This window comes from Cryobacterium sp. M96, assembly GCF_002929845.1.
Classification (GTDB): Bacteria; Actinomycetota; Actinomycetes; order Actinomycetales; family Microbacteriaceae; genus Cryobacterium; species Cryobacterium sandaracinum.
Genome location: NZ_PJJS01000042.1, coordinates 56786 through 103997, shown reverse-complemented (window position 1 = coordinate 103997; position 47212 = coordinate 56786). Strand labels below are relative to the sequence as shown.

At 68.1% G+C, this 47212-nt stretch carries 41 protein-coding genes (1 of these 41 only partly in view); 27 read left to right on the top strand and 14 right to left on the bottom strand.

The window, feature by feature from the left end:
* The coding region (locus CXY79_RS06290) for a transposase (protein ID WP_146068095.1) at nucleotides 1-169 on the top strand (169 nt) is incomplete at its 5' end.
* 228 nt (nucleotides 170-397) lie between these two features.
* Complete coding sequence (locus CXY79_RS06285) at nucleotides 398-3421, top strand: FtsK/SpoIIIE domain-containing protein (RefSeq protein ID WP_104100282.1); 3024 nt, start codon at nucleotides 398-400, stop codon at nucleotides 3419-3421.
* 78 nt (nucleotides 3422-3499) lie between these two features.
* Here the strand turns inward: CXY79_RS06285 and ald are convergent, their stop codons facing one another.
* Complete coding sequence (gene ald, locus CXY79_RS06280; protein ID WP_104100281.1) at nucleotides 3500-4615, bottom strand: alanine dehydrogenase; 1116 nt, start codon at nucleotides 4613-4615, stop codon at nucleotides 3500-3502.
* Nucleotides 4616-4960: 345 nt separating this feature from the next.
* Here ald and CXY79_RS06275 point away from each other — a divergent pair, with 345 nt between their 5' ends.
* From CXY79_RS06275 to CXY79_RS06260, 4 genes are read left to right on the top strand one after another with little or no spacing between them, the layout of a single operon-like run.
* Nucleotides 4961-6172, top strand: coding sequence for a spermidine/putrescine ABC transporter substrate-binding protein (locus CXY79_RS06275; protein ID WP_104100280.1), 1212 nt, complete (start codon nucleotides 4961-4963; stop codon nucleotides 6170-6172).
* A 2-nt stretch (nucleotides 6173-6174) separates the two neighbouring features.
* The gene (locus CXY79_RS06270) at nucleotides 6175-7374 is read left to right on the top strand and encodes an ABC transporter ATP-binding protein (protein ID WP_104100279.1); all 1200 of its coding nucleotides are present in this window, start codon (nucleotides 6175-6177) and stop codon (nucleotides 7372-7374) included.
* 1 nt (nucleotide 7375) lies between these two features.
* On the top strand, nucleotides 7376-8290 hold the full coding sequence (locus CXY79_RS06265; RefSeq protein WP_104100278.1) for an ABC transporter permease: 915 nt from the start codon (nucleotides 7376-7378) through the stop codon (nucleotides 8288-8290).
* A complete protein-coding gene (locus CXY79_RS06260; protein WP_174720187.1) occupies nucleotides 8287-9093 on the top strand; it encodes an ABC transporter permease in 807 nt (268 codons plus the stop codon). The genes CXY79_RS06265 and CXY79_RS06260 overlap by 4 nt, the downstream gene beginning before the upstream one ends.
* A 15-nt stretch (nucleotides 9094-9108) precedes the next feature.
* Here the strand turns inward: CXY79_RS06260 and CXY79_RS06255 are convergent, their stop codons facing one another.
* The gene (locus tag CXY79_RS06255) at nucleotides 9109-10131 is read right to left on the bottom strand and encodes an asparaginase (RefSeq protein WP_233191307.1); all 1023 of its coding nucleotides are present in this window, start codon (nucleotides 10129-10131) and stop codon (nucleotides 9109-9111) included.
* 16 nt (nucleotides 10132-10147) lie between these two features.
* Nucleotides 10148-11530: a 4-aminobutyrate--2-oxoglutarate transaminase gene (gene gabT, locus CXY79_RS06250; protein WP_104100276.1), complete on the bottom strand. Its 1383-nt coding sequence runs from the start codon at nucleotides 11528-11530 to the stop codon at nucleotides 10148-10150.
* Nucleotides 11531-11666: 136 nt separating this feature from the next.
* Between gabT and CXY79_RS06245 the strand changes: the two genes are divergently transcribed.
* Entirely contained in the window at nucleotides 11667-12152 is a 486-nt protein-coding gene (locus CXY79_RS06245; RefSeq protein ID WP_104100294.1) for an OsmC family protein, read from the top strand.
* 108 nt (nucleotides 12153-12260) lie between these two features.
* Here CXY79_RS06245 and CXY79_RS06240 read toward each other — a convergent pair whose 3' ends face one another.
* Together CXY79_RS06240 and CXY79_RS06235 are read right to left on the bottom strand one after the other, a co-directional pair.
* A complete protein-coding gene (locus CXY79_RS06240; RefSeq protein ID WP_104100275.1) occupies nucleotides 12261-13598 on the bottom strand; it encodes an aminotransferase class III-fold pyridoxal phosphate-dependent enzyme in 1338 nt (445 codons plus the stop codon).
* Between the two features lie 76 nt (nucleotides 13599-13674).
* On the bottom strand, nucleotides 13675-14469 hold the full coding sequence (locus tag CXY79_RS06235; RefSeq protein ID WP_104100274.1) for a 1-acyl-sn-glycerol-3-phosphate acyltransferase: 795 nt from the start codon (nucleotides 14467-14469) through the stop codon (nucleotides 13675-13677).
* Between the two features lie 65 nt (nucleotides 14470-14534).
* Here CXY79_RS06235 and dxr point away from each other — a divergent pair, with 65 nt between their 5' ends.
* Nucleotides 14535-15617, top strand: coding sequence for a 1-deoxy-D-xylulose-5-phosphate reductoisomerase (dxr, locus tag CXY79_RS06230; protein ID WP_104100273.1), 1083 nt, complete (start codon nucleotides 14535-14537; stop codon nucleotides 15615-15617).
* Nucleotides 15618-15635: 18 nt separating this feature from the next.
* On the opposite strand, the gene CXY79_RS06225 is transcribed toward dxr, so the two are convergent.
* The 3 genes from CXY79_RS06225 to CXY79_RS06215 are packed head-to-tail and all read right to left on the bottom strand — an operon-like array spanning nucleotide 15636 to nucleotide 18320.
* Nucleotides 15636-16565, bottom strand: coding sequence for a hypothetical protein (locus CXY79_RS06225; protein ID WP_104100272.1), 930 nt, complete (start codon nucleotides 16563-16565; stop codon nucleotides 15636-15638).
* Between the two features lie 25 nt (nucleotides 16566-16590).
* Nucleotides 16591-17022 carry a hypothetical protein gene (locus tag CXY79_RS06220; protein ID WP_104100271.1) on the bottom strand — a complete coding sequence of 144 codons (432 nt, stop codon included), beginning with the start codon at nucleotides 17020-17022 and terminating at the stop codon, nucleotides 16591-16593.
* The gene (locus CXY79_RS06215) at nucleotides 17019-18320 is read right to left on the bottom strand and encodes a serine/threonine-protein kinase (RefSeq protein ID WP_255409023.1); all 1302 of its coding nucleotides are present in this window, start codon (nucleotides 18318-18320) and stop codon (nucleotides 17019-17021) included. The genes CXY79_RS06220 and CXY79_RS06215 overlap by 4 nt, the downstream gene beginning before the upstream one ends.
* Nucleotides 18321-18473: 153 nt before the next feature.
* On the opposite strand from CXY79_RS06215, the gene CXY79_RS06210 reads away from it, so the two are divergent.
* The gene (locus CXY79_RS06210) at nucleotides 18474-19853 is read left to right on the top strand and encodes an RIP metalloprotease (protein WP_199186729.1); all 1380 of its coding nucleotides are present in this window, start codon (nucleotides 18474-18476) and stop codon (nucleotides 19851-19853) included.
* Between the two features lie 149 nt (nucleotides 19854-20002).
* On the opposite strand, the gene CXY79_RS06205 is transcribed toward CXY79_RS06210, so the two are convergent.
* Nucleotides 20003-21202, bottom strand: coding sequence for an acetyl-CoA C-acetyltransferase (locus CXY79_RS06205; RefSeq protein WP_104100269.1), 1200 nt, complete (start codon nucleotides 21200-21202; stop codon nucleotides 20003-20005).
* A 141-nt stretch (nucleotides 21203-21343) separates the two neighbouring features.
* Here CXY79_RS06205 and ispG point away from each other — a divergent pair, with 141 nt between their 5' ends.
* Both ispG and CXY79_RS06195 read left to right on the top strand, forming a co-directional pair.
* The gene (ispG, locus tag CXY79_RS06200) at nucleotides 21344-22504 is read left to right on the top strand and encodes a flavodoxin-dependent (E)-4-hydroxy-3-methylbut-2-enyl-diphosphate synthase (protein WP_174720143.1); all 1161 of its coding nucleotides are present in this window, start codon (nucleotides 21344-21346) and stop codon (nucleotides 22502-22504) included.
* A 647-nt stretch (nucleotides 22505-23151) separates the two neighbouring features.
* Nucleotides 23152-24903: a proline--tRNA ligase gene (locus CXY79_RS06195; protein ID WP_104100268.1), complete on the top strand. Its 1752-nt coding sequence runs from the start codon at nucleotides 23152-23154 to the stop codon at nucleotides 24901-24903.
* Between the two features lie 21 nt (nucleotides 24904-24924).
* Here CXY79_RS06195 and CXY79_RS06190 read toward each other — a convergent pair whose 3' ends face one another.
* On the bottom strand, nucleotides 24925-25746 hold the full coding sequence (locus tag CXY79_RS06190) for a DUF1206 domain-containing protein (RefSeq protein WP_104100267.1): 822 nt from the start codon (nucleotides 25744-25746) through the stop codon (nucleotides 24925-24927).
* Between the two features lie 155 nt (nucleotides 25747-25901).
* On the opposite strand from CXY79_RS06190, the gene nusA reads away from it, so the two are divergent.
* The 4 genes from nusA to rbfA all read left to right on the top strand — a co-directional run bounded on the left by nusA (nucleotide 25902) and on the right by rbfA (nucleotide 30757).
* Nucleotides 25902-26915, top strand: a complete 1014-nt coding sequence (gene nusA / locus CXY79_RS06185; RefSeq protein WP_104100266.1) for a transcription termination factor NusA — start codon at nucleotides 25902-25904, stop codon at nucleotides 26913-26915.
* Between the two features lie 8 nt (nucleotides 26916-26923).
* Nucleotides 26924-27181 carry a YlxR family protein gene (locus CXY79_RS06180; RefSeq protein WP_104100265.1) on the top strand — a complete coding sequence of 86 codons (258 nt, stop codon included), beginning with the start codon at nucleotides 26924-26926 and terminating at the stop codon, nucleotides 27179-27181.
* 76 nt (nucleotides 27182-27257) lie between these two features.
* Nucleotides 27258-30116, top strand: a complete 2859-nt coding sequence (gene infB / locus CXY79_RS06175; RefSeq protein WP_104100264.1) for a translation initiation factor IF-2 — start codon at nucleotides 27258-27260, stop codon at nucleotides 30114-30116.
* A 98-nt stretch (nucleotides 30117-30214) separates the two neighbouring features.
* On the top strand, nucleotides 30215-30757 hold the full coding sequence (rbfA, locus tag CXY79_RS06170) for a 30S ribosome-binding factor RbfA (RefSeq protein ID WP_104100263.1): 543 nt from the start codon (nucleotides 30215-30217) through the stop codon (nucleotides 30755-30757).
* Between the two features lie 101 nt (nucleotides 30758-30858).
* Here the strand turns inward: rbfA and CXY79_RS06165 are convergent, their stop codons facing one another.
* Entirely contained in the window at nucleotides 30859-31713 is an 855-nt protein-coding gene (locus CXY79_RS06165; protein WP_166784823.1) for an A/G-specific adenine glycosylase, read from the bottom strand.
* A 79-nt stretch (nucleotides 31714-31792) separates the two neighbouring features.
* On the opposite strand from CXY79_RS06165, the gene CXY79_RS06160 reads away from it, so the two are divergent.
* Nucleotides 31793-32449 carry a hypothetical protein gene (locus tag CXY79_RS06160; RefSeq protein WP_104100262.1) on the top strand — a complete coding sequence of 219 codons (657 nt, stop codon included), beginning with the start codon at nucleotides 31793-31795 and terminating at the stop codon, nucleotides 32447-32449.
* 29 nt (nucleotides 32450-32478) lie between these two features.
* On the opposite strand, the gene CXY79_RS06155 is transcribed toward CXY79_RS06160, so the two are convergent.
* Nucleotides 32479-33483 (bottom strand): ketopantoate reductase family protein, encoded by a 1005-nt coding sequence (locus CXY79_RS06155; RefSeq protein WP_104100261.1) that lies wholly within the window; start codon nucleotides 33481-33483, stop codon nucleotides 32479-32481.
* A gap of 129 nt (nucleotides 33484-33612) precedes the next feature.
* Here CXY79_RS06155 and truB point away from each other — a divergent pair, with 129 nt between their 5' ends.
* From truB to CXY79_RS06130, 5 genes are all read left to right on the top strand, one after another.
* Nucleotides 33613-34590, top strand: coding sequence for a tRNA pseudouridine(55) synthase TruB (truB, locus tag CXY79_RS06150; protein WP_104100260.1), 978 nt, complete (start codon nucleotides 33613-33615; stop codon nucleotides 34588-34590).
* A complete protein-coding gene (locus CXY79_RS06145) occupies nucleotides 34587-34955 on the top strand; it encodes a hypothetical protein (protein WP_104100259.1) in 369 nt (122 codons plus the stop codon). Before truB ends, CXY79_RS06145 begins: the two co-directional genes overlap by 4 nt.
* A gap of 67 nt (nucleotides 34956-35022) precedes the next feature.
* A complete protein-coding gene (locus CXY79_RS06140; RefSeq protein ID WP_104100258.1) occupies nucleotides 35023-35466 on the top strand; it encodes a hypothetical protein in 444 nt (147 codons plus the stop codon).
* The gene (locus CXY79_RS06135; RefSeq protein WP_104100257.1) at nucleotides 35463-36392 is read left to right on the top strand and encodes a bifunctional riboflavin kinase/FAD synthetase; all 930 of its coding nucleotides are present in this window, start codon (nucleotides 35463-35465) and stop codon (nucleotides 36390-36392) included. The genes CXY79_RS06140 and CXY79_RS06135 overlap by 4 nt, the downstream gene beginning before the upstream one ends.
* The gene (locus tag CXY79_RS06130; RefSeq protein WP_104100256.1) at nucleotides 36358-36603 is read left to right on the top strand and encodes a hypothetical protein; all 246 of its coding nucleotides are present in this window, start codon (nucleotides 36358-36360) and stop codon (nucleotides 36601-36603) included. The genes CXY79_RS06135 and CXY79_RS06130 overlap by 35 nt, the downstream gene beginning before the upstream one ends.
* A 172-nt stretch (nucleotides 36604-36775) precedes the next feature.
* Here the strand turns inward: CXY79_RS06130 and CXY79_RS06125 are convergent, their stop codons facing one another.
* Nucleotides 36776-37708 carry an ROK family protein gene (locus CXY79_RS06125; RefSeq protein ID WP_104100255.1) on the bottom strand — a complete coding sequence of 311 codons (933 nt, stop codon included), beginning with the start codon at nucleotides 37706-37708 and terminating at the stop codon, nucleotides 36776-36778.
* A gap of 126 nt (nucleotides 37709-37834) precedes the next feature.
* Here CXY79_RS06125 and CXY79_RS06120 point away from each other — a divergent pair, with 126 nt between their 5' ends.
* The 4 genes from CXY79_RS06120 to CXY79_RS06105 are packed head-to-tail and all read left to right on the top strand — an operon-like array spanning nucleotide 37835 to nucleotide 42294.
* Nucleotides 37835-38785 carry a sugar-binding transcriptional regulator gene (locus CXY79_RS06120; RefSeq protein ID WP_104100254.1) on the top strand — a complete coding sequence of 317 codons (951 nt, stop codon included), beginning with the start codon at nucleotides 37835-37837 and terminating at the stop codon, nucleotides 38783-38785.
* A gap of 26 nt (nucleotides 38786-38811) precedes the next feature.
* Nucleotides 38812-39831: a deoxyribose-phosphate aldolase gene (gene deoC, locus CXY79_RS06115; protein ID WP_104100253.1), complete on the top strand. Its 1020-nt coding sequence runs from the start codon at nucleotides 38812-38814 to the stop codon at nucleotides 39829-39831.
* Nucleotides 39832-39883: 52 nt separating this feature from the next.
* Entirely contained in the window at nucleotides 39884-41434 is a 1551-nt protein-coding gene (locus CXY79_RS06110) for an aldehyde dehydrogenase family protein (protein ID WP_104100252.1), read from the top strand.
* Nucleotides 41431-42294, top strand: coding sequence for an aldehyde dehydrogenase family protein (locus CXY79_RS06105; protein ID WP_104100251.1), 864 nt, complete (start codon nucleotides 41431-41433; stop codon nucleotides 42292-42294). The genes CXY79_RS06110 and CXY79_RS06105 overlap by 4 nt, the downstream gene beginning before the upstream one ends.
* 110 nt (nucleotides 42295-42404) lie before the next feature.
* On the opposite strand, the gene CXY79_RS06100 is transcribed toward CXY79_RS06105, so the two are convergent.
* Complete coding sequence (locus CXY79_RS06100) at nucleotides 42405-43769, bottom strand: zinc-dependent metalloprotease (protein ID WP_369827945.1); 1365 nt, start codon at nucleotides 43767-43769, stop codon at nucleotides 42405-42407.
* 130 nt (nucleotides 43770-43899) lie between these two features.
* Between CXY79_RS06100 and CXY79_RS06095 the strand changes: the two genes are divergently transcribed.
* Together CXY79_RS06095 and CXY79_RS06090 are read left to right on the top strand one after the other, a co-directional pair.
* Nucleotides 43900-45003, top strand: coding sequence for a PDZ domain-containing protein (locus CXY79_RS06095; RefSeq protein WP_104100250.1), 1104 nt, complete (start codon nucleotides 43900-43902; stop codon nucleotides 45001-45003).
* A 95-nt stretch (nucleotides 45004-45098) separates the two neighbouring features.
* Nucleotides 45099-47212 carry the 5' portion of a UPF0182 family protein gene (locus CXY79_RS06090; RefSeq protein ID WP_174776120.1) on the top strand. Its footprint extends 802 nt past the window's final position, so 2114 of the gene's 2916 nt are visible here — the first part of the coding sequence; it begins with the start codon at nucleotides 45099-45101; its stop codon lies beyond the right edge, outside the window.

Here is a 47212-nt window from a genome sequence, read left to right as displayed (position 1 = left end):
CCTTGCATCGATCGAGCACGGCCTCTCCAACGGCCGCATCGAATCCGTCAATACCAAGATCCGGCTCATTACCCGCATCGCCTTCGGCTTCAAATCACCCGACGCCCTCATCGCCCTGGCCATGCTCAGCCTCGGCGGCCACAAACCAGTGCTCCCCGGCCGGGTTTAACCCACAGAAGCAGCAGGAGAGCCGAGATTTTGCCCAAATCGCACCTGATTCACCCGAAAGAGCGGTTTCACACGAGATTCTCCGTCGAATTCGTTCGACGCTGTGAGCGATTCAACCGTTCGATCCGGACTCACTCAGCCGGCCCCTCCCCAACCCGGCCGGCCGTCATCCCGGGACGGATGCCGGCGCGCGCGGTGGCGCCTGCCTCCGGAGTGATGGACTGATGCGGTGATCCGAGCCGATGTCCCGCTGACCCTCCCCACCCGCCCGGCCGACCTGCCGCCGCCTGGCTTCCCACTCATCGCGAGCGTGGCGCCGCTGGCCGCGGCCGGGGCGATCTGGCTGATCACGGGCTCAGCCTTCGTGCTGATCTTCGCGGTGCTCGGCCCGGTCATCGCCGTGGCCGTCATGCTCGACGCGCGGCGCACGGGCCGCCGCACCCGGCGTACCAACGCTCTCGACCAGGGGCAGGCACTGGCGACACTGCGGGCCGAGGTGGCCCTGCGCCATGAGGAGCTGCTTCGCGCGCACTGGCGGCGCACGCCCTCGGCCAACAGCATCGTCGCCGCCCCGCACGCCGCCATCCGTTGGACCGGTTCGGGAGCAGACGTGAGCCTGGGCTCCGGTGCGGTGCCCAGCGGGCTACGCCTCGACGGTGGCGCCGCTCCCGACGAGCATCGCGACGTGCGCGACTGGGCGGCCACGCTCACCGAGGCACCGATCGACGCTGATGCCGGCGGTGGTATCGGCATCGTCGGACCGCTGTCGCTCGGGCAGGCGCTGGCCCGCGGGCTGCTGGTGCAGCTGGCCTGCTCCTTGGCTCCAGACCAGGTCGGACTCACCGTGCCTGATCGCGGTTGGGAATGGGCGGTCGCCCTCCCGCATGACACCGGGCAGTCCTGCGCCCGCCGCCTCGTGATCTGCCAGGCGCCGTCGGGCGGGGCACCCAAGTCGGGCGGGGCACCCCTGGGCGGGGCACCCAAAGGGTCGGGGTTGGTCGTCGCCCTGGCCGGCACTCTTGCCGAATTGCCGTGGGGCTGCGACACCATCGTGCGGTTGCAGGGTCCCGGCCGGGCTGAGGTGCTGCGCTCCAGCGTGCACGCCTGGGGGAGTGGCTTCCGGCCCGAGCTGATTACCGTCGAACAGGCGATCGTGGTCGCCCGCGTGCTAAGCGCCCGGGCCTCGGCGGCTGGATTGGTCCAGAATGCGCGGCGAGTCCCCGCATCCGTTGCCCTTGGTGAGCTCTCTGGCTTCCAGCCCGGGTATCGGGCACCGCATGGGCAGCCCCAATCGCCGAACCTCCGTTGCGTCATCGGGGTGGGAGAAGCGGGGGAGGTGTCGCTCGACCTGGTCGGGGCAGGGCCGCACGCGGTCGTCGGCGGCACGACCGGCAGCGGCAAAAGCGAACTGCTGGTGACCTGGGTGGCGGCGATGGCGGCGGCGGCCGGCCCCGACGAGGTGACGTTCCTCCTGGTCGATTTCAAGGGTGGGGCCGCGTTCGCCCCGCTCTGCGCCCTTCCCCACTGCGTGGGTTTGATCACCGACCTGGACGTGCACCAGGCCGCCCGGGCGCTGGCCAGCCTGGCCGCCGAGCTGCGGTATCGCGAACGCGTACTCGGGCGTGCCGGCGCGCGTGACATCGTGGACCTGCGGAGGCAGGATGCCGGCGGGGCGCTTCCGCGGCTCGTGATCGTGGTCGACGAATTCGCGACCATGCTCACCGCATTCCCCGACCTGCACGCTCTGTTCGTCGACATAGCCGCGCGGGGCCGGTCGCTGGGCGTGCACCTGATACTCTGCACCCAGCGGCCCACCGGTGTGGTGCGTGACGCCCTGCTCGCCAACTGCACGCTGCGGGTGTCGCTGCGGGTGAACAACCGCGCCGACAGCGTGGCGGTGCTGGGCACGGATGCGGCCGCGGCCCTCGGCGCGGACCAAGCCGGCCGCTGCCTGATCGCCGCGGACTCCTCGGGGCCCGTGCTCTGCCAGGTGGCGACGACCTCGCCGCGCGAGATCCGCTCCCTCGCAGTCGCGGACGCCGATGCGCCGAACCCTCGGCGCCCCTGGCTCGACCTGCTGCCTCAGACGGTAAGCCGCGAGGACCTCCTCGCCCTCGTCGCGGGCGGAACGGCGGCCGACGAGAGTGCGTTCGGCGGCGCCGCGGTGGCGGCCGGGCACGACCGTGCCGTTCCCGACGCTCGTGCCGCGCCCGGCGGTCTGCTGGGCTTGCTCGACGAGCCGGAACTGCAGCGCTACCGGGTGGCCCGCTACGAGCCGATCGCCGAGGGCAGCCTGCTCGTGATCGGCGGTCCCCGCTCGGGCAAGTCAACTGCGCTTGCGTCGGTCGCGGCGGGGTTCGCGCCCGTTGGAGATGCCGTGCTGCTCGGAGCGGACGTCGAGGCGGTGTGGGACTGCCTCGTCAAGGCGCGCCAATGCCTCGACGTCGGCGGGAGTCCGGCTGCCAGGCTGCTGCTTCTCGACGACTTCGATAGCGTGCATGCCCGCTGGGACCAGGAGCACCGTCCGGCGGCCCTCGAACTGCTCGCCGGGCTGCTCCGCGACGGCGCGGAGGGCGGCCTGCGGATCGTCATCGCCGCGCAAAGGCTCACCGGATCGCTGCAGTCCCTGCCTGCCCTGTGCCAGAGACGGCTGGTGCTGCGCCTGCCCGATGTCGCCGAGCACGTCGCGGCCGGAGGAGTGGCTGCCCTGTTCGACGACCGCCTTCCGCCCGGCGGCGGGAGCTGGCAGGACCATCGCATCCAGCTCCTCGCGCCGGAGCAGAGCGGTGCAATCCCGGATGTCGCGGCGCAGCGGGACATCGAGCCACGCACGGATGCCGTTGCGCTCCTGGGGCGGCCCGGGCAGACCCTTCTCGTCGTGTCGGACTCGCCGTCCCGCTCGGCCGCAGCGCTGGGAACGGTCCCCGGCGCGCGGGTCGTCGACCTCGCGGCGGTGTCCCACGGCGAGCTGGCGGAGGCCGCGCAGGCAGGCGCGTCGCTCCGGCTGAGCGAGTCACAATCAGGCACCGCCTTCGTCGGAGACGTGGACGCGTGGCAGGCGCAGTGGTCCCTGCTGGGTGCCCTGCGCCCGCACGCGGACCTGGTCTTCGACGGCTGCAGCCTGGCCGACTACCGGGCCATCAGCCGACGCCGGGACCTGCCTCCGCCGTTGGCACCCAACCGAGGTCGGGTGTGGGTACTGCGCCCGGACGGCGCCGTGCACCGGGCCACGCTGCGGGCCCAGGTCGTGTAGCCGCCGGCCGCGAAGTCCCGGAGCACAGTCCCGCAGCACAGTTCAGCGGTGCCGGCCCCGCCGCCGTCCGGCCGTGGATCAGGCCAGCGCGTCCACCAGACCGCGGAGCGGCAGCGAGTGCGCACTCGCGACCGGGCCGCTGGTGATGAGGCCGCCGACCGTGGACAGGCCGAAAGCGAGCGCGGCATCCGTTCGGAGCGCGTCCTTCCAGCCTCGGTTCGCGATCAGCCGAACATAGGGAAGCGTGGCGTTGGTGAGCGCATAGGTGGACGTGCTCGGCACGGCCCCGGGCATGTTCGCCACGCAGTAGAACAGGGACTGATGCACAGTGAACGTCGGATCGGCGTGCGTCGTCGGGTGGGAGTCGGCGAAGCAGCCGCCCTGATCCACAGCGATGTCCACGAGCACGCTGCCCGGCTTCATCCGGGACACGAGCTCGTTGCTGACCAGCTTGGGGGCCCTGGCCCCGGGGATCAGAACCGATCCGATCACCAGGTCGGACAACACCAGCGCCCGGTCGATCTCGTAGCTGTTCGAGGCGATGGTCTGCACCCGCCCGTAGTACAGCGCGTCGATTTCGCGCAGGCGGAACAGGTTGGTGTCGAGCACGGTCACCTGGGCGCCGAGCCCGAGGGCGACCTGCATGGCTGCCGTGCCGGCCACACCGCCGCCGAGCACAGTGACCCGAGCCGGATGCGTTCCGGGCACCCCGGGCACGAGCAGGCCCGGTCCGCCGTTGGGCTTGAGCATCGCGTTGGCGCCGACGATGGGTGCCAGGCGGCCCGCAACCTCGCTCATCGGCGCGAGCAGCGGCAGCGCCCGCGTCGGCAGCTGCACGGTCTCGTAGGCGATCGAGGTGACACCGCCCTCCAGCAGCGCACGGGTCAGGGCTGGTTCCGCGGCCAGGTGCAGGTAGGTGAACAGCAGCAGATCGGGGCGAAAATAACCGTACTCGCTCGCCACGGGCTCCTTCACCTTGAGCAGCAGGTCGGCGGCGGCCCAGGTTGACGCGGCATCCGGCATGATCGTCGCGCCCGCCGCCGCATAGCTCTCGTCGCTGAGCCCGGAGCCGAGCCCGGCCCCCGTTTCGATCAACACCTCGTGCCCGTGCGCCACGAGGTCGTGTACGCCGGCCGGGGTGATCGCCACCCGGAACTCGTTGTTCTTGATTTCTGCCGGAACTGCGACCTTCATGGCGCTCCCTTGTCTAACGAATTCGACGGAGATTTTGATTCAAAAATCGTTTTTTGGGCCAAAAACAGCCTTTATGGTGAAAATCTCCGTCGAATCGGTTCAAACCCTCAGTGGTGGACCTCCGGGCGGTGGACCACTCTGGCCTGAGCGAAATCCTACCGCCGCCGAACAGCTCATTTCGATTGAGAGTGTCGCCATAGAGTGCTGATTTCGTGCGTGATCTGACCAGAAATTAACGATTCGGTCACTCTTGGGTGCGCAGGGGGCGCTCCTGTGCAAGTATCTAGCAACTCGCAATGAAAGCTGTGAGAGCTCATCCGCTGAGAAGTGCAAGGAGACCCGACCATGAAGCCCAGGCCGTTGCCCGCAGATCCCATGATCGCTCAGCTGGTCCGTCAGGCCCGGGCGACCACGATGGGGCGCCGCGCTCTGCTCGCCGGAGCCGGTGGCGGGGCCGCAGCCCTGGCGCTCGCCGCATGCTCGACCGGAGGGGCCACGAAGCCCACCGCCGCCCCCGACGAGTCCGACAGCAGCAAGCTCGTGCGCTGGGACAACTGGGCGCTCTACATCGACGTCGATGACGCCGGCGACTACCCCACACTGGATGCGTTCACGACCGAAACCGGCATCAAGGTCGAGTACACCGAGGCCGTCGACGACAACAACACCTACTACGGCAAGGTCAAGGACCAGCTCGCCCTCGGCCAGGACATCGGCGCCGACACCGTCTGCCTGACCGACTGGATGGTCGGCCGTTGGATCCGGTTCGGCTACACCCAGGAACTCGACCAGGCCAACATCCCCAACTTGAAAAACCTGCTCCCGTCCCTGAAAGACGTGGGCTTCGACCCCGGCCGCAAGATGAGCGTGCCGTGGCAGGGCGGGTTCGCCGGCATCTGCTGGAACAAGGAGAAACTTCCGAACGGCATCGCCTCGGTCGAGGACCTGTGGAGCTCCGACCTCAAGGGCCGGGTCGGCGTTCTGTCCGAGATGCGCGACACCATGGGACTGATCATGCTCGACATGGGTGTCGACATCGCGGGCGACTGGGGCGACGACGAGTTCTTCGCCGCGATCGACGTGCTGGAGAAACAGGTCGGCGACGGCCAGGTTCGCAACATCAAGGGCAATGCGTACAAGGAAGACCTCATCAACGAGGACACCCTCGCCGCCATCGTCTGGTCCGGCGACATCGTGCAGCTCAACGCCGAGAACGGGGACAAATGGGAGTTTGTGGTCCCCGACAAGGGCGGCACCCTCTGGAACGACAACTTTCTGGTGCCGATCGGCTCCACGCACAAGAAGAATGTCGAGAAACTCATCGACTACTACTACGACCCGGCCGTCGCCGCCGAGGTCGCCGCCTACGTGAACTACATCACCCCCGTCGCCGGCGCCAAGGAAGCCGCGATGGCGATCGACCCCGAGCTCGCGAACAACCAGCTGATCTTCCCGGACGACACGACCCTGGCCAAGGCTCGCGTCTTCCGCACCCTGACCGGCGCGGAGGAGCAAAAGTACGACGCCGCCTTCCAGGGCATCCTGCTGGGCTCGTAGGGATGGCCAACGGAGAATTCGCCAGCGCGGGGGCCGACCTGGAGCTGGTGGGTATCCAGAAGAGGTTCCCGGGCTTCACCGCTATCGAGCATCTCGACCTGAAGATCCCCGCGGGGTCGTTCTTCGCGCTGCTCGGCCCGTCCGGCTGCGGCAAGACCACGACCCTGCGCTTGGTGGCCGGCCTCGAGGAACCGACGGCCGGGCGCATCCTGATCGGGGGCACGGATGTGACGAACCAGAAATCCTTCCAGCGTCCGGTCAACACGGTGTTCCAGAGTTATGCCCTCTTCCCGCACATGACAGTGTTGGAGAACGTCGCCTTCGGGCTGCGCCGCCGGCGGATGGACGACCCGGTCGCCAAGGCTCACGAGGCGCTCCGCCTGGTGGAACTGGACCACCTCGCCGCCCGCCGCCCGCAACAGCTCTCCGGCGGACAGCAGCAGCGCGTGGCCCTCGCCCGCGCGATCGTCAACCGGCCGGCCCTGTTGCTGCTCGACGAGCCCCTCGGGGCGCTCGACCTGAAGCTGCGGCGCCAGATGCAGCTCGAGCTCAAGACCATCCAGGAGGAGGTCGGCCTCACGTTTCTGCACGTCACCCACGACCAGGAGGAGGCCATGACCATGGCCGATACCGTCGCGGTCATGAACAAGGGCCGGATCGAGCAGATGGGCGCCCCCGAGGAACTCTACGAGCTGCCGCGCACGGCGTTCGTCGCTAACTTCCTCGGCCAGTCGAACCTGTTCACCGGCCCCGTGGTCGGTAGCACGAGCGAGGCCATCTCCGTGGCCGTGGCCGGCCAGAAAATCGTGGTTCCGGCGGCGCGCGCGCACCGGCACACCGGCGAGGTCACGATCGGCGTCCGCCCGGAGAAGCTGACCCTGCACGTGACCGAGCCCGTCGCCGACGTCGCCCGCAACCTGATGGGTCCCGGCCGGGTGATCGACGTCTCGTTCAGTGGGGTCAGCACCCAGTACCTGGTCGAGGTCGTCGGCGTCGGCACCCTCATCGTCTTCGCGCAGAACATGGCGTTCGGCCCCGTCGCCCATGAGGGGTCCGAGGTCTGGCTGGACTGGAACATCGAACACGGCTTCGGGCTCGAGGACGACGCCTCGGCGGAGCCCCGTTTCGAGGCGGACGACAGCACCCGAAGCATCGCGACCCAGAAACGCTCCTCCCTGCTCACGGAGCTTGAGGAAGCCTAGGGTGGCGTTCGCGGCATTCTCCACCAGCACCACCGCGCCCGAACCGGCGCCGCGCCGGAAGAGCCCGATCGCGCTGCTCCTGCTGTTGCCGGGCATCCTCTACCTGGTGCTGTTCTTTCTGGCCCCCCTCGTCTCGCTGCTGCTGACGTCGTTCCAGGCCCCCTCGGAATTCGGCGACGTCGGCCAGTACTCCTACGCCTTCCGCTGGGAGAACTACGTCGACGTGATCACGGCCTACTGGCCGCACATCATGCGCTCCTTCGGCTACGCGCTGATCGCCACGCTGCTCGCCCTGGTGTTCAGCTACCCGCTGGCGTACTTTATCGGCGTGAAGGCGCGGCCCTGGCCGTTGCTGCAGAGCCTCATGCTGGTGCTGGTGATCGCCCCGTTCTTCATCAGCTTCCTGCTGCGCACCCTGGCCTGGAAGCAGCTCCTGTCCGACGAGTCGTTCGTGATCACCTCGCTCAAGGCTCTGTCGTTGCTGGCACCGGATGCCCATTTCACGGGCACTGCTTTCGCCGTCATCTTCGGGCTCACCTACAACTTCATCCCGTTCATGACCCTGCCGCTCTACACGACGCTCGAACGGCTCGACCTGCGCTACCTCGAGGCCGGCAGCGACCTCTACGCGCATCCGTTCGACGTGTTCCGCAAGATCACGATCCCGCTGTCGATGCCCGGCATCGTGGCCGGAACCCTGCTGACCTTCATCCCGGCGGCCGGCGACTACATCAACGCGAGCCGGGACTTCCTCGGCGGACCGGACACCCAGATGATCGGTAACGTGATCGAGGCCAACTTCCTGGTGCTGCAGAATTATCCGGCGGCGGCCGCGCTGTCGATCATCCTGATGTCGGTGATCCTGGTGATCGTGAGCGTCTACGTCAAACGGTCGGGCACGGAGGAGCTGCTGTGAAAATCTCCCTGGGCAAGTGGTTGCTGCCGCTCTACACGGTGCTGGCGCTGATCTTCCTGATGGTGCCGATCGTCTACACGTTCGTGTTCTCGTTCAACGACTCGCTCAAGTCCAACATCACCTGGCGCGGGTTTACCTTCGACAAGTGGCTGAACGTGTGCCAAGTGCAGAACGGCGCCGTCTGCGAGGCGTTCGGCAACAGCATCCTGATCGGCGTGGTGGCCACGGTGGCCGCGACCACGCTCGGCACCATGATCGCGATCGCCCTCGTGCGGTACCGGTTCCGGTTCCGGTCGCAGACGAGCCTGCTCCTGTTCCTGCCGATGGCCACGCCGGAAGTCGTGCTCGGCGCCGGCCTGGCCGCGCAGTTCTTGTCGCTCGGCGTTCCGAAGGACATGTCTACGATCATTCTGGCTCACACTATGTTCTGCATCAGCTTCGTGGTGGTGACGGTCAAGGCGCGTGTCGCGAGCCTCGACCCCGCGCTCGAGGAGGCCGGCCGAGACCTCTACGGCTCGGCAACCCAGGTGTTCGCGCGGATCACCTTTCCGCTCCTGCTGCCCGGCATCCTGGCGGCCGCGCTGCTCTCCTTCGCGCTGAGCTTCGATGACTTCATCATCACCAACTTCAACTCCGGCGCCGTCACCACGTTCCCCAAGTACATCTACGTGTCCGCAGCCCGGGGGATCCCGGCCGAGGCGAACGTGATCGCGTCGGCGGTGTTCATTTTCGCCCTGGTGATCGTGGTCACCGCCCAGGTATCCCGGGCGGCCAAGGAGAAGCGGCTGGCAAAACTGGGCTGACTCCCGGCCCGCGCCCTACACGTAGCTGGCGCGGATCTCCCCGACCGGGAGCCCACCGCCCAGCACCATCAGGTGCAGCTCGGGCAGAATGGCCTCGACGTCGCTGTGTGCGATCGCACCGGAGTCCGCAAGCAGACGCAGGGCCACGATGGTGGTTGCCCGCAGGCTGCCGTCGAGAATCTTGAGGGCGACCGTCGTGCCGTTGGCGGCGGAGGCGACGCAGATGCCCTCCGCGCCGGTCTTCACGAACAGTCCGAGGCGGTCGATCACGACCGTGTCGGGCATGCCGGGTCCGGCGATGACCCAGCCGTTCTGCCGTATTGCCTCGCCGAGGAAGCCGGCCTCGCGGTAGATCGCGAACGGCGAGTTTGACTTGGACGTGGCGATGCGGGCGATGCCGCGTGCCAAAGCGGTGAGGGACAGCGCGTGAACCGGCGCGCCACATCCGTCGATGCCCGACGCCGACGGCCGCTCGCCGGTGAAGCGCTCCACCACGTCGAGAATGCGCTTCTGCAACGGATGCGCCGGCTCCAAGTATCCAGACAGCGCCCAGCCGTTCTGCTGGCAGGCCACGAGCATCGCGGCGTGCTTGCCCGAGCAGTTCATGTAGATCGGGGCCTTGGCGGCCCCCAGTCGCACCAGGGCGTCGCGGGTGGGGGAGTCGTCCGGCCAGGCCGCCGGGCAGGCGAGCGCCGTCTCGGGGATGCCGGCGCGGGCGAGGAGCCCGCGCACGAGGTCGGCGTGGCGCTGCGTTCCGGTGTGGCTGGCGGTCGCGATGGCGGCGTCTTCCCCGCGCAGGGTGACCCCGCTGGCCATCACGGCGATGGCCTGGAAGGGCTTCATCGACGACCGCGGAAAGATCGGGGTGGTCACATCGCCGAGGGCGCGTAGGACCGCGCCCTCGCTGGTGAGCACGACCGCGCTGCCGGCATGCCTCGATTCGATGAAGCCGCTGCGCTCGACCACGGCCAGTTCGACCGCATCGGGGACGAAGAACGTCTGCCCGGCGTGGATTGGCACCTCGAATGTCGTTGTCACGGTGTGTGCTTCGCGCCTAAAGCGCGGCGATGGCGTCGTCGATGACCGAGAGGGCATCGTTCAGGAGGGCATCACTCACGGCCAGGCTCGGGAGGAAGCGCAGCACGTTGCCGTAGGTTCCGGCGGTGAGCAGCAACACGCCGTGCTGGGCGGCGTAGGCGGCGATGGAGGACACTGCGGCGGCGTTCGGCGCCTTCTCCGTGTCACCGGTGCCCGGCTGCACGAGTTCGATGGCGATCATGGCGCCGCGACCGCGGATCTCGCCGATGATGTCGTACTTCTCCTTGAGAGAACCGAGGCCGGCGCGCAGGGTGTTCTCGATACGCACACCCTCGGCGAGCAGATCGCCTCGCTCAATCGACTCGAAGACCGCTATGGCCGCTGCGCAGGAGACCGGGTTACCGCCGAAGGTTCCGCCGAGGCCGCCGGGCTGCGAGGAATCCATGATCTCGGCGCGGCCGGTGACGGCGGCCAGCGGCATGCCGCCGGCGATGCCCTTGGCGGTGAGCACGAGGTCGGGGGTCCAGCCGAAGTGCTCGCTGGCGTAGTACTTGCCGGTGCGGGCCATGCCGCTCTGGATCTCGTCTGCGATCATGACGACGCCGTTCGCGGTGCACCAGGTCTGCAGGGCGTTGAAGTAGCCCTCGGCCGGAACCATGAAGCCACCCTCACCCTGGATGGGCTCGACGACCAGGCAAGCCAGGTCGGTGGGTCCGACGACCTTCTCGAGGTACGCGATCGTGCGCGCCGCGGCATCCGCCCCGCTCAGACCGTCGTGATACGGGTAGGAGCTGGGGGCGTGGTAGACATCGCTGGCGAGGGGGCCGTAGCCGGTGGCGTAGGGCATGGCCTTGTAGTTCATGGCCATGGTCAGCACCGTGCGACCGTGGTAAGCGTGGTCGAGCACGGCGACGGCGCGGCGGCCGGTATGCTTGCGGGCGATCTTGACACCGTTCTCGACGGCCTCGGCGCCCGAGTTGATCAGCACCGACTTCTTCGGCCAGGAGCCGGGGGTGTGCTCGGCGAGAAGCTCGCAGACGCGCACATACTCCTCGTAGGGCGTGATGGTGAAGAGGGTGTGGATGAAGTCCTGGGTCTGTTCGACGGCGGCCGCGACCACGCTGGTCTCGGTGTGGCCGATCGTGGTCACACCGATGCCGGCGCCCAGGTCGATGAACTGGTTGCCGTCGACGTCGACGAGGATGGCGCCGTTCGCCTTGGCGATGTAGACGGGCAAAGCGGATGCGACGCCGCCGGAGACGACGGCGAGCCTGCGCTGCTGGAGTTCTTTCGAGCGCGGACCCGGGATCGCGGTCACGATCTTGCGTTCCTGCGGCACGGTGTAAACCAGTGCGGCGGGGGTGGACGGGGAGGTCGAAGGCGTCAGCGTGTCAGTCATGATCTGACCAGTTTACCGATCGATGCGACGGGAGGCGCGGCGAATTGCTGCGACAATCGGTTCCCTGGCCGTGTTACGGCCCGTTGTCGGCCGCGAATCGGCCCGCAGAGCCGCGCAAATCGAAGGAGGCGCCGTGATCGGTGCACACCACCACTACGCCGTGAACATCGCCTGGACAGGCAACCGAGGCACCGGCACGAGCAGCTACCGGGACTACGGCCGGGATCACCTGATCACCGCCCCCGGCAAGGAGCCGATAAGTGCATCGGCCGATCCGACCTTCCACGGGGACGCCGACCGTTGGAACCCGGAGGAACTGCTGCTGGCCGCCCTCAGCGAATGCCACCTGATGAGCTACCTGCACGTCGCCGTGAAGCACGGCGTGCAGGTCGTCGACTATACCGACGACGCGACCGGGTCGATGGCCCAGACGACGGATGGTGGCGGCCACTTCACCGAGGTGACCCTGCGACCGCGCGTCACGGTTGCCGACCCCGGCCAGGTCGAACTCGCGCAGTCCCTGCACGCGGAGGCCGCCGGCCTCTGTTTCATCGGCGCATCCGTGAACTTCCCCGTCATTCACCAGCCGCAGACGGTGGCGCTCGCCGATACTGAGGTGTGACGCCGACCCGGTCACCGCAACGTGCGGTCGGTGGCCGTGCTCCCTGCGGCGGCGATCAGACGGCTTCCGCCGCACGCTCGCCGCCACCTACCCGGGGTTCTATCGGTGCTACGGGCCGGACAAGGCGGCGAGGGTTTCCTCGATAACGGAGGCGGCATCGTCGATCAGCGCCTCGGAGATGACGACCGACGGCATGATGCGCAGCACCGAGTCCCAGCTGCCGGCATCCAGCACGATGACGCCGTTGGTGGTCGCGTGCTTGATGATCGCGGTGAGAGCCTCGGGGTACGGTGTGTTCGTGCCCGGGTGAACGAGCTCCACCCCGAACATCGCACCCTTGCCGCGCACGTCGCCCACGACCGCGAACCGCTTCGGCCAGTCGCCGATGCGTGCCCAGAGGGCCTTCTCGACGCGCCGCGCCTCGCCGAGGAGGTCGTCTCGCTCGATCAGGTCGAAGACGGCGAGGGCGGCCGCGGTCGAGACCGGGTTGCCGCCGAAGGTTCCGCCGATGCCGCCGGGCTGCACAGAGTCCATGATGTCGGCGCGGCCGGTGACGGCGGCGAGCGGGAATCCGCCGGCGATGCCCTTGGCGGTGGTGACGAGGTCCGGCACCACGTTGTGGTGCTCGATGCCGTACCAGGCGCCGGTGCGGGCGATGCCGGCCTGGATCTCGTCGGAGACGAAGACGATGCCGTGCTCGGTGCAGAATTCGCTCAGGCGCTTGAAGAATCCGGGGGCGGGGATGACGATGCCGCCGTCGCCCTGGATCGGCTCGATGAAGAAGGCCGCGATCTCGGTGGCGCCGATGTGGGTGTTGATGTAGTCGATGGTCTTCTCGGCGGCTTCTTCGCCGGTCAGGCCGTCACGGTAGGGGTAGCTGGTCGGCACGCTGTAGATCTCGCCGGGGAACGGTCCCATTCCGGCGCGCTCGGGCCAGGGGCGGTAAGTCATCGCCATGGTCAGGTTGGTGCGACCGTGGAACGCGTGGTCGAGCGCAACGATGGCGCGCCGGCCGGTGAACTTGCGGGCGATCTTCACGGCGTTCTCGACGGCTTCCGCGCCGGTGTTCACCAGGATGGAGCGCTTCTCGAAGTCGCCGGGGGTGATCTCGGCGAGCTTCTCCGCGACGGCCACGTAGTTCTCGTACGGGGTGACGGTGAACAGGGTGTGGGTGAGCTTGGCGGCCTGCGCCGCGGCGGCCGCGGCCACCTCGTCGTTCGCGTGACCGATGGTGGTCACGCCGATGCCGCAGCCGAGGTCGATGATCTGGTTGCCGTCGACGTCGACGAGGATCGCTCCCGCTCCGTGATCCATATAGATGTTCGCCAGCGTGCCCGCACCGCGGGAAACCGCGCGCAGGCGGCGTTCCTGCAATTCGACCGACTTGGGGCCGGGAAGGGCGGTGACGAGCTTGCGCTCCTGGGGTACCGAATACGTGTCAGACATGACCCCAGCTTAGGTCGCGCCCGTTTCCGCGGTGTTTCCGGGCGACGGATGCTCGGCTCGGCCGGTCCGAAAGCGGCTAGACGCGTTCGCGCGGGAAGACCCGGTCGGCGATCTTTTGCAGGGTTCCCGAGGGCGGCGACTCGTTGTACCGGCCGGCCAATTCCTGACGGGACAGGGCGTGGATCGCGGCCATGATCTCGTCGGTCGCGCCGCGCCGTGCCTTGCCGGACTCGGCGGAACCGTGGCGGCTCAGGTCGAGGGGCTCGCCAAAGGTGACCGTGACCTTGCGGATGCGCGGGAATTTCGCTCCCACCGGCTGGATCTCCTGTGTGCCGATCAGCCCGACCGGAACCACGACGGCCCCCGTGGTGAGGGCGAGCCATGCCACGCCCGTGCGGCCCTTGTACAGGCGGCCGTCGAGGGAACGGGTTCCCTCCGGGTAGATCGCGAACGCGCTGTCGGATTCGAGGATGTTGCGGCCGGCGTCGAGAGCGTCCTGGGCGGCCTGCCCCGCGCCGCGTTCGACCCCGACCGCTCCGATCGAGGTGAAGAAGGTGCGCGAGACGAAACCCGTGAACCCGGTGCCGGTGAAGTAGGTGGACTTGGCCAGGAACTGCACGCGCCGAGGTGCGACCAGCGGAATCACGATGCTGTCGATGAACGACAGGTGGTTGCTGGCCAGGATGACGCGGCCGCTGCGCGGGATGTTATCCCGGCCGATGATGGTGGGGCGGAATACCAGCCGGGCGATCGGCGCCATGATGCCGTAACCGAGAAAGTAGACGAATCCGGGGCGCTTCGTGCGCTCCGATTCCTCCGCCGACAGGTCGACGGGAGTTGCATCCTGGGAATCTTCTTTGGAACCGGTCATCCTTGGACCCTACCGCCACGGCCCGCCCCGCCACGAAAGGCGGCGGCGCCACCTAAAATTGCAGGATGCGCAGACGAGTTGTAATTCTCGGGTCGACCGGCTCGATCGGAACCCAGGCCCTCGATGTGATCAAGGCCAACCCCACCCGGTTCGAGGTGGTCGGGCTCTCCGCCGGCAACAACAGGACGATGCTCGAGGCGCAGGCCGCCGAGTTCGAGGTCGAGCACACGGCGCTCGGCGCGGACGAGGCCGAAGAGCTCGTGCGCGACGTCGAGGCCGACGTGGTGCTCAACGGCATCACGGGCTCGGTGGGCCTCGGGCCGACTCTCGCCGCCCTGCGAGCCGGTCGCACGCTGGCCCTGGCCAACAAGGAATCGCTCATCGTCGGCGGCGACCTGGTGAAGTCGCTGGCGGCGCCGGGACAGATCGTGCCCGTCGACTCCGAGCACTCCGCCATCGCGCAGGCGCTCCGCTCGGGAACGGCCGGCGAGGTGCGACGCCTGGTGCTGACGGCATCCGGGGGCCCGTTCCGTGGCCGACGACGCGGGCAGCTCGCCGACGTCACGCCGGCCGAGGCGCTCGCGCACCCTACCTGGGAGATGGGGCTCGTCGTCACGACCAACTCGTCCACCCTCGTCAACAAGGGCCTCGAGGTGATCGAAGCGCACCTGCTCTTCGACGTGGAATACGAGCGCATCGATGTGGTCGTGCACCCGCAGTCCGTCGTGCACTCCATGGTGGAATTCATCGACGGATCGACGATCGCCCAGGCGTCCCCGCCGGATATGCGTCTGCCGATCTCGCTCGGGCTGGACTGGCCGAACCGCGTCGCGGCGGTCGGCACCCCGATCGACTGGACCATCCCGCAGGACTGGACCTTCGAGCCCCTCGACACGACGGCTTTCCCGGCCGTCGACCTGGCCAAGCAGGTCGGGCGCGCGGGCGGCACCTACCCCGCGGTGTTCAACGCGGCGAACGAGCAGGCCGTGGCAGCTTTCCACGCCGGCACCATCGGGTTTCTGGACATCGTCGACACCATCCAGCGTGTCGTCGAACGGCACGAGCAGGACGGCCCGCTCACACGCGAGTCGCTCGTCGGCGCCGAGGCGTGGGCCCGCGCCGCGGCGGACAAGCTCCTCGCCCGCTGAGAAAGCCGGCCACGCAGCTTAGGCCGTGTCGCCTGAGCTGCGGTAACTGTCCGCGGTGGCGGCGAGGGCATCCGGCCACGGGGTCTTGCCGACGCCGAGCTCGCGCTCGGTTTCGGCGGAATCGATGATGTACGGCACCCTGAGCTGATAGCTCGAGGCCCAGATCTCGTGCATCATCGGGTTCAGCGCGCCGAGCGATTTGAGCAGCCACTGCGGGTAGCCCGCCACCGTGCCGTGCGTGCCGTAGCGGCGGTTGAGCTGGGCGGCGATGTCGTCACGGGTGATGGCCGTGCTCGGCACATGCCAGAGGCGGCCCCAGTCGCCCCGGTAGTCGGCGGCGGCCACGAGAGTTGTCACGATGTCGGGCAGGTAGCTCCAGCTGTGCACGCGCCCGGGCCGGCCCACGACCCGGGCGGTCTTCGATTCCAGGATGGCTCTGAAGAACCGGTCGTCGAGATGCGCAGTGCCGACGACGCCCGGCCCGAAATAATCGCTCGCCCGCACCTCGACGGCCCGAATCTCGCCGCGGTCGTGCGCGTCCCTCACCCGGTGCCAGAGCTCCTTGCGCACGAGCCCCTTCGTCTCGGTGGTCGTTTCCGGCGAATGCTCGGTCATCGGCCCGGTCGGAGACCCGTACGGGTAGAGATTGCCCATCATCACCAGGCGGGCGCCGGTGACGGATGCCGCCGTCAGCGCCGCGTCGATGACCGGCGGCCACTGGGTGGGCCAGTCGGTGTACCGCGGGTTGATGCACAGAAAGATCGTCGACATGCCGGTTGCCGCCCGGGTGAAGGTCTGGGCGTCGCTCGCGTTCAGCACGACAGATTCTACCCCGGGTGCCGCCGCGCCGGAGCGTGTTCCGACGGTCACCTGGTCTCCTCGAATCATCAGACGCTCGGCGAGCGGTCGTCCGACCATGCCGGCGCCGACGATCAGTTGCTGGGGCATGTATCCTCCTGAATTGAGGCCGACGCTAGTCCTCGTCGTCGCAGCCGTCGTCGTTCTTCTTGCATTTACCGTCGTCCTTGTCGTTGCCGTTGTCAACGGACGTCGGGCTCGGGGCTGGAACCGGGGCCACGGTCGGCTCCGGCTTGCTCGCCTCGATCGCGGCGGTCAGGTCCGCGGACACCAGGTTGAGGGCTGACTGGATGTCGGCAGCACGGGCGGCGCTCACCCCGTCCGCCGCGGCCGCGGTCAGCAGGTCGGCCTGGACGGCCTCGAGCGAGGCCTGGGCGGCCTCGAAGTCGCCGGCCGCGGCGGCCGCTGTGACGTTCCGCACACCGGCCTGCAACTCGGTTGCGGTGCTCTGCTGCAGGTCGGGAGGTGTGCTCCCGCACCCGGTCAGGGTGGACGCGACGAGCGTGACCGCGGCCAGTGCGAGTGTTAGGCGGGCCCGAGGCATCATGGCGTCACGCTTTCCTGGAGTCGCTTCAGATTGGTGCCGAGGGAGCCGTCGACGGCCGGGTAGGTAGCGGCGGGCGTGGCCGGTTCAGCCACCCGCGGGGTGAAGACCACCACGGCGAGCAGAATGAGCGCGGCCAGGACTCCGAGCGAGGCGAGCACTCGGGGCCGGCGCCACGCGGGAGCGATGGTGGTGCCACGGGCGCTACCCGGGGACCGTTCCGCCGCGCGGCCCGGTGAGCGGGCCGGAGCGCCGGCCGGCGTCAGAAACTCGGTGGGGGAATCCGCGCCGGGTTTCGGGGCAGTGATGACCTTCGTGACGGCCAGAACCGCAGTCGGCTCGAGGGTCGCGGCCCTGAGGGCCGCGGTGGGCTCGAGGGTTTCGGTGGCGCCCAGGACGGCAGTGGGCTCCAACAGCTCGTTGGCGCCCAGATCGGCGGTGGGTTCCAGAAGCTCGGTGGCCCCCGGAGCCCCCATTGCCACGGTGACTGCGGTGACATCGGCGACGTTCTCCCCGCTGACCAGGCGTCGCAGCTGCACGGCTGCGTCACCCGCGCTGAGTCGGTCGGCCGGCTCGCGGATGGTCATGCCGCCCAGAACAGCGGCCCAGCGCTGGCCGAGATGGGCCGGGATGTGCGGCTGCCGCTGCAGCCTGGCCATTGCCGATTCGATCGCCGTTCCGGTGAAGGCGCGCTCGCCAGTGAGGCATTCGAGCAGCACGAGTCCGAGCGAGTAGACGTCGCTGGGCGGGCCGATGGTGTTGCCGAGTGCCTGTTCGGGGCTGAGGTAGCCGGCCGTGCCGAGCAGAGACCCGGTCGCCGTGAGGCGGGTCGCGTCGAAGAGACGGGCAATGCCGAAGTCGGCGAGTTTGGCATGCATGGCGCGGCCGGGGAAGCCCGACGGTGCGAGCAGCACGTTCGCGGGCTTGATGTCGCGGTGGATGATGCCCCGCGCGTGCACGTAGTGCAGCGCCTCCGCGAGGTCGGCGCCCATGGCTGCCACCTCGTCGGGGTGCAGGGCCCCGTCGGCGATCTTGCTGCGCAGGTCCGTGCCGTCCACGAGCTCCATCACGATGTAAGTGCGCGAGACTCCGTCGATCACGGCCGTGCCGGCGTCGAACAGGGTGACCAGGGCGAAGTGGTTGAGGCTCGCGAGCACCGTGACCTCGCCGCTCTGGCGCTCGGGCCCGGCGTCGTCGGCCGTGTCGAGACGGAACAGCTTCACGGCGACCGTACGCCCCAGAAAGAGGTCGGTGGCCCGGTAAACGGATGCCATCCCGCCCGTTCCGAGCAGAGCGTCGATACGAAAACGGTCGGCCAGGCTGATGCCGATGGGACCGACGGCGTGTGGCTTGGACAGAGGGAACCTCCTCGTGGATCCGTAAAGTCAAGCAAACCACACCTTGCAGGGGGAACAGCCAGCGCCCTCGCAGGGTGGAGTGGGTAATCTACGACTGTGGAAACCGTGCTGCTGTATATTCTGGGCGTTCTGATCGTCGTGGTCGGCCTTGCCCTGTCCATCGGCCTGCACGAGATCGGGCACCTGCTTCCCGCCAAGCTCTTCGGCGTCAAGGTCACCCAGTACATGATCGGTTTCGGGCCCACCCTATGGTCCCGTCGCAAGGGCGAGACCGAGTACGGCGTGAAGGCCATCCCGCTCGGCGGCTACATCGCCATGATCGGCATGTTCCCGCCCGCCAAAAAGGGCGGCAGAGTGCAGGCATCCAGCACTGGCTTCTTCAACCAGCTGGTGCAGGAGGGTGAACCGGAGAAGAAGCCCGGCGCCATGGCCACCATGGTCGACGACGCCCGCCAGTCCAGCGCCGACACCATCGGTGAGGGCGAGGAGCACCGCGCGTTCTACCGCCTGCCCGTCTTCAAGCGTGTCATCATCATGCTCGGCGGGCCCACGATGAATCTCCTCATCGCGGTCGTGCTCTTCGCCGTGCTCCTGATGGGCTTCGGAACGGCCCAGGCCAGCACCAGCGTCGGCAGCGTGTCCGAGTGCGTGCTGCCGGCCACGAGCACCCGGCAGACCTGCGAACCGACCGACGAGAAGGCGCCCGGCGCCGCGGCCGGCCTGCAGCCGGGCGACCGCCTGGTCAGCATGAACGGCACCCCGATCGACAGCTGGGACCAGTCCACCGAGATCATTCGCGAGTCGCCGGGCATCCCGCTTGCCACCGTCGTCGAACGCAACGGCACCCAGCAGACCCTGACCATCACCCCGAAACTCACCGAACGCTACGTGAGCGATGCCGACGGCGAGATCGAAGAGGATGCCGCCGGCGAGCCGAGGACTCAGGAGGTCGGCTTCGTCGGAATCGGCCCGGCTGGCGAGTTCGTGCCGCAGCCGGCGACCGCCGTGCTGCCCGCGGTGGGCGAGAACATCGGCGCGGTCGTGCACATGATCGCGAACCTGCCGCAGCGCATGATCGATATCGCCAACGCGGCCTTCGGACCGGGGGAGCGCGACCCCAACGGCCCGATCAGTGTGGTCGGGGTCGGCCGCGTCGCCGGCGAGATCGCCAGCATCGACGCCATCCCGGTGAACAGCAAGATCGCGAGCATGCTGGGGCTCCTGGCCTCGCTCAACGTGGCCCTGTTCGTGTTCAACCTGGTGCCGCTGATGCCGCTCGACGGCGGACACGTCGCCGGCGCGCTCTGGGAAGGGTTGCGGCGTCAGATCGCCAAGCTGTTCAGACGCCCCGACCCGGGCTCCGTCGACACGGCGAAACTGATGCCGCTCACCTTCGCCGTCGTGGTGGTGCTCGGCGCCATGAGCCTGCTGCTGATCTACGCGGACATCGTCAAACCGATCAACATCTTCGGCTGATCCGCGGCGCGTCCCGGCGCAGCTCCCCGCGGCTCTGCCCGGCGAGATTCGCCGAGATTCGCCGAAAATGCCGAGAGTCGCCGTTCCGCCAGGTCAACTGGGCAAAAACGGCGACTCTCGGCGTCTGCGAGCGGCGTCCGGTACGGGCGTTAGCGCGAGAGCAGCAGCGCCTCACCCTGGCCGCCGCCGCCGCAGAGGGCGACGGCGGCCTTACCGGTGCCGCGCCGGGCCAGCTCAAGCGCCGCGTGCAGCGCGAGGCGGCCGCCCGAGGCCCCGATCGGATGCCCGAGGGCGATCGCGCCGCCGTGGATGTTGACCTGCTCGGGGGAGAGGCCGAGCTCCCGGGTCGATTCGAGCGACACCGCGGCGAAGGCCTCATTGATCTCGACCAGGTCGAGCTCGTTGGCCGCCCAGCCCTGGCGCTCCAACGCGCGGTGGATCGCGTTCGCCGGCTGTGAGTGCAGCGAGTTGTCGGGTCCGGCGACCTGGCCGGAGGACTCCACCACCGCCAGCCAGCTGAGCTCATTGTCGTCGGCGAAGCGGCGGCTGCACAGCACGAGGGCGCTGGCACCGTCGCTCAGCGGCGACGAGTTGCCGGCCGTGACGGTGCCGTCCTCGGTGAAGGCCGGGCGCAGCCGGCCCAGCGTCTGCGTGGTGCTGTCGCCGCGCACACCCTCGTCCGTGGCGACCAGGAGCGGCTCGCCCTTCCGCTGCGGAACGCTGATCGGGGTGATCTCGTCGTCGAAGACGCCGTTCTCGACGGCGGCGGCGGCGCGCTGATGCGAGGCGGCCGCGATGGCATCCTGGTCCGCCCGAAGCAGGCCGAGCCGCCCGTTGACATGCTCGGTGGAAAGGCCCATAGAGAGGCCGTCGAAAGCATCCGTCAGCCCGTCGCTGGCGGCGTGGTCAAGCATGGTGACGCTGCCGTAGGCCCAGCCCGTGCGCGAGCCGGGCAGCAGGTGCGGGGCGTTCGACATCGATTCCTGGCCGCCGGCCACGACGACATCCGCTTCACCGAGACGGATGATCCGGGCCGCGTCGATCACGGCGGCCAACCCCGAGAGGCACACCTTGTTCAGTGTCATTGCCGGAACGTTCCACGGGATGCCGGCGCCGATCGCGCTCTGCCGGGCCGGGTTCTGGCCGGAGCCGGCCTGCAGGACCTGGCCCATAAGCACGAACTGCACCTGATCGGGTGTCACGCCGGCGCGGGCGAGCGCCCCGGTGATGGCAGCGGTTCCCAGCTGCACGGCGGTGAGGCCTGAGAGCTGCCCGTTCACCCGACCCTGCGGTGTGCGCGAGCCCGCGAGGATGACGACGTCGCTGCTGTTCACGGCACTGTGGTTCATAGCGGATCTCCTTCAGAAGACCGATCGGGCCGAGGGCCGATCGGGTAGGGGTGGCGATGCGTTCCGGCGGTGGCCCCGACCGTCGGGAGTCATCCGGCATCCGTTCAGATTTCGCCCGGTCTCGCCGCGTAAGCTGTCGCCGTGGCTGCAATCAACCTGGGAATGCCCAAAGTACCTGAAGTTCTCGCTCCGCGTCGCAAGACGCGTCAGATCAAGGTCGGCAAGGTACTCGTCGGCGGCGACGCGCGCGTGAGCGTGCAGTCGATGACGACGACACCGACCACGAACATCAACGCGACCCTGCAGCAGATTGCCGAGCTGACGGCATCCGGCTGCGACATCGTGCGCGTCGCCGTGCCCAGCCGCGACGACGCCGAGGTGCTGCCGATCATCGCGATGAAGAGCCAGATCCCGGTCATCGCCGACATCCACTTCCAGCCGAGCTACGTGTTCGCCGCGATCGACGCCGGCTGTGCCGCCGTGCGCGTCAACCCGGGAAACATCCGCAAGTTCGACGACCAGGTCGGCAAGATCGCCGCCGCGGCCAAAGCAGCCGGCGTCTCCCTCCGCATCGGCGTCAACGCCGGCTCGCTCGAGCCGAGCCTGCTGCAGAAGTACGGCAAGGCCACCCCGGAGGCGCTCGTCGAGAGCGCCGTCTGGGAAGCCAGCCTGTTCGAGGAACACGACTTCCACGACTTCAAGATCTCCGTCAAGCACAACGACCCGGTGATCATGGTCAAGGCCTACCGGCTGCTCGCCGAACGCGGCGACTGGCCCCTGCACCTCGGCGTCACCGAGGCCGGACCGTCGTTCCAAGGCACCATCAAGAGCGCCACGGCGTTCGGTATCCTGCTCGGCGAAGGCATCGGTGACACCATCCGGGTGTCGCTGAGCGCGCCCCCGGCCGAGGAGATCAAGGTGGGCCTGCAGATCCTGCAGTCGCTGAACCTGCGCGAGCGCAAGCTGGAGATCGTGTCCTGCCCGAGTTGCGGTCGCGCCCAAGTCGACGTGTACAAGCTCGCCAACGACGTCACCGACGGCCTCGAGGGCATGACCGTGCCGCTCCGGGTTGCCGTGATGGGTTGTGTCGTTAACGGACCGGGCGAGGCCCGCGACGCCGACCTCGGCGTGGCGTCGGGTAACGGCAAGGGCCAGATCTTTGTGCGCGGCGAGGTCATCAAGACCGTGCCGGAGTCGGAGATCGTCGCGACCCTGATCGAGGAGGCCAACCGGATGGCCGCCGAGATGCCGCCGAGCGAAGACTCCCTCGGCGCCCCCGTCGTGACGGTCGGCTCCAACTAGTCGAGATCCAACGAGTCCAGCGAGTCCCATTCGCTGGGTCGCGTCGCGTCGCGTCCGGGAGATCAGATCTCAGGCGCCGCGTGCATGACGTTCATCACAGGTGGAGCACCGTACCAGCGTTGAACCAATTCGACGGAGATTTTCACGTAGTGGGGACTTTTCGCGGGCTCTAGGGCCGATTCCGGCAGAATCTCCGTCGAATTCGTTCGGGAGAGGGAAACTGCCGGGGCTCTGATGGGAAGGACTCGTCGGCCGGAACGTGCGGTCATTCGGCGTCGCGGTGCGTCGCTGGGCCAGCCGCGCACACTCGTCATGGGCATCCGTTGTCACGTAAACGCGGGAATTTTTGAGACACACCGGTTTTGGCGCCGTATTGTGCGGCGTGTTGCGAAAATCTCCGAGGTTAGCGACCGGCCGCAACGGATGCCCGGGGCGGGGGCCTCCGCACGTCGGGTCGCCAGGTCTCGGCGAGCGCGACCGCCGCTGGCGCGACCGCCGCTGGTGCGACCGCCGCTGGCGGCACCTCGGTCAAGACGGTTCGCGGCGCGGGTTGTGGAATCCGGCGGACCGCGGAACAGGTGCCGGCGTCCACCGGGTGCGCCGCGACGTCTGTCCGCGCGCCGTAAAGTGGGTGAGTGCCTATTCGTATGTCCAACTACTTCCTCCGTACCCTCCGCGAAGACCCCTCGGACGCCGAGGTCACCAGCCACCGCCTGCTGGTGCGCGCCGGCTACATCCGCCGCCAAGCCCCCGGAATCTTCGCGTGGCTGCCGATCGGTCTGCGCGTCAAGGCCAAGATCGAGACGATCGTGCGCGAGGAGATGGCCGCGGCCGGCGCCTTCGAGGTGCACTTCCCGGCCCTGCTGCCGCGGGAACCCTACGAGATCACGGGCCGCTGGGACGAATACGGCGACGGCCTCTTCCGGCTCACGGACCGCAAGGGCAGCGACTTGCTCCTCGCCCCCACCCACGAAGAGGTCTTCACACTCCTCGTGAAGGACCTCTACAGTTCCTACAAGGACCTGCCCCTGTCGATCTTCCAGATCCAGGACAAGTACCGCGACGAGGCCCGGTCCCGCGGCGGGCTGCTGCGCGGCCGCGAATTCACGATGAAGGATGCCTACTCCTTCGACTACACGGATGCCGGCCTCGACACGAGCTACCAGGCTCAGCGCGACGCCTACGAGCGCATCTTCACCCGGCTCGGCCTCGAGTACGTCATCGTTCAGGCGGATGCCGGCGCAATGGGCGGCTCCAAGAGCGAAGAGTTCCTGCACCCGACCCCGGTCGGCGAAGACACCTTCGTACGCTCGGCCGGCGGCTACGCGGCCAACATCGAGGCGTTCCGCACGGTCGTCCCGCCATCGATCGACTGGGCTGGCTTCCCCGCCGCCGAGGTCTTCGACACCCCGGGCACCCCCACCATCCAGACCCTGGTCGACCGGGCCAACAGCGATCATCCGCGTCCCGACGGCCGCGTCTGGACTGCCGCGGACACCCTCAAGAACGTCGTCCTCGCGCTCATCCAACCCGACGGCACCCGTGAACTCCTCGTGATCGGCCTCCCCGGCGACCGCGAGGTGGACCTCAAGCGCGTCGAGGTGGCCGTCACCCCCGCCGAGGTCGAGGCCGCGAACGAAACGGACTTTGCCAAGTTCCCCGGGCTGGTCAAGGGCTACATCGGACCCTGGAGCGCGAACGGAGCGGTGTTCGGTGAGAAGTCGACCACCGGCATCCGTTTTCTGGTTGACCCGCGCGTCGTGGAGGGCACCGAGTGGATCACGGGCGCGAACGAGCCCGACCGCCACGTCTTCGGTCTCGTCGCCGGCCGGGATTTCGCGCTGGGCGGCACCATCGAGGCCGCCGAGGTTCGCGTCGGCGATCCCGCGCCCGACGGCTCCGGCCCGGTGGAGCTGGCCCGCGGCATGGAGATCGGCCACGTTTTCCAACTCGGCCGAAAGTACGCTGAGGCGCTGGGCCTGAAGGTTCTCGACGAGAAGGGCAAGCTCGTCACGGTCACGATGGGTTCCTACGGCATCGGCGTCACCCGCATCCTCGCCACCATCGCCGAACTCAACAACGACCCGAAGGGGCTGATCTGGCCCGAGACGGTTGCGCCGTTCGACGTGCACGTGATCGCCACCGGCCGGGACGATGTCGTCTTCGAGACTGCCGAAACCGTTGTCGCCATGCTGGAGAGCATCCAGCGCGACGTGCTCTACGACGACCGCCGCAAGGTGTCGCCGGGCGTCAAGTTCGGCGACGCGGAACTGATCGGCATCCCCGTCATCGTCATCGTGGGCCGTGGCGCCGCCGACGGCATCGTGGAACTCTGGGACCGTCGCACCGGTGGGCGCACCCAGGTGGCCATTGCCGAACTGGCCGCCAGCTTCGCCTGAGCGCCCGGCCCGGCTGAAGGTTCAGAGGCGGGCGAGCCGCGCCTGGGCGAAGCAGTACACGCCATAAGCGATCACTCCGGCGCCGACCAGCACCAGGATCGCCACCCCGAACGGCAGCGCCACGAGTGATTTCAGCGCACCGTCCATGCCGGTGGCCTTCTCCGGGTCGAGCGTGAAAGCCGCCACGGTGAAGAGGATGCCCACGGCGGCCAGCGCGATGCCCTCCGCTATGTAGCCCACGGTTCCGAGGATGACGACCACCGTGCCGGCCGGGCCACCGGGCACCGTGATGCTCTCGGTGAAGCCATGGCTGGCGCCGCGGTGAACGAAGACGCCGCCGATCACGACCACGGCCAGGCCGGCGACGAAGAGCAGCACGACGCCCCCGGGAATCGACAGCAGTCTCGCGGTCGAGTCGCTGGCTGTTTCCGACGAGCTTGCCGAGGCTCCGCGGGCGAACGTGAACGCCGTCCCCGCGATGAACAGGAAGACGACACCCTTGCCGATCAGGACGGCGCGGTGGGCCCACTTGCGTTTCGGATCTTGGGCGGGTTCAAGGAACACCTGTACCAGATACCAGAGGCCGAGCGAGGCCAGGCCGAGAACCACCGTCCAGAGCACGAACACGCCGCCGGGGGTTTGGGCCAGCTGCCCGAGCGCGCCAGACTGGTCTGCCGACTCGCCACCGGCGCCCGTTGCCACGCTGATTGCGATGGCGCCGATCATGATGTGAAGCAGGCCGTTCACCGCATAACCGGCGCGGGCCAGAAGTTGGAAGGTGCGGCTGCCCTCGACGGTGCGTGCAGCGTGGTGAGCGTTGTCGGATACGGAATCGGCGGCCATCCGCCCAGCGTAGCGCCGCGCTCGGGCCGAGGGGAAGGCAGTTTCGGCGCGGGACGGGCCTGGGTCGGGTGACGGGCGTCCGGGGATTCGGCTAATCTAGGACGAGCCCGCTGCGCAGTTTCGCGGCGGCAAGATCTGAATAGAGGAGGCCGGCCATGGACATCGACCTCAGCGTGTTGCGGCAGTTGGAGCGCGAGAAAGAGATTCCCTTCGAGGAACTCGTGCGGATCATTGAGCAAGCAATTCTGACGGCCTACGTGAAGCACACCCAGCAGGGTGAAGTCTCCACGAAGCAGGTCGTCGAGGAAGAGCCGGAAGCGCGCGTCGTCCTCGACCGCAAGACCGGCCACGTCGACATTTTTGTGCCCGAACACGACGAAGAGGGCAACGTCGTCGGCGAAGCCGTCGACAACCCCACCGACTTCGGTCGCATCGCGGCCTTCGCGGCCAAGCAGGTCATCAACCAGCGTCTGCGCGACCTGGCCGATGACGCTGTGCTCGGTGAATTCAAGGGCCGCGAGGGTGAGATCGTCGCCGGGATCATCCAGCAGGGTCCGAACCCGCGCATGATCCACGTCGACTTGGGCACGATCGAGGCGATCCTGCCGCCCGAAGAGCAGGTGCCGAGCGAGAGCTACGTGCACGGACAGCGCATTCGCGTCTATGTAACTGCCGTCGGCAAGGGCCTCAAAGGCCCGCAGATCACGGTGTCCCGCACGCACCCTTCGCTGGTGCGTCGCCTCTTCGCCCTCGAGGTGCCGGAGATCGCCAGCGGCGTCGTCGAAATCGTCTCGCTTGCCCGTGAGGCCGGTCACCGCACCAAAATGGCCGTTCGCGCCACGGAGCCCGGCGTCAATGCCAAGGGCGCCTGCATCGGCGAACTCGGCCAGCGCGTGCGCGCCGTCACCGTGGAGCTCAACAACGAGAAGATCGACATCGTCGACTACTCGCCAGACCTGGCCACCTTCGTCGCCAGCGCACTGTCGCCGGCCAAGGTCACCAGTTCCTACGTGATCGACGAATCGATCAAGGCCGTCCGAGCCCTCGTTCCCGACTACCAGCTGTCGCTGGCGATCGGCAAGGAAGGTCAGAATGCGCGCCTCGCGGCCAAGCTCACGGGTGCGAAAATCGACATTCAGCCGGACAGCATTCTGGAGGACACGGAATAGGGGGTACGATGAATTCCGTTAGAACGTGCATTGGATGCCGTTTGCGCGCTCCGCGATCCTCACTTCTGAGGGTTGTAGCCCGAGAATCGGAACTCGTGGTGGATGAAACCGCCACTCTGCCTGGGCGAGGCGCGTGGCTGCATCCCACTACCGCGTGCTTCCAGGACGCACAGCGGCGACACGCTTTCGGGCGTGCCCTTCGCGTGACCAGTTCAATGGACGCGAATCAACTAGAGAACAGGCTGAACAGGCTTATGGATAACTAATGAGCGGCTCGAAATGAGACCCGTCCGTTACTAACGGTCTGCCCCTTTCCGGGTGCAGACCCGGAACAGGAGAATTGTGGCTGCGAAACCACGCGTACACGAGATCGCTAGCGAGCTCGGCGTCGACAGCAAGGTTGCCCTTGCTAAATTGAAAGAGATGGGCGAGTTCGTCAAGGGCCCGTCCAGTAGCGTTGAACCCCCGGTAGCGCGCCGTCTGCGCGCCGCCCTGGCGGCCGATGGCTCCAGCACCGCGGCTCCCGCCGCCACTGCCACAGCTCCAGCCGGCGCCACCCCCATCGCCGCGACAACCCCCGCAAAGCCGGGCGGCGCACGTCCGTCCCCGGCCAAGTTGGCCGTCAAGCCGGGTGTACGTCCCGTCGTCGAGGTCCCCGCAGCGGTTGCTCCCACCGCGGACGCCCCGCCGATGCCGACTGCCCCGCTCACAGTCGCCGAGCGTCAGGCTCAGGCTGCCGAGAAGGCTGCGGCTGCCGCGAAGGCTGCGGCTGCCGCGATCGTCACCGAGACCGTGTCCGCGACGGATGCCCCGGTCGCCAGGACCGCGGGTGGCGCCTCGGGCGCAGCCAAGCCCGGTGCGTCCGTGCCGAAGCCGCCCGCGGCTCGTCCGGGCAACAATCCGTTCGCCAGCAACCAGGGCATGGGCAAGACCCCGAGTCCGCGTCCCGGCAACAACCCGTTTGCGAGCGCGCAGGGCATGGGTCAGCGCCCGCCGTCCACGTCTTCGCCCAGTAACATTCCGCGCCCCGCGGCCCCGCGCCCCGGTGCACCTCGTCCGGGTGGACCCGGGCAGGCCCCGCGCCCGACTGGTTTCGGTCAGCGTCCGGGTGCGTTCCAGCGTCCCGGTGGCGCTCCGGGTGGTGCCGGCGGCGCACGCCCCGGCTTCCAGCGTCCTGGTGGCGCCCCGGCCGGGGCCCCCGGCTTCGGCCCGCCCCGTCCTGCCGGTGGTGGCGGCGCCGGAGGTCGCGGTCGCGGCCCCGGCGGCGGAACCGCTGGTGCGTTCGGTCGCGGTGGCGGCAAGAACAAGGCCCGCAAGTCCAAGCGGACGAAGAGAGCAGAGTTTGAGCTGCGCGAGGCTCCGTCGCTGGGTGGCGTGAGCGTACCCCGCGGCGACGGCGGAACCGTGGTGCGTCTGCGCCGCGGTGCGTCCATCACGGACTTCGCCGACAAGATCGACGCGAGCCCCGGAAACCTGGTCACGGTCCTGTTCCACCTCGGTGAGATGGCCACGGCAACCGAGTCGCTCGACGAGGCCACGTTCGACGTTCTCGGCTCCGAGCTCGGTTACAAGATTCAGATGGTCTCTCCGGACGACGAAGACCGCGAGCTGCTGCTCGCCTTCGACATCGACATCGACCAGGAGCTGGAAGACGAGACGGATGACGAGCTTGTCGCCCGTCCCCCCGTCGTCACCGTCATGGGTCACGTCGACCACGGCAAGACTGCGCTCCTGGACGCCATTCGTAACGCGAAGGTAGCCGCGGGCGAAGCCGGCGGAATCACGCAGCACATCGGTGCCTACCAGGTCATCACCGAACACGAGGGCATTGAACGCGCCATCACCTTCATCGACACACCGGGCCATGAGGCGTTCACCGCCATGCGTGCCCGTGGTGCCCAGGTGACGGACATTGCGATCCTCGTGGTCGCGGCGGACGACGGCATCATGCCGCAGACGATTGAGGCGCTCAACCACGCCCAGGCCGCCAACGTGCCGATCGTGGTTGCAGTCAACAAGATCGACAAGCCCGGCGCCAACCCGCAGAAAGTGCGCCAGCAGCTCACCGAGTTCGGTCTCGTCGCCGAAGAATACGGTGGAGACGTCATGTTCGTCGACGTGTCGGCGAAGCAGGGCACCGGCATCCAGGAAGTCCTGAACGCCGTGCTCCTCACCGCTGACGCCGGTCTCGACATGCGGGCCAACCCGGACAAGGACGCTCGCGGCGTGGCCATCGAGGCTCGCCTCGACAAGGGGCGTGGCGCCGTGGCGACCGTGCTCATCCAGTCGGGAACACTGAACGTCGGGGACTCCATCGTGGCGGGAACGGCCTACGGCCGCGTTCGTGCGATGGCAGACGAGAACGGCGTGCCCGTGCTCGCCGCAACCCCGTCCCGTGCCGTCCAGGTTCAGGGCCTCTCCAGCGTGCCGCGTGCAGGCGACACCTTCCTGGTGATTCAGGAAGACCGCACGGCTCGTCAGATCGCCGAGAAGCGCGAAGCCGCCGAGCGCAACGCCCTGCTGGCCAAGGCCCGCAAGCGGATCAGCCTCGAAGACTTCACCCGTGCACTCGAAGAGGGCAAGGTCGAATCACTCAACCTCATCATCAAGGGTGACGTTTCCGGTGCTGTTGAAGCCCTGGAAGAGTCGCTGCTCAAGATCGAGGTCGACGATTCGGTTCAGCTGCGCATCATCCACCGCGGAGTCGGTGCGGTCACGGAAAGCGACGTCAACCTCGCCACCGTCGACAACGCCATCATCATCGGCTTCAACGTGCGCCCCGACACGAAGGCACGCGAACGCGCAGCCCGGGAAGGCGTGGATGTGCGCTTTTACTCGGTCATCTACAACGCACTCGAGGACATCGAGAACTCCCTCAAGGGAATGCTCAAGCCCGAGTTCGAAGAGGTGCAGAGTGGTGTCGCCGAGATCCGCGAGGTGTTCAGCTCCTCCAAGTTCGGAAACGTCGCCGGCGTCATCGTACGGTCGGGCGTCATCACGAGAAACGCCAAGGCGCGGGTAATCCGCAATGGTGTCGTCGTGGGAGACAACCTGGGCATCGAGTCACTGCGCCGGTTCAAGGACGATGTCACCGAGGTCCGTACGGACTTCGAGTGTGGTATCGGCCTGGGCAAGTTCAACGACATCCAGATCGGTGACGAAATCGAGACGATCGAAATGAAGGAAAAGCCGCGGGTCTAAGGACGTACGGATGATGGGTGTGGGTTTCGCTGGGTTCCTGAACTCGGACGCGGCGGGGCCCGCACCTTCGGTAATATTTCGACAATAGGAGTTAGACCATGGCAGATCCGGCACGCGCCAGGAAAATGGCCGACCGCATCAAGGTCATCGTGGCCAAGCGCATCGAACGCGGACTCCGCGATCCGAGGCTCGGTTTCGTGACCATCACCGACGTGAAGGTGACCGGTGACCTGCAGCACGCCTCGGTGTTCTACACGGTCTACGGTTCGGCAGAGGAACGAGCCGACAGCGCGACAGCGCTCAAGGCGGCTACCGGCATGCTGAGAAGCGAGGTCGGTAAGAACATCACCGCCCGGCTGACGCCGTCGCTCGAATTCATCGCGGACGCCATCCCGGAGAACGCGGCCCTGATCGACGACCTGCTGCGTGAGGCGCGCGAGCGCGACACGCAGGTCGAGGAGCAGGCTCGCACGGCGAAGTATGCCGGCGACGAGGACCCCTACGTCAAGGCGCGCGAATACGACGACGGCGACGACGAAGACGAAGGCGACGACGAGGAAGACGACGAGGTGCAGCCCGGGGGCGGCCAACACGCCGAAGTTCCCGCCGAAGTTCCCGCCGGGTCGGATTTGCAGAAGTAAGGAAGCAACACCTGCCGGTCAGTGACCGGCCGCCCGTGCCGGCCCGCATCATCCGTCAGCGGTGTGCGGGCCGGTTCGGCTTTTCTCGCGCCCGAAGGGGCTTATTCCTGCGGCAGGGTGTACTCGCCGGGTGCGGTGGCAATGGCGAGGCCGTCGGACAGCAAGCCCGCCAAAGCCCGGTCACGCTGGGGTGAGTCGGCCCACAGGTCGGTGATCTCGGCATCCGTCACCGGGTGCCGGGTGGCGCGAAGCTCGGCCATGATCAAGCCGCGCACCTTTCGGTCGCTGCCCTCGAACTTCTTCTGCACGGCTTTGCGCGGGCCGGAATAGGGCGGGTAGTCCGCCAGGCGCCAGGCGCAGGCGGCGCGGATGGGGCAGTCATCGCACCGGGGGATCCTGGCGGTGCAGACCACGGCGCCCAGCTCCATCATGCCGGCGTTGAATACGGCGGCGTCGCTCACGGGAAGTGGGAGCAGCGCGCTCATGGCGTCAAGGTCGCGGGTGCGGCTGGGTGGGGCCGGTTCGGCCTGGCCGGCCACGGCGCGCGCGATGACGCGCCGGGTGTTGGTGTCGACGACCGGATGCCGCAGGCCGTAAGCGAACGCGGCGACCGCCCTGGCCGTGTAGTCGCCGATCCCGCTGAGGGCCAGCAAGGCGTCGACGTCGGCGGGGACCACCCCATCGTGCCGCTCGGTGATCTCCACCGCGGCCGCGTGGAGCCACAGAGCGCGGCGAGGGTAACCCAGGTTTGCCCAGGCCCGCACCGCCTCGCCGGGCGGGACCGCCGCGAGGTCCCCCGGGGTCGGCCAGCGCTCGAGCCACTCCGCGAGGCGGGGAATCACCCGGTTCACCGGGGTCTGCTGCAGCATGAACTCGCTCACCAGCACGCCCCAGGCGCCGAAGCCGTGCCGGCGCCAGGGCAGGTCGCGAGCATTGCCCCGGAACCAGGCGTTGATGGCGAGGCTGAGGGCAGGGGAGCCGGCTGCAGGAGCAAGCGTGAGCGTGGCATTCACCGTTCTAACCTAGGCTCGAAAGATGAAGCTTGCCTCCACTCCCCGGATCGAGTTCCTGCGGGAACTCGCGACCGAAATCCTTGGCGTCTACGGTCTCGGTCGCACGGTCGTCGCCATCGACGGCACGGATGTCGCGGAGCGCGCCGCTTTCGCCGACGACCTGGCCGCCGTGTTCGATGAGCGGGAGCATCCGGTGTTCTCAGCCTCCCTGCGCGATTTCCGGCGGTCGCGGGCGGAGCAGGAGCGCTTCGGCCCGGAATCTCCCGAGCGGCTGCTGCGCCACCTGTACGACTTCTCGCTGCTGCGGCGCGTGCTGCTCGACCCGTTCCGGCTGGGTGGCAGCACCGGTTTCGTCACCCGAGCGTTCGACGCCGACCGGGATGCCTGGATCCAGCCCACCTGGCTGACCGGGCCGTCCGACGCCACGCTGATTCTCGACGGCGAGTACCTGAACCGCAAGGAGTTGCGCGACCTGTGGTCGTACAGCGTTCTGGTGGAGACCGAGGCGGACGCGGTGCGCTTCGGACCAGGCGGTGCCGAGGATACCGGCATGGTCACCGAGCACGAGGTCGCCGACCGGCTGTACCGCGGCGAGGTGCGTCCGCGCAGCCGGGCCACGGCCATCGTCGACGTGAGCAACCCGGCCGACCCGCGCCGTGTGTTCCTCGACAGCTGCTGATCGGGGTCTTGGGTCACGGGTCGTGACGGTCATCGGCGGAGCGCCGCGAACCGCTCGAGCACGTCGTACGGGGCCAGCGACACCCCGCGTGCCTCAACCTCGTGCACGAGAGTTGTCAGCAGCTCGTTCACGGGCGCCCGCACGCCGGCCAGGGCGGCTTCCCGCACCACCGCGCCGTTGAGAAAGTCGACCTCGGTGAGCTGCCCGCGCTTCAGGCTCTGCTGCGTCGAACCCAGGTTCGGCACGTCGCCCATGCGGGCCTTCAGCCTCAGCGGCAGCACCTGGCCGAGGGCCGGCGGCAGCCGCGAGAAGGCTCTCAACGGCCGGTCGCCGAGCCCCTGCAGGCTGCCGTAACGCACCCCGCGCTTCATCCCCACCTCCACGGTCTCGCGCATGCTCTCGGTCATCACGCGGCGCAGCCCGGCGTGGTCGATGACATTCTGAACGCTCATCCCGGTGATCGCGGGTAGTGCGTTGAGCATGTTGACGACGAGTTTGGTCCACTGGGCACCGACGAAGTTGTCGAGGGCGACGGTGGGCACGGCGCCGGCGAGCACGTCCCGCCAGGCGAGCGTGGCGGCATCCGCGGCGCCGGTTCCCCGGCCCAGATAGGTGGGCGCGGCGGTTGTGATCGTCACCTGGCCGGGTGCCGCGTAATTCGCCGCGATGATCGACAGGGCGCCGAAGCAGTCCGAGCGGGGCAGCAGAGAGCCCGCCGTGAGCACCCCGTCGAGGCCGTTCTGCACGACGATCACGGGGGAGCCGTCGAGCACCCGGGCGTTCTCGCCGATGGCCGCAGCCGCATCCTGGGCCTTGGTGCAGACGAGCGTCAGCTGCGGGGTCCGGGCCAGACGTTCGAGCGCGAGCGGATGCTGGCGTACGGTTCCGAAGGCCCCGGTCAGTGAAATCCCCTCGGCCCGGATGGCCGCCAGCGCCGGTCCGCGCGCCGTCACGGTCACCGTATGACCGGCCCGGGCGAGCAGGGTCGCGAACGTGCCGCCGAGGGCGCCGGCTCCGATCACCGCAATATTCATCCCCCCAGCCTAGGTCGCGCCCGATGGGTCAGCGCCGGACCGGGGCCGGATACCATGTCAAGAATGAACGAAGCATCCGGCGGGCCAGCCAGCGAACCGATAGTCGAACGGACGCCCGGGCAGCGGTCGATGAAGGTCGGCACCACCGTCAGCGGACTCCTCCTGGTCGACAAGCCCCAGGGCTGGACCAGCCACGACGCCGTCGCCCGCACCCGCCGCCTGGCCGGCACCCGCAAGGTCGGCCATGCCGGCACGCTGGACCCGATGGCCACCGGCCTGCTGATCCTCGGAATCAACAGTTCCACCCGCCTGCTGACGTACGTCGTCGGCCTCGACAAGGAATACCTGGCAACAATTCGACTGGGTACGTCGACGACGACCGACGACGCCGAGGGTGAAGAGCTGGCGCGGGCATCCGTCGACGCCGTGGCCGCCGTCACGCCGAAAGCCGTCGCGGCCGGAATCGGCGCCCTCACCGGCGCCATCACGCAGCAGCCCAGCTCCGTCAGCGCCATCAAGATCGACGGCAAGCGCGCCTACGCCCGGGTGCGCGCCGGCGAGGAGGTGGACCTGCCGGCCCGCCCCGTCACCGTGAGCGCGTTCGAGTTGCTCTCCCTGACCCCGGGCGACGGCTTCCTCGACCTCGAGGTGCGGGTGGAGTGCTCCTCCGGCACGTACATCCGGGCGCTGGCCCGCGACCTCGGCGCCGCCCTCGATGTCGGCGGCCACCTCACCAGCTTGCGCCGAACCCGGATCGGCCCGTTCGGCATCGACATGGCCCAGCCGCTCGCCGAACTCGACGTCGCTGCCGGACTGATCGGCCCGACGGATGCCGCCACGCGCATCCTGGGACGCCTCGACCTGACAGAGCAGCAGGCCATCGACCTCGGACACGGCAAGCGCATCGCGGTGGACGGCGCAGTCGGCACCGACGCCGAAGCCGGCACGGCGGTTCCGGTCGGCCCGGTGGCCGCGGTCGCGCCGGACGGCCGGCTGGTCGGCCTGGTCGAGTACCGCGGCGACCACGCCAAGTCCCTGCTCAACTTCCCGCCGGATCAGTTCGCCGATGCCGCGCAAACCGTGGCAGCCCCGAAGGCCACCGCATGATCGAGTGGTTCATGTGGCTCCAGTTGGCCGTGGCCACCCTCGCCGGCCTACTCTGCATCGCCCTCGGCCTGGCCGGGCGCAAACCCAGCGACCTCACCATGGGTGCCACCGCGCTCGTGGAGCTACTGCTGATCGTGCAACTCGTCGTCGCGATCGTCGCCCCGCTCACGGGCAACACCGCGACCGGCAGCCTGCTCGAGTTCTACACCTACCTGATCAGCGCAATTCTCGTGCCCGTGGCCGCCGCAGCCTGGGCGCTGATCGAACGTAGCCGCTGGAGCACGGTCATCTTGGGCGTCGCCGGGCTGGGCGTCGCCGTGATGGTCTACCGCATGTGGCAGATCTGGACCGTCCAGGGCCTGTGAGATTCAGGGCCAAGAAGTCCGGCGCCCGTGAAATCAGATCCACGGATGCTGCGATAATTAGGAAGCCATGACCGCAGAGCAGAGCAACGCCGCAGGGACGCCCGCCGAGAGCGCTCGGTCGACCCCGGTGACCGGCATCGGGCGCGTGCTGATCGCCGTCTACGGCCTCCTCGCGCTCGCCGCCACGGGCCGCTCCTTCGTGCAGATCGCCTCCAAATTCGCCGAGGCACCGTTGTCCTACTCATTGTCCGCGCTGGCCGCGGTCGTCTACATCGTCGCCACGGTGGCCCTGATCAGGAGCGGCGGACGCTGGCGCCGCGTGGCCTGGATCACGATCGGCTTCGAGTTCGCCGGCGTGCTGGTGGTCGGCACCCTCAGCCTCGTCGACCCGGCCCTGTTTCCGCACGACTCGGTCTGGTCGTTGTACGGCCGCGGCTACCTCTTCATCCCGCTCGTGCTGCCGGTCCTGGGCATGTGGTGGCTGTCCCGGAGCGGTAAGGTGCGCGAGTGAAGGTGCTGCGCGGCGTCGCCGATATCCCGGCCGACTGGCCGGCCTCCGCGGTCAGCATCGGCAAGTTCGATGGCGTGCACGCGGGGCACCGCGCGGTCATCGCCGAGTTGCAGGCACTCGCCGACAGCGACGGACTGGCCTCCGTGGTGGTGACCTTCGACCGGCATCCGCTCGCCGTGCTTGCCCCCCAGGAGTGCCCACAGACCCTGATCAGCACCGAACAGAAGCTTGCCTTGCTCGCCGAGACCGGCGTGCGCGCCACCCTTCTGCTCGAGTTCACCGCGGCGTTGGCCGCTCTTTCGCCCGAGGATTTCATTGAGAGCATCGTGGTGCAGGGGCTTCACGCGCGCACCGTGCTGGTCGGCCGCGACTTCCGGTTCGGCGCTCGCGGCGCCGGCGATGTGCACCTATTGCAGGAGCTGGGGGACCGGTTCGGGTTCACCGTGCGCCTGATCGACGACGTGAAACCAGACCGGATGCGCCGGGTCTCGTCGACCTGGATCCGCGAGCTGCTCTCCCGCGGCGAGGTCGGCGCGGCCACCACCCTGCTCGGGCACAACCCGACCGTGCGCGGGGAGGTCGTGCACGGCGCGAAGCGAGGACGCGAACTCGGCTTTCCCACGGCCAACCTGTCACCGGCGTCCGAGGGGCTGATCCCCGCGGACGGGGTCTACGCGGGCTGGCTGACGGATGCCGGTATCCGCTACCCGGCGGCCATCTCGGTGGGCAACAACCCCACCTTCGACGGTGTGGCGCAGAAGCAGGTCGAGGCCTTTGTGCTCGACCAGGACATCGACCTGTACGACCATGTAGTGGAGGTGTCCTTCGTCGAACGTATCCGCGGCATGGTCGCGTTCACCGGAATCGAACCGTTGATCGTGCAGATGCACGATGACGTGGAAAAGGTCCGCGGCATCCTGGCCTGACGCGGGCATCCTGGCCGGACCGGGCATCTCGCTGTTGAGAGTCGGCTACTTGGTCGGGCCGCTGCTTGTCGGGCTGCTGCTTTTCGGGCTGCTGCACCAGCTGGCCGGCGGCTGGACCTGGCCGCTCGCCTTCCTGATCGGCGCCGCCCTGGCCGCTACGCTCGGCGGCGCCGTGCTGTCCTGCCCGCCCAGTGTCCTGCTGCCTGCCTAGCGCCCTGCTGCCCGCCCAGTGCCCCGCGCGGCCTCACAAATTCGACGGAGATTCTGGCAAAAAACCGGGTGAGACCGGTCTCAATGCCGGTTGAGAGCAAAATCTCCGTCGAATTGGTTCAGGGGCGGGCGGGCAGGCGGGCGAAGGGCGCGCGGGCGCGGGAGTGGGTGACTCAGGCGACCAGATCGGCGCGGTGGATGAGCGCCGCGGCGCCGATCAGTGGGCCGTCGCCGGAGAGAGCGGATGCGACGACGCGCACCCGGGTCGCGAAGGAGAACACCGTGCGCTCGGCGACGGCCGCTCGCACGTAGTCGAACAGGTCCGGCGTGACGTGTGAGAAGCCGCCGCCGATCGCCACCACGTCGAGGTCCACGAGATTCGTCGCGGAGGCGATCGCCTGGCCGATGGCCTGGCCGCAGCGCTTGACCGCACTGATCGCGATCGGGTCTCCCGCGGCGTATGCGGCCGAGAGGTCTTCGCCGGTGAGGCCCGACCAGCCCTCGGCGCGCGCCCAGGCCACGGTGCGCGGTCCGGATGCGACGGCCTCGAGGCATCCGGTGCCGCCGCAGGCGCAGGCGTCGTCGAACCCGCCGACTTCGATGTGACCGATGTGCCCGGCGTTGCCGGTCGGCCCGGAAACGGTGGACCCACCCAGGATCAGGCCGCCGCCGATGCCGGTGGACACGACCATGCCCATCAGGCTGTCGGCGCCCCTCCCGGCGCCGAGCCAGTGCTCGGCGAGCGTGATGCAGAGGCCGTCCAGGCGCAGGCGCACGGGCGCCTCGGGCACGAGGGCCGCGACACAATCCCGTAAGGGGTAATCCCGCCAGGCCGGCAGATTCAACGGAGAGACTGTGCCCGTGTCCACGGTGATCGGTCCGGCGGTGCCGATGCCGACGCCGAGGAGGGCGTCTCCGGCCGGCAGGCTCGCTCGGGCGCGGGTGACAACGGTCCGTACACTGTCCGCGAGTTCCTCGGCGGTTTTGACCGGGCCGGTGGGGGCGCGGTGCCGGCTGGCGGCGAGCACGACCCCCTGCTCGTCGACGAGTGCGGCTTCAACCTTGGTGCCGCCGAGGTCGACGGCGAGAGCGTAGCTGGTGGGCATGACATCAGCCTAGGGCGTGCAGAGTTGCAGGGTCGATGCTCGAATGCGCAGATGAGCAACATGACCAACAGGCGTTGATCGGGGGAGACCGGCGACTTAGGCTGGACCCGAACGGAACGGAGCACCATGACGGACACCGACGAACTCTTATCCATTCGCGCGGCCGAGCTCTACTATGAGGAAAACAAGACGCAGGACGAAATCGGCACCGTTCTCCGCCTCACCCGCTGGAAGGTGGGCCGGCTCCTCGCCCAGGCCAAGGCCAGTGGCTTCATCCGCATCGAAATCGTTCACCCGCGCGCCCGTCGTCTCTCCATCGAACGCCGGCTGCGCGAGACCACGCAGCTGACGGATGCCATCGTCGTCTCCTCTGCCGGCGTCTCCACTGACGAGGAACTCCAGTCCCGCACCGCCCAAGCTGCCGCCGACTACCTCACGGGCCTCCGCCCGGTGCCGCGAACGCTCGGCATCAGCTGGGGCCGCACCCTGCACGAGGTGTCGCTGCACCTGGCCCAGGGCTGGGCCAGCGGCGTCAACGTCGTGCAGATCAACGGCGGAGTCAGCCTCAACCGGCGCGCCGGCACCGCAGCCGCGACGGCCGTCACCATTGCTCACAAGGCCTCGGGGGCGGCGACACTGCTGCCGAGCCCAGCCATCCTCGAGCGCCTCGACACCAAGACCGCGATCGAAGCCGACCGCTCCGTCGCCGCCGTGCTGAACCTCGGCGCCGCGGCATCCGCCTACCTGTTCAGCGCCGGCCAGGCCGACCAAAACTCGGCTCTCGTCGACAGCGGCTACCTCACCGCAGAACAGGTCGCCGAGCTCGTACGCAAGGGCGCGGTCGGCGACATCGTCGGCCGGTACATCGACAGCAACGGCAACATCGTCGACCCGGAACTCAACGGCCGGACCGTCGGCATCCAGCTCGAAGCGCTGCGTCACGCGAAGACCGCCATCGCCGTGATCACCGGCGGCTCCAAACACTCCATCGCCCGCGCCGTCGTCGGCAGCGGCCTGTGCACAGTGCTCGTCACCGACGAAGACACCGCACTCGCCATCCTCGGCGAAAACGCATGACCGCACCCCGACCGCAAGGACAATTCATGACTACCAGCCAAACGGCCATGGCCCAGCTGAACACCGGGGAACGCGCCCTGGCGCTCATCGGCGGCGAAGCCACGGATGCGAATCTGCGGCGTTACCTGCACGGCATCCCCGGCATCGACGCCGTCGGCTTGGAGCAGCGTGCCTCCGACCTCGGCACCCGCTCGATCAAGACCAGCTCGAAGAAGTGGGCGATCGACAAGATCATCAGCCTGATCGACCTCACCACCCTCGAGGGGGCCGATACCCCCGGCAAGGTGAAGTCCCTGGTCGGCAAGGCCCTCACGCCCGACGCCGGTGACCTCAGCTGCCCTCGCGTGGCCGCGGTCTGCGTCTACGGCGACATGGTGCTGCACGCCGTCGCCGCTCTCGGCTCCGCGCACTCCGCGGGCACGGATGCCGGCGTGAACGTCGCCGCCGTCGCGACCGCGTTCCCGAGTGGGCGCGCGTCCCTCGCGATCAAGCTGGCCGACGTGCACGACGCCGTCGCGGCCGGCGCCGACGAGATCGACATGGTCATCGACCGTGGTGCGTTCCTGTCCGGCAGGTTCGGCCAGGTCTACGACGAGATCGTGGCGGTCAAGCAGAGCTGCCGCCGCCCCGACGGCAGTTTCGCCCACCTCAAGGTGATCCTCGAGACCGGGGAGCTCAGTACCTACGACAACGTGCGCCGCGCGTCGTGGCTGGCCATCCTGGCCGGCGGCGACTTCATCAAGACCTCCACCGGCAAAGTGCCCGTCGCGGCCACCCTGCCCGTGACCCTCTCCATGCTCGAGGTCGTGCGCGACTGGCATCGCCTCACCGGGGCGAAGGTCGGTGTGAAGCCGGCCGGCGGCATTCGCACGTCTAAAGACGCCACCAAGTACATCGTGACCGTCGCCGAAACCGTGGGCGAGGAATGGCTCACGCCGAGCCTGTTCCGGTTCGGGGCGTCGAGCCTGCTGAACGACGTGCTGATGCAGCGCCAGAAGATGACCTCCGGACACTACTCCGGCCTTGACTACGTGACGATCGATTGAATCTCGACAAGCTCGATCACCGACAACTCGATCAACCTTGATTGGAATAACCATGAGCTTTCTTGACTACGCTCCCGCCCCGGAGTCCCAGGCCGTGCTGAACCTTCGGGGGGACTACGGACTCTTCATCGACGGGGAGTTCGTCGCCGGTCGGGGTGAGCCGTTCCAGAGCATCAACCCGGCCACCGAGAAGCAGATCGCAATGATCGCCCACGCCGACGCGGCGGATGTCGACGCGGCGGTGGCCGCCGCCCGTCGCGCCTACGACAAGACCTGGTCGAAGCTCTCCGGCAGCGATCGCGGCAAGTACCTGTTCCGCATCGCCCGCCTTGTGCAGGAGCGGGCCCGTGAGCTTGCCGTCGCCGAGACCCTCGACAACGGCAAGCCGATCAAGGAGAGCCGCGACGTCGACGTGCCTCTGGTTGCCGCCTGGTTTTTCTACTACGCCGGCTGGGCCGACAAGCTCGACCACGCCGGGGTCGGCCCCACGCCGTCCGCGCGGGGCGTCGCCGCCCAGGTGATCCCGTGGAACTTCCCCCTGCTGATGCTGGCTTGGAAGATCGCCCCGGCCCTCGCCGCCGGCAACACGGTCGTGCTCAAGCCGGCTGAGACCACCTCCCTGACCGCGCTGTTGTTCGCCGAGATCCTGCAGCAGGCCGACCTGCCCGCCGGCGTTGTCAACATCGTCACGGGCGGCCGCGACACCGGCAAGGCCCTCGTCGGGCACCCCGGCGTCAACCTCGTCGCGTTCACCGGCTCCACCGGCGCAGGCCGGGCCATCGCCCGCTCGGTCGCCGGAACCGACAAGAAGGTCATCCTCGAGCTCGGCGGCAAGGCCGCGAACATCGTCTTCGACGACGCGCCCATAGACCAGGCGATCGAGGGCATCGTCAACGGCATCTTCTTCAACCAGGGCCACGTCTGCTGCGCGGGCAGCCGCCTGCTCGTGCAGGAGTCGATCCATGACGATGTCATCGACCGCCTCAAGGCGCGCCTGTCCACGCTGCGCCTCGGCGACCCGATGGACAAGAACACCGACATCGGCGCCATCAACAGCGCCGAGCAGCTGGCGCGCATCCGGGAGCTCACCGACATCGGCGAGCAGGAAGGCGCCGAGCGCTGGAGCCCGGACTGCGTGCTGCCCGAGGCCGGCTTCTGGTTCAGGCCGACCATCTTCACCAACGTCTCCACCAGCCACCGCATCGCCCGTGACGAGGTATTCGGCCCGGTGCTCTCCGTGCTGACCTTCCGCACCCCGGCCGAGGCCATCGCCAAGGCGAACAACACGCCGTACGGACTGTCCGCCGGAATCTGGACCGAGAAGGGCAGCCGGATGCTGGCCGTCGCCGACAAGTTGCGTGCCGGCGTGATCTGGGCGAACACGTTCAACCGCTTCGACCCGGCCAGTCCATTCGGCGGCTACAAAGAGTCCGGCTACGGGCGCGAGGGCGGCCGCCACGGGCTTGCCGCATACCTCAAGCCCGCCGCCGGTCGCGCGGCCGCGCGCACCGTGACGGCCGCGCCCGCGGCATCCATCGCACCGGCCGTTGCTTCGCCGGCCGCGGAGAAGACCCCCGTTTCCCGAAAGAAGGCAGCCAAGTGACCCGCCTCGCCGTTCCCAAGACCTACAAGCTCTACCTCGGCGGCAAGTTCCCGCGCAGTGAGTCGGGCCGGGTCTACGAGATCCGTTCCCACGACGGGGAATTCCTCGCCAACGCCGCGAAGGCCAGCCGCAAGGATGCCCGGGACGCCGTCGTCGCCGCCCGCTCGGCCCTCGGCGGCTGGGCCGGCGCCACGGCCTACAACCGCGGCCAGGTGCTTTACCGCATTGCGGAGTTGCTCGAGGGGCGCCGGGCCCAGTTCGTCACCGAAATCGTGCAGTCGGAAGGCGTGAGCACCGCGGCAGCATTCGCCCAGGTCGACGAGGCCATCGACCGCTGGGTCTGGTACGCCGGCTGGGCCGACAAGTACCTGCAGGTGGCCGGCAACGCCAACCCGGTTTCGGGTCCCTACTTCAACCTCTCGGTGCCGGAGCCCACGGGCGTCGTCGCCATCATCGCGCCGCAGACCGGGGGTTCCCTCCTCGGTCTCGTCAGCGCGGTCGCCCCGGCGCTGGTCTCAGGCAACACCGTGGTCGTCGTCGCGAACGAGGCCATGCCGCTCTCGGCGATCAGCCTGGGCGAGGTGCTCGCCACTAGTGACGTGCCCGGCGGCGTAGTCAACATCCTCACCGGGTCTCCCGCCGAGATGGCGCCGTGGCTGGCCAGCCACGCCGACGTCAACGCCCTCGACCTGGTTGGCGCCGGCGATCTCGACTGGATCCACCTCGAGATCGACGCGGCCGAGACCCTCACCCGGGTGCTGCAGCCCGAGAACGGTCCGGATGCCGCGAGTCCCTCCCTGGCGCGCGTCCTGGCGTTTACCGAAACGAAGACGATCTGGCACACGAAGGGCCTGATCTAGCCCGCGCCCGCCTGACGAATTCGACGGAGATTTTGCCCAAAACGGCGCAAAACCGCCTTCCGGGCCTCAAAACCCCAAAATCTCCGTCGAATTCGTCAGGGCCAGCCGGGCTACGCCTCGTGCGGCCGCTCGGTGTCGTCGTCGCGCAACAAGTCTTCCAGGGCCTGGTCCACCTCGTCGAGGACCGGCTCAACCCCGGCCGCCGAGCTGGTCAGGCGGGCCACGAGGGCCTGTGGGTCGTCGAGGTCCGCTGACGAGGGCAGAAGGTCCGGGTGGGCCCACAGCTCGTCGCGCTTCTCGTTGCCCACGGCATCCGTCACGGCCTGCCACAGGGCGGCGGCCTCGCGCAGGCGCCGGGGGCGCAGCTCGAGCCCGACCAGGGTGGCGAACGCCGACTCGGCGGGCCCACCGGATGCCCGGCGCCGCTTCACCGTCTCGGCGATCGCGTCCGCGCGGGGCAGCCGGCTCGTGGCCTCGAGGGTGACGACATCGACCCAGCCCTCGATCAGGGCGAGCATCGTTTCGAGCCGGGAGAGCGCGGCCAGCTGGGCCTCGCTCTTCGGCGGGATCAGCGAGCCGTCGACCATGGCGGCGCGCAATTCTTCCGGGTTGGCCGGGTCGAAGCCGTCGGCCAGCTGCTCGAGGCGGCTTGAGTCGATGTGGATGCCGCGGGCGAAGTCGGTGATCGAGCTGATCAGGTGCAGGCGCAGCCAGCGGGAGTGGCGGAAGAGGCGCGCGTGGGCGATTTCCCGCACCGCGAGGTAGATCTGCACCTGGTCGGCGGGAACGTCGAGGCCTTCCCCGAACGCGGCCACGTTCTGGGGGAGCAAAGCGGCCTGCTGGTCGCTGAGCAGAGGGATTCCAACGTCTCCACCGGAGACGACTTCACTGGACAGCTGACCCACGACCTGGCCGAGCTGCATGGCGAACAGGGTGCCGCCGATGCTGCGCATCACCTGGCCGGCACCGGCCATCATGCCTTTGAGCTCTTCCGGGGCCTGATCGGTGAGCACCCGGGTCAGGGAGTCGGAGATGCTGGTCGCGACGGGCTCGGCGAGCTGGGTCCACAGCGGCATGGTCGCGGAGACCCATTCCTTACGGGTCATCAGGCGCGGAGGGGTGGTGAGCTCGGCGACCGAGATCACCTCGTCCAGCCAGAGGGAGGCGATGTGGAATGCCTGATCGAGGGCGGCGCGTTCGGCCGAGGTCACGTCGAGCTGACTCTGGGCCGCGCGCTCCTGGCCCTGGTTGAGGGCGGCATCCCAATTGATGGATCCGTCGCCGCCGCCGCGCAGAGCACCCTGCAACTGATTCATCAGCGCGGAAATGCTCGCCGGGTCGCTGGGAAGCCCCGCCGCGCCGGCCAGCTGGCTCGGGTCGATGGACGACTTCCCACTCAGGATGTCGCGCAGCATGTCCCGAAACTCATCTTCGGGATTGTGACCCTCGTCGGGTCGGGAGTCGTCGTCGGCCACTTCAGGCACCTCTCAGTCGCGTCCTCCTACGCTAGCCGGAGATCCCCGGCGCGGACTGGGAAATGACCTACGCTGGTAAACCGGTGTCCGCCTGCCGCGAACAGCCAGCACATTCCCTGGAAGGAGACCGGTGGCCCTCTTCACCGATCACCCAGTACAGCCGCCCGACCGATCCGCGCGCGCCGTCGGGACAGGCTGGGTGGTGCTCGGGATCGCGATGGTCATCGGCCTCATCCTCGCCGTGACGCCGTCACCGTATGTGATCGAGAAGCCAGGACCGGTCTACAACACCATCGGCACGGCCGAACAGGACGGCAAGCAGGTGCCGCTCATCTCCATCTCCGGCGAACCCGTTTACCCGACCGAGGGCAGCCTCGACCTGCTGACCGTGTCGCTGCTGGGCAACCCCGACAACCGGCCGAGCTGGCTGACGGTCGCCGCAGCCTGGCTCGACCCGAACCAGGCCGTGATCCCGATCGAGTCGGCGTTCCCGCCCGACGTGAGCACGAAGCAGCGCGAGGAGCAGAGCCAGGCGCAGATGGTGAATTCGCAGCAGGATGCGATCGCCGCCGCTCTGACCAGCCTCGACTATGACTACCCGACGATCCTCTCGGTCGTCTCCCTGCCGGGCGACTCGCCCGCCGAGGGAGCCATCGAAGCCGGCGACGAGGTGGTCTCGGTGAACGGTGAAGAGGTCGCCGACATCACGGCCCTGCGGGACGCGCTGACGCGAAACGGTGTCGACGACGCCGCCTCCATCGGAATCATCCGGGACGGCGCCAGCGAGACGGTGCAGGTCACCCCGGTTGAATCGGGCGACGCCGTCGTGGTGGGCATCAATGTGACGAGCGACTACGACTTCCCCTTCGACGTCACGATCGAACTCGACTCGGTCGGCGGGCCCAGCGCGGGCATGATGTTCGCCCTCGGCATCATCGACACGCTCACCTCCGGCTTTATTCAGGGCGGTGAGGATGTCGCGGGCACCGGCACGGTAAACCAGGCCGGCGAGGTGGGTCAGATCGGCGGTATCCGACAGAAGCTGATCGGTGCCGACCGAAGCGGCGCCGATTGGTTCCTCGCGCCCGCCGACAACTGCGACGAGGTCACCGGTCACGTGCCCGACGGGATGACGGTCTTTTCCGTGGACACCCTCGACGACGCGCTGGCCGCGCTGGACGCCATCCGCACCGGTTCGGACACCGACGCACTGGAGCAGTGCGCACTCGGCTAACCCCGGGCCGCTGCCCAGCGAATGTGCGGCTTTCGTTCGCGGCGGCTGTCTAGAATGGGCGATGACCGCCGATTTCGAGATCAAGAGGCCAATTCGTGACGTCACAACAAGCCCGAAGCGCTCCCGCGCCACAGCGCAGCCGTGCTCCCCTTGCCATTACGGCAGCGATTATCGCGGGGCTGGTGATCATCTTCTTCGTTTTCGCCGGGCTATATGCCGACGTTCTCTGGTTCGACCAGTTGGGCTTCCTAGCCGTGCTGACCACGCAGTGGTTCGCCGGTGCCGTGCTGTTTCTGATCGGGTTCGTAGCGATGGCGGTCCCCGTCTGGGCGAGCATCCAGATCGCTTACCGCTTGCGGCCGGTCTATGCGAAGCTCAACTCGCAGCTCGACCGCTACCAGCAGGTCATCGAGCCGCTGCGCCGCCTCGCCATGTACGGCATCCCGGCTCTGCTAGGTCTGTTCGCCGGCGTCGCCGCGGCTACCCGCTGGCAGGTCGTTCTGATGTGGCTGAACCGCACGGACACCGGCCGAGTTGACCCCCAATTCAAACTGGACATCTCGTTCTATCTGTTCGATCTCCCCTTCCTGCACTCCGTGCTCGGCTTCGCGTCGGCCGTGGTGCTCATCTCGGCCCTCGTCGCCGCGGCTACGAGCTACCTGTATGGCTCGATCAGGGTGAGCGGGCGCGAGGTCATGGTTTCCAAGGCCGCCCGCATCCAGATTGCCAGCACGGCAGCCCTTTACCTGATGCTGCAGGCCGTGAGTATCTGGCTCGACCAGTACTCCACGCTGACCAACACCAACGACATCATCACCGGCGCCGGCTACACCGACGTGAACGCCACGATTCCGGGCCGCGCCATCCTGGCCGGAATCGCCGCCGTCGTCGCTATCCTGTTCCTCCTCACGGCCTTCATCGGCCGCTGGCGCCTGCCCATTGTCGGCACCGCGCTGTTGATCGTGAGCAGTCTCCTGCTCGGCTCGCTGTACCCGTGGGTCGTGCAGCGCTTCCAGGTGGTGCCGAGCGCCAAAACGCTCGAAGAACCCTATATTCAACGCAACATCGATCTCACCCGCGACGCCTACGACCTGGCGGATGTGGAAGAGATTCCGTACAACGCGATCACGACGGCCGCGCCCGGCGCCTTGCGCGCCGACGCAGAGACGACCGCTAACATCCGTATTCTCGACCCTGCTCTGGTCAGCGACGCGTTCTCCCAGCTCGAGCAGTTCAAGCAGTATTATCAATTTCCGCAAAACCTCGACGTCGACCGGTACCCGATTGACGGCAAGTCCCAGGACACAGTGGTCACCGTGCGCGACCTCAACCTGGCCGGTTTGAACGCCGGCAACACCTGGGTCAACTCGACCGTGGTCTACACGCACGGCTACGGCGTCGTGGCGGCCTACGGCAACCAGCGCTCGGCCGCCGGCCAGCCCGTGTTCCTCGAGTCCGGCATCCCGACCACCGGGTCGCTGCCCGAATACGAACCGCGGATTTACTTCGGCGAGACGTCGCCGCCGTACTCCATCGTGGGTGCGCCCAAGGACAGCAAGCCGGTCGAACTCGACTACCCGTCGGGCACGGATGGGGCGCAACAGACCTACACGACGTTCACGGGCGACGGTGGGCCGAAGCTCGACAACGCGTTCAACAAGCTGATCTACGCGCTCAAGTTCCAGTCGGAGCAGATCTTCCTGGCCAACGCCGTGAACGAGAAATCACAGATCCTTTACGACCGTGACCCGGTCACCCGGGTGCAGAAGGTGGCTCCGTACCTGACCCTCGACTCCGACGCCTACCCGTCGATCGTCGACGGTAAGCTCAAGTGGATCGTCGACGGCTACACCACCTCGGCCGACTACCCGTACTCCACTTCCGTGGGCCTGAGCGACGCGATCGCCGACACGGAAACGCCCCCGCAGCCATTCGCGCTCGACAACATCAACTACATGCGCAACTCGGTCAAGGCCACGGTCGACGCCTACGACGGCGAGGTCACCCTCTACGCCTGGGACGACGAGGATCCGCTGCTCAAGACCTGGCAGAAGATCTTCCCGTCGACGATCAAGCCGATGACCGAGATGAGCGGCGACCTGATGAGCCACGTTCGCTACCCGGCGGACATGTTCAAGGTGCAGCGCCGGGTTCTGGGTAAGTACCACGTCACCGACCCGGGTTCCTTTTACTCGGTTGACGACGCCTG

Bases quoted from the DNA above. Each gene is read 5' to 3' on its own strand.
- ald (WP_104100281.1), bottom strand. From the start codon at position 4,615: ATGAAGGTCGCAGTTCCGGCAGAAATCAAGAACAACGAGTTCCGGGTG.
- CXY79_RS06275 (WP_104100280.1), top strand. From the start codon at position 4,961: ATGAAGCCCAGGCCGTTGCCCGCAGATCCCATGATCGCTCAGCTGGTC.
- CXY79_RS06270 (WP_104100279.1), top strand. From the start codon at position 6,175: ATGGCCAACGGAGAATTCGCCAGCGCGGGGGCCGACCTGGAGCTGGTG.
- gabT (WP_104100276.1), bottom strand. From the start codon at position 11,530: ATGACTGACACGCTGACGCCTTCGACCTCCCCGTCCACCCCCGCCGCA.
- CXY79_RS06240 (WP_104100275.1), bottom strand. From the start codon at position 13,598: ATGTCTGACACGTATTCGGTACCCCAGGAGCGCAAGCTCGTCACCGCC.
- CXY79_RS06235 (WP_104100274.1), bottom strand. From the start codon at position 14,469: ATGACCGGTTCCAAAGAAGATTCCCAGGATGCAACTCCCGTCGACCTG.
- dxr (WP_104100273.1), top strand. From the start codon at position 14,535: ATGCGCAGACGAGTTGTAATTCTCGGGTCGACCGGCTCGATCGGAACC.
- CXY79_RS06225 (WP_104100272.1), bottom strand. From the start codon at position 16,565: ATGCCCCAGCAACTGATCGTCGGCGCCGGCATGGTCGGACGACCGCTC.
- CXY79_RS06220 (WP_104100271.1), bottom strand. From the start codon at position 17,022: ATGATGCCTCGGGCCCGCCTAACACTCGCACTGGCCGCGGTCACGCTC.
- CXY79_RS06205 (WP_104100269.1), bottom strand. From the start codon at position 21,202: ATGAACCACAGTGCCGTGAACAGCAGCGACGTCGTCATCCTCGCGGGC.
- CXY79_RS06195 (WP_104100268.1), top strand. From the start codon at position 23,152: ATGTCCAACTACTTCCTCCGTACCCTCCGCGAAGACCCCTCGGACGCC.
- CXY79_RS06190 (WP_104100267.1), bottom strand. From the start codon at position 25,746: ATGGCCGCCGATTCCGTATCCGACAACGCTCACCACGCTGCACGCACC.
- nusA (WP_104100266.1), top strand. From the start codon at position 25,902: ATGGACATCGACCTCAGCGTGTTGCGGCAGTTGGAGCGCGAGAAAGAG.
- CXY79_RS06180 (WP_104100265.1), top strand. From the start codon at position 26,924: ATGAATTCCGTTAGAACGTGCATTGGATGCCGTTTGCGCGCTCCGCGA.
- rbfA (WP_104100263.1), top strand. From the start codon at position 30,215: ATGGCAGATCCGGCACGCGCCAGGAAAATGGCCGACCGCATCAAGGTC.
- CXY79_RS06160 (WP_104100262.1), top strand. From the start codon at position 31,793: ATGAAGCTTGCCTCCACTCCCCGGATCGAGTTCCTGCGGGAACTCGCG.
- CXY79_RS06155 (WP_104100261.1), bottom strand. From the start codon at position 33,483: ATGAATATTGCGGTGATCGGAGCCGGCGCCCTCGGCGGCACGTTCGCG.
- truB (WP_104100260.1), top strand. From the start codon at position 33,613: ATGAAGGTCGGCACCACCGTCAGCGGACTCCTCCTGGTCGACAAGCCC.
- CXY79_RS06145 (WP_104100259.1), top strand. From the start codon at position 34,587: ATGATCGAGTGGTTCATGTGGCTCCAGTTGGCCGTGGCCACCCTCGCC.
- CXY79_RS06140 (WP_104100258.1), top strand. From the start codon at position 35,023: ATGACCGCAGAGCAGAGCAACGCCGCAGGGACGCCCGCCGAGAGCGCT.
- CXY79_RS06130 (WP_104100256.1), top strand. From the start codon at position 36,358: ATGACGTGGAAAAGGTCCGCGGCATCCTGGCCTGACGCGGGCATCCTG.
- CXY79_RS06125 (WP_104100255.1), bottom strand. From the start codon at position 37,708: ATGCCCACCAGCTACGCTCTCGCCGTCGACCTCGGCGGCACCAAGGTT.
- CXY79_RS06120 (WP_104100254.1), top strand. From the start codon at position 37,835: ATGACGGACACCGACGAACTCTTATCCATTCGCGCGGCCGAGCTCTAC.
- deoC (WP_104100253.1), top strand. From the start codon at position 38,812: ATGACTACCAGCCAAACGGCCATGGCCCAGCTGAACACCGGGGAACGC.
- CXY79_RS06110 (WP_104100252.1), top strand. From the start codon at position 39,884: ATGAGCTTTCTTGACTACGCTCCCGCCCCGGAGTCCCAGGCCGTGCTG.